Source organism: Azospira sp., from assembly GCF_030247495.1.
In the GTDB taxonomy this organism is placed as follows: Bacteria; Pseudomonadota; Gammaproteobacteria; order Burkholderiales; family Rhodocyclaceae; genus Azospira; species Azospira oryzae.
This window is the reverse complement of record NZ_JAOTRW010000010.1, coordinates 1-57404: the sequence shown is the minus strand read 5'-3', so window position 1 is coordinate 57404 and position 57404 is coordinate 1. Positions and strand designations below refer to the sequence as shown.

Here is a 57404-nt window from a genome sequence, read left to right as displayed (position 1 = left end):
TCATCACCCTGGACAATGCCTTCGGCCGTAATACGGAAAAGGAGCTGGCGGCGGTGATCGAGGCCAACGGCGGCCAGGTGCTGGGGCGCACCTACCATGGCCTGGGGGAGCGGCAGCTGTTCGTCAAGCTGCGCCAGGCGGCCGAGTCCGGCGCCCAGGTGATCGCCCTGGTGGATGCGGGCCAGGACATGATCCGGGCGGTGCGGCAGAGTTTCGACCTGCTGCGGGTGAGCAAGGGCAAGACGGTGCTGGCGGCGGTGGCCACCGCCCTCAACGACGTCCATGTGATGAAGCCCCAGCTGGCCCAGGGGCTCAAGCTTTCCCATTCCTTCTACTGGAACCTGGACCCGGAGGCCCGGGCCTGGTCCCAGCGCTTCTTCGAGCGCACCGGCGCCATGCCCAGCGACCTGCAGGCCGGCGTCTATTCCTCCCTCATCCACTACTTCAAGGCGGTGGCCGCCAGCGACAGCGACAAGGGCACTACCGTGGTGGCCAGGATGCGGGAAATCCCCATCCGCGACCCCATCGTGCGCAACGCCCGCCTGCGGGAAGACGGGCGCATGGTGCACGACATCTACCTGCTGGAAGTGAAGAAGCCCGGGGATATCCGGGAACCCTGGGACTACCTGCGGGTGTTGCGCACCATCCCCGGGGAGCAGGCCTTCAGCCCCCTTTCGGCGAGCGCTTGCCCTTTGCTGGCGCGCTAGGCTTGGCGGCCTGGCCGCGGCGGGGCAGGTGGCTGCCGGCCCCGGCGAGGAACTGGCGACCGGAGTCGTAGCCCACCTGGAACAGGGTCTCCAGGTTGGAACGGGACCAGTCCAGGGAGGTTTCCCATTTGTCCGCCGGGATGTCGAAGGGCACCTTGAGCAGGTTCCACTTGCCGTCCCGGTTGTACTTGGCTTCGAAAATCTTGGTGTCGTCCCGGGCGATTTCCACCAGGGGCACGATGATGGAGAGCAGCCAGGCGTCGTAGAGGTCCCGCGGCGTGCGCATCAGCTTCTCGGCACCCAGCACGTCGAAGACCACGATGTCCTTCACCTCCGGTTCGTGGCTGACCAGGGCTTCGTAGTTGAGGCAGTCGTGGGCGGCGCCTTCGTAGTAGTACTTGGGCTGGCCGTCCTCCGGATCCACCATCTGGTGCGGCGGGTAGAGGAAGGGGAAGGCCAGGGCGGCGCGCAGGGCGTCGCCGCTGATCTGTCCCTTGGCGCTGCTGAAATTCTGCATGCGCCGGTCGTTGATGTTGTAGGCGTTCACGTAGAAACGCTCGTGGCGCTGCTGCAGGGCGGAAAAATCCACCACCTGCTCGAGGAACGGCACCGGCGCGCAGAGACCCAGGCTGTCGGCATTGAGGTCGGTGGGGCAGGCCACGGCGAACATCAGCTTGATCAGGTCGGCCTGCAGCCGCGTCGCCTCGTGGCCGCCCAGCTGCTGCTCCATGGCCTGGACCAGGGGATTGGCCTGCAGCAGGGCCCGGTAGGCCTCGGCGATGGAGCCGGATTTCTGGAATACCTTGAAATTGACCGGATAGCGCTGGTAGAGGGCGTCGGCGATGCCCATGTCCACGGTGCTGCGCAGGGCCTTCAGGGAATCGCCGCCCTGGGGTGCCAGGTAGAGCAGGCCGATGAGGGCGCCGGCCCCGGCGGTGGAAACCACGTCGAATTCGACGCCGGCCTCCTCGAAGGCCACCAGGGCGCCGGCCATGAGGGTGGCGTTGGGGGCGCCGCCCCCGATGATCAGTGCAGTCTTTGCCATTGCGTTGTCCTCCGGAATTGGGTTTTCCGGCAACGCAGGCCCGGGGTGGTCAGGCGCCCAGTTGCCGGAACAGATCCTTCACAGCATCGACCCGTTCCTTGAGGGTCGGCATATGACGAACGACTGCCAGTTTATCCTGCCCGGCCAGCTTGAAGTGACGGTTTTTCTGAATCAGTTCGATGATGCGGATGGGCTCGATGGGCGGATTGGGGCAGAACTGCACGGTCAGCTGGCTGGCAGTGGCGTCCAGCTTGACGATGCCCAGGGGCCTGGCCAGCAGGCGCAGGCGGTGGGTGGCCAGCAGGCACTGGCCCTGGGGCGGCAGTTCGCCGAAGCGGTCGATCAGCTCTTCCTGCAGGGCATTGATGTCCTCCTCCGTCTCGCAGTTGGAGAGGCGCTTGTAGAGGGTCAGGCGCTCGTGCACGTCGGGGGCGTAGGCGTCGGGCAGCAGGGCCGGGGCGTGCAGGTTGATTTCCGTGGTGACGCCCAGGGGCTGGGTCAGATCCGGCTCCCTGCCCTGCTTGAGGGCGGCCACCGCCCGGTTGAGCATCTCGGTGTACAGGTTGAAGCCCACTTCCTGCATTTCGCCGGACTGGTTTTCCCCCAGTACCTCGCCGGCGCCGCGGATTTCCAGGTCGTGCATGGCCAGGTAGAAGCCGGCCCCCAGCTCTTCCATGTGCTGGATGGCCTCCAGGCGCTGCTTGGCCTGCTTGGTCAGGGCCTTTTCATCCTGCACCAGGAGGTAGGAGTAGGCCTGGTGGTGGGAGCGGCCGACCCGTCCCCGCAGCTGGTGCAGCTGGGCCAGGCCGAATTTTTCGGCCCGGTTGATGAGGATGGTGTTGGCGTGGGGATTGTCGATGCCGGTCTCGATGATGGTGGTGCATAGCAGCAGGTTGGCCCGCTGCTGGGTGAAGTCCCGCATCACCCGCTCCAGCTCCCGCTCGTTCATCTGGCCGTGGCCGACCACGATGCGGGCCTCGGGCACCAGGGACTGGAGCTTCTCCCGCATGTTGTCGATGGTGTCCACCTCGTTGTGCAGGAAGTACACCTGGCCGCCACGCTTCAGTTCCCGCAGCACCGCCTCGCGGATGATGCCGTCGGAGAACTTGGCGACGAAGGTCTTGATGGCCAGCCGCTTCTGGGGCGCCGTGGCGATCACCGAGAAGTCCCGCAGGCCTTCCAGGCTCATGGCCAGGGTGCGGGGGATGGGGGTGGCGGTCAGGGTCAGCACGTCCACCTCGGCCCGCAGGGCCTTCAGGGCCTCCTTCTGGCGCACGCCGAAGCGGTGTTCCTCGTCGATCATGACCAGGCCCAGGCGGTCGAACTTCATCTCCTTGGAGAGCAGCTTGTGGGTGCCGATGACGATGTCGATCTTGCCCGCCTCCAGGTCCTTCATGGCCTGGGCGGTTTCCTTGGCGGTCTTGAAGCGGGACAGTTCGGCGATCTGCACCGGCCAGTCGGCGAAGCGGTCCTTGAAGGTCTGGTAGTGCTGTTCGCAGAGCAGGGTGGTGGGGCATAGCACCGCCACCTGCTTGCCGCCGGCGACGGCGACGAAGGCGGCGCGCAGGGCCACCTCGGTCTTACCGAAGCCCACGTCGCCGCACACCAGGCGGTCCATGGGCTTGCCCGACTTCATGTCCTCGATCACCGCGGCGATGGCGGTGGCCTGGTCTTCCGTCTCCTCGAAGCCGAAGCCGTCGGCGAAGGCCTCGTAGTCGTTCTCGGTGAAGGCGAAGGCATGGCCCTGGCGCGCCGCCCGGGCGGCGTAGAGGGCCAGCAGTTCGGCGGCGGTGTCCCGGGCCTGTTCGGCGGCCTTTTTCTTGGCCTTTTCCCACTGGCCCGAGCCCAGGCTGTGCAGGGGCGCCGCATCGGGCTCGTTGCCGGAGTAGCGGGAGATGACGTGGAGCTGGGAGACGGGCACGTACAGCTTGGCCTCGTTGGCGTAGTGCAGCTCCAGGAATTCGGTGTCGCCTTCGCCCAGGTCCAGGTGCAGCAGGCCCATGTAGCGGCCGATGCCGTGGGATTCGTGCACCACCGGGTCGCCCACCTTGAGCTCGGTCAGGTCCCGCAGCCAGTTGTCCATGGAGGCCCGGCGCTGGGCGTTCTGGCGGCTGCGGCGGTTGGGGCTGCCGGCGTACAGCTCGGTCTCGGTGATGATGGCCAGGCCGTCGAGGCAGAAGCCGCTTTGCAGGGGGGCCACGCCCAGGGCCAGGGGCGCGTCGCCGCCGAGGAAGGCGGCAAAGTCGGCGCTGGCGGCGGGCTTGAGGCCGTGTTCCAGCAGCAGTTGCTGCAGGGTTTCGCGGCGGCCGGCGGATTCGGCCAGGAGCAGGGTACGGCGGCCCTGGCGGCCGGCGATGAACTGCTTGAGGGCGGTCAGGGGGTCCTCAGCCCGCCGTTCCACCGCCACGGCGGGGACGGCGGTGGCCAGGGGCGGCGTGCCTTCCGCCGGGGTGCCCAGGATCAGCTTGGCGTAATCCTTGGCGGCGACGAAGAACTGCTCCTCGGAGAGGAACAGCTCGGCCGGGGGCAGCAGGGGCCGGGCCTTGTCGCCGGCCAGCATGTTGTAGCGAGACTGGGTGTCGCGCCAGAAGTCCTGCAGGGCAAGCGCCACGTCCCGGTGCTGGCAGAGCACGGCGTCCTTGGGCAGGTAGTCGAAGAAGGTGGCGGTTTCCTCGAAGAAGAGGGGCAGCCAGTATTCGATGCCGGCGGAAGGAACGCCGTTGGAGACGTCCTTGTAGATGCCGGACTTGGCCGGATCGCCTTCGAAGACTTCGCGGAAGCGCTGGCGGAAGCGGGTGCGGCCGCCGTCATCCAGGGGGAACTCCCGGGCCGGCAGCAGGCGGATTTCCGGCACCGGGTAGAGGCTGCGCTGGGTGTCAGCGTCGAAGGTACGCAGGGTCTCGATCTCTTCGTCGAAGAGGTCGATGCGGTAGGGCAGGGCCGAGCCCATGGGGAACAGGTCCACCAGACCGCCGCGGATGGAGTATTCCCCCGGCGACACCACCTGGGTGACGTGGGTGTAGCCGGCCAGGGTGAGCTGGCTGCGGAACTGCTCGGCGTCCAGCTTCTCGCCCTTTTTCAGGAAAAAGGTGTAGGCCGCCAGGTAGCTGGGCGGGGTCAGGCGGTAGACGGCGGTGGTGGCTGGCACCAGCAGCACTTCGCACTCGCCCCGGCTGACGGCGTAGAGGGTGGCCAGGCGTTCGGAGACCAGGTCGTGGTGGGGCGAGAAATTGTCGTAGGGCAGGGTTTCCCAGTCCGGCAGCAGGCGCACCTTCAGGTCCGGCGCGAACCAGGGGATTTCCTCCAGCAGGCGCTGGGCGTCCGCCGGGCTGGCGGTGAGCACGGCCAGCAGGCGCTTCTGGCTGCGGGCCTGGCTGCCGAGCCGGGCCAGGGCCAGGGCGTCGGCGGAACCGGCCAGGGGCGGCAGGTGCAGGCGTTCGCCGCTGCGCGGCAGCTGGGCCAGGGCGCGGGAAATTTCGGGAGGCAGTTCGGGCAGGGCGGGCGAGGTGGAGGCGGACACGAGGAGGTAAATCAGGCAGGCGGGGGAGGCAGGATTATAGCCCAGGGGCGATGGCTCGGCCGGGGCGCTGCCGTTTGCCGACGCCGGGGCCGGGCTGGCGCCGCAGCGCCGCCGGGGATGATTGCCTCAGGTGCATGGCCGCCGCGCCTTGCGGGGTGCGGCTTGTGGCCGGGCCATGCCGAAGATGCCCGTCCCTCCTGGCCTGCAGGCCATGCCGCTTTTCGATGTTCCCGCTCGTCAGGTGCCGAGCCGCACCGGCTGGCGGCGGGCGCCGAAGTCGCCGGGCCCCGGGCCGAAGCGGCCGGCCAGCTGGTGGCCGCAGTCGGGGCAGGCGCCGCTGGCGGTGAGACGGTACTGCCTGAGGGTGTACCAGTCGCGCACGATCAAGGGCGCGTGGCAGCGGGGGCAGTCGGTGGTGCCGCCCGCGGTGTCGTGCACGTTGCCGGTGTAGACGAAATGCAGGCCGGCATCCCGGGCGATGCGGCGGGCCCGGCTGAGGGTGGCCGGCGGCGTCTCCGGCGCCTCGAGGAATTTCCAGTCCGGGTGGTAGGCGCTGAAGTGCAGGGGCACTTCGGGCCCCAGTTCCCGTTCGATCCAGTCGGCCAGCTGGGCGATTTCCCGGTCGCTGTCGTTGTGGCCGGGAATGAGCAGGGTGGTGATTTCCAGCCAGCAGTCGGTGAGGTGGTGGATGTGGGCCAGGGTGTCGAGCACCGGCTGCAGGTGGCCGCCGCACAGCTTGGCGTAGAAGTCCTCGGTGAAGGCCTTGAGGTCCACGTTGGCGGCGTCCATCAGGGCGAAGAACTCCCGCCGCGGTTCGGCGTGGATGTAGCCGGCGGTGACGGCGACGCTGCGGATGCCGGCCTCGCGGCAGGCCAGGGCCGTGTCCATGGCGTACTCGGCGAAGATCACCGGGTCGTTGTAGGTGAAGGCCACGGCCGGGGCCTCCAGGCGGCGGGCAGCGGCGGCGATGGCGGCCGGGCTGGCGGCGTCCATCAGCCGGTCCATGTCCCGGGACTTGGAGATGTCCCAGTTCTGGCAGAACTTGCAGGCCAGGTTGCAGCCGGCGGTGCCGAAGGAAAGGATGGGGGTGCCCGGGTGGAAGTGGTTGAGGGGCTTCTTTTCCACCGGGTCCAGGCAGAAGCCGGAGGAGCGGCCGTAGGTGGTGAGGATCATGGCCCCGTCCCGGGCCTGGCGCACGAAGCAGGCGCCGCGCTGGCCTTCGTGCAGGCGGCAGTCCCGGGGGCAGAGGTCGCACTGCAGGCGGCCGTCTTCCAGGGCATGCCACCAGCGGCCCGGGTGGGCGCTCTCGGCCACGGCGGGGGTGTGGTCGGGATTCATGGCCGTTCTCCTCTGTTCTGGTGCCACTTGTGCACCCGGTAGGTGGCCAGTTCCACCTGGGGCGACCAGAAATCCCGGGGCAGACCGGCCTTGGCCTTGAGCTCGGCAAGAAAGCGTGACGGCTCGGGCAGGGCTTCCCAGACCTGGGGCAGGAAGGTGGCGCAGTGGGCGCCGTAGCGCAGGATCAGGCCGTCCTCGCCGGGCACCAGGGCCGCCAGGGCGTCGGCCTCGCTGGCGGCGGCCAGGGGCCGGGGCGTCTGCAGCAGGGACACTTCCAGGTCCAGCAGGGGCCATTCCTCGACGCTCACCGGGGCAAAGCGGGGATCGCGGAAGGCGGCGGCCCGGGCATTGGCGGCCACGTCCTCGCCCAGGGGGCGGCGGGCTTCCAGGGTGCCGATGCAGCCCCGCAGGCGGCCGTCCCGGGTCAGGGTGACGAAGGTGGCGGTGGGCTTTTCCAGGGCCCGGGGCGGCGGCGTCCCCAGATTGGGCGGCGGGTCGGCCAGGCCCAGTTCCCGGGCGATGGCGTGGCGGGCCAGGGCCAGCAGCAGGCGACCCAGGGCGGCGTCGGGCGGCGCGCTGGCGATGGGCTCAGTGGGGACCATGATCCGGCTCCAGGGAGAAGGCGGCGTAGCCCACCACCCGTTCCCGGTCGCCGGCGGTATCGCCGGAATTGCGCCGGTCCAGGAGGCGGGGCCGCAGGCCGTGGCGGGCTGCCGCCAGCAGCAGGCCGTTGATGGGAATGGCGCCGCAGGCGTCCTCGGGCACCAAGTCGGCCCGGGCGGCGGCGATGCGGGCGCAGGTGGCCTGGTCCAGGCGCTCGGCCTCGGCGTAGGGCTGGTAGTGGGAAAGGTCGGAACTGACCAGGATCAGGGTTTCCTCGCCGCCCCACAGGCGTTCTAGCACCTGGGCCACGGCCGCGCTGGAGGCGGCGCCCACGGCCAGGGGCAGCAGGGTGAAGGGCCCCAGCAGGCGTTGCAGGAAAGGCAGTTGCACCTCCAGGGAATGCTCCAGGGCGTGGGCCCCGTCGTCGGCCACCACCTGGGGCAGGTCGGCGATGCGCTGCCGGGCCTCGGCGTCGATGGGCAGCGGGCCCAGGGGCGTGACGAAACTGTCCACGGTGGGCACGGCCAGGCCCCCCACCGCCACCCGGTGGGTGGGGCCGAGCAGGATGACGCGGCGGATGCGCCCGGCCTGGGGCGCCAGGGCGGCATAGGCGGTCGCCGCGATGGGGGCGGAATAGACGTAGCCGGCGTGGGGCACGATGAGGGCCTTGATCGGCCCTGCGGCGGCGGGCGGCCGGGCCTGGGCCAGGTAGGCGTCGATGTCGGCGCCCAACTGGGCGGGATCGGCCGGGTAGAAGAGGCCGGCGACGGCGGCGGGACGAAGGCTGGGCATGGCTCGCTCCCCGGAAGGTGACGCTACAGGTGCATGAATATCCAGCCGCCGATGGTGCCCGCGGCCAGGGCCAGGAAGCCCAGGCCGATGCGGCGTCCCAGGCTGGGTCCGGCGACGGAGAAGACGATGCCCAGCTTGAACACCAGGTTGGCGAGGAAGGCGATGACGATGGAGTTCACCGCCTCATGCATGGGCAGCTTGCCCATGCCGAACAGGCGCAGGGAGGACAGGGCTATGGCATCCACGTCGGTGAAGCCGGAAATCAGTGAAATGGCGTAGAGGCCCTCGGAACCGGCCACATCGGAGAGCCAGGCGGCCAGCAGCAGCACCACGGCGTAGATGCAGCCGAAGGTGAGGGCGGTGCGGATTTCTGCCGGGTTGTGCAGGTTGAGGGGCGTTTCCGGCTGGCCGCTCTGGTCGCCGAGGATGCGCCACAGCCAGCCGATCACCACCAGGCCCAGCAGCAGGCCGCCGCCCAGGGCCGGCAGCAGTTGCGGCAGCAGCTCGGGCTGCAGCATGGCGGCCAGGAGGGAGAGACGCACCAGCACCACCACGTTGGCGGTGAGGATCACCACCATGGACAGGCGCAGCAGGTTGGGCGTGGCCTTGACGTGGCGGGAATACACCAGGGTGATGGCGGTGGAGGAGGCGAGGCCGCCCATGAGGCCGATCAGGGGGGCGCCGTGCTGCTGGCCGAAGAGGCGCAGGGCGGCATAGCCGGCCAGGCTCATGCCGGAGATGAGCACCACCATCCACCACACCTGGTAGGGGTTGAGGGCCAGGTAGGGGCCGAAGCCCTGGTCCGGCAGGATGGGCAGGATGACCAGGGAGAGGACGCCGAACTGCAGCATGGAGATGAGGTCCTTGCGCGTCAGCTTCTCGCTCAGCAGGTGCAGCTCGGTCTTGAAGTAGAGCAGCACGGTGGTGAGGATGGCCAGCATCACCGCCAAGGTCTGCTCCTGGTACCAGATCATGGCGCCGAAGGTGTAGGCCAGGAGCAGGGCCACCACCGAGGTGGTGCCCGGGTCCTGGGCGTCGGGGCGGGAATGGTAGGCGGCCACCATCATCAGGCCCACCATCAGGAGGCCGGCGGCCAGCACCCACTCGGAACCGCTCTTTTCCCCCAGCAGGCCGGCGATGGTGCCGAGCAGGGCGGTCAGGGCGAAGGTGCGCAGGCCGGCCCGGGAGGAGGAATGCCGTTCCCGCTCCAGGCCCATGAGCAGGCCCACCCCCAGACTGAGGAGAAAGGCTTGGGCGAATTCCAGCCCGGTTTCGGTGAGGAAGTTGTTTTCCATGGTTTTTCTTATTTCGCCTGGTTTTTGATGGGGGGCAAAAATGGCGGAAAAGTCCCCCGGCCGGCCGGTTATGACGAGGCCCCTCCTGTTAAAATTAATGCATGGCCCGACACTACGCAATCGTTCCCGCTGCCGGCAGCGGTTCCCGCTTCGGCAGCGACACTCCCAAACAGTATCTTCCCCTGGCGGGACAACCCCTCATCCACCACACCCTGGCGGCCCTGTGCCGCCATCCGGCCATCGACCGGGTATGGGTGGTGCTGTCGCCGGGGGACGAGTGGTGGCGGGAATACGACTGGAGCGCCCTCGGGCCCAAGCTGGAAACCGTCTTCCACGGCGGCGCCACCCGGGCCCAGAGCGTGGCCAGCGGCCTCAGGGCAGCCCAGATGGCGGCCGCCGAGGACGACTGGGTGCTGGTGCACGATGCGGCCCGGCCCTGCCTGGCCGCCGCCATGATCGACGCCCTGGTGGCGGAACTGGCGGACGATCCGGTGGGCGGCATCCTGGCGGTGCCCGTGGCCGACACCCTGAAGCGGGCCGATGTGCAGCAGCGGGCCGCGGCCACCGTGCCCCGGGACGGCCTGTGGCAGGCCCAGACGCCCCAGATGTTCCGCTACGGCACCCTGTGCCGGGCCCTGGCAGCCAACCCGGACGTCACCGACGAGGCCGGCGCCATCGAGGCCCTGGGCCTCAAGCCCCGGCTGGTGAAGGGCGACGCCAGCAATCTCAAGGTTACCTATCCGGCGGACCTGTCCCTGGCGGAGGCCATCCTGCGCAGCCGCCTCGGCCCCCGGGCCGCCCTTGGAGCATTGGCATGAGTCACAAGGAAATTCGCGTCGGCCAGGGCTGGGATGTGCACGCCCTGGTGCCGGGACGGGCCCTGATCCTGGGCGGCGTCACCATTCCCCACGAACTGGGGCTGCTCGGCCATTCCGATGCCGACGCCCTGCTGCACGCCATTACCGACGCCCTGCTCGGCGCTGCCGCCCTGGGCGACATCGGCCGCCATTTCCCCGATTCCGATCCGCGCTGGAAGGGGGCCGACAGCCGGGTGCTGCTGCGCCACACCCTCAGCCTGCTGCAGCAGGCGGGCTGGCGCGTGGTCAATGTGGACGCCACGGTGGTGGCCCAGCGGCCCAAACTGGCGGCCCATATTCCGGCCATGGTGGCCAATATCGCCGCCGATCTGGGGCTGGCCGCCGAGCGGGTCAACGTCAAGGCCAAGACCTGCGAACGGCTCGGTTTTGCCGGTCGGGAGGAGGGCATGGAAGCCCAGGCCGCCGTCCTCATTGAACGGGAGTGACTTTGTCCGGTCAGGCAGCGTCCCCAGAACGGGCCCGGGTGTTTTTCGCCCTCTGGCCCGAGGCGGCCTTGGCCGAAGCCCAGGCGGCGGCCGTGGGCGGCCGCGCCATGGCCCGGGAGACCCTGCACCTGACCCTAGCCTTTCTCGGCGACGTTCCCCTCGAAACCCTGCCGGCCCTGCAGGAAGCCGGCCGCCTGGTGGCCCGGCAACAAGTCATGCACCACGTATTTCCCCTGGAGTTTTCCCTGGATCATTTTGGCTACTGGCAGCACAACCACCTCGCCTGGATCGGCTGCCGCACTCCTGTCGCTGCCCTGCACGGCCTCGCTGACGCCCTGGCGGCGGCTGTGGGCGAGCGGGGCTTTGCCCTGGAACCCCGTCCCTTCGTGCCCCACGTGACCCTGGTGCGCCGCGCCCCCGTGGCGCCGCCCTGCCGGGAGGAGGCCTTGCCCCTGTCCTGGCGCGCCACGGATTTCGCCCTGCTGCGCTCCCGCCGCCAGGCCGGCGGTGCCGCCTACGAGACCCTGGCCCGCTGGCCGGTGGAGGGCTCGGCATGATCAAGAAGATTCCCGTGGCCCAGATCCGGGTCGGCATGTATGTCAGCGACGTCAATGCGGGCTGGATGGATCATCCCTTCCTGCGCAACAGCCTGCTGCTGGAAGACCAGGAGCAGGTGCTGAAAATCCGCCGTGCCGGCATCCGGGAGGTGTTCATCGACACCGCCAAGGGGCTGGATGTGGACGACGTGCCCACGGCCCAGGAGGCGGCACGGAGCAGCCAGCAGGATCTGGAAAGGATGGCCGAGGCGCCGGAAAACAAGGCACCGCCGCCCCGTACCAGCCTGGCGGAGGAACTGGCCAAGGCCAAGGGGGCCTTCAACGAGGGGGCCCGCCTGGTGCGCAGCGTCATGGACAACGCCCGCCTGGGGCGCCAGATCGAGATGGAATCGGTGAAGCTGGCGGTGGAGAAGATCACCAACTCCGTCATCCGCAACAGCAACGCCATGTTCACCCTGCGCCGCCTGCAGCAGCGGGACGACTACACCTACCAGCACTCGGTGGGCGTCTGTGCCATGCTGGCGGCCTTCGCCAAGGCCATGGACATGGACCTGGCGACCATCCACCAGGTGGCCCTGGGCGGCCTGCTGCACGACATCGGCTATGTGCGCATCCATGCCGAGATCCTGGCCAAGCCGGGCAAGCTGACCGACGAGGAATACCTGCACGTGAAATCCCACGTGGTCCAGGGTTCCGACATCCTGCACCAGACGGCGGGCATTCCCCAGCTGGCCTTCGACATCATGGAGCACCACCACGAGCGTTTCGACGGCAGCGGCTATCCCCGGGGCCTCAAGGGCGAGGAGATTTCCCAGGTGGGACGCATGGCGGCCATCGTCGATGTGTATGACGCCATCACCACCGACCGGGTTTATCATCGGGGCGTCAATCCGGGGGAAGCCATGCGCAAGCTTTTCGACTGGAGCAAGTACCACTTTGATCCGGCCCTGTTCCAGATTTTCGTCAAGAGCATCGGCATCTACCCGGTGGGCACCCTGGTGCGCCTGGAGAGCGAGCGTCTCGGCGTGGTGGTGGAACAGCGGGAAAAGAACCTGCTGCAGCCCCTGGTGCGGGTCATCTACGACGCCAAGCGCCAGTACTACCTGCCGCCCCAGGATGTGGACCTCTCCCGGCCCTTTGGCCATGGCGGCGGCGACCGCATCGTCACCCATGAATCCCCCCTGAAGTGGGGCATCGACGTCAATCGTTTCCTTTCCTGAAGCATGCCCAAGCCACCGCCCGCTCCCCGCGAAACCCGCGGCATCGAGAATGTGCTGACCCGCCTGCGGCAGGGCGAGAACCGCTTCGTCCAGCTGGCGGACAACATCCCGGAAAGCTTCTGGCTGATCGACATCGCCGCCCGCCGCGTGGTCTATGCCAATCCGGCCTACGCCACCCACTGGGGCGGCTCGGTGGAAGACCTCTACCGCAACCGCTTCGACTGGCTGCGCTTCATCCACCCGGACGACCTGGACCGCATGCGCGAGGCGGTGCGGCGCAATCCCCGGGGCGGGGTCAACGAGGTGGTGCGCATCGTCCATCCCAACGGCGGCGAGCGCTGGCTGCACATCCGCAGCTTCGACATGAAGGACGAGCAGGGCAATGTCCACAGCGTCGGCGGCGTCGGCACCGACATCACCGACCTGGTGCTGCAACGGGAAGCCCTGCGGGCCAGCGAGGCGGTGCAGAAGGGCGTGCTGGACGCCCTGCCGGCCCATATCGCGATCCTCGACGCCGAGGGCGTCATCGTCGCGGTGAACGAGCCCTGGAGCCGTTTCGCCGCCGAGAACAGCCATGATCCGAGCAGCGCCGGCGTAGGCTGCAACTACATCCGGGTCTGCGAGAGGTCCTGGGGCGAATCGGCGGAAGAGGCCCAGGACATCGCCGTCGGCATCCGTGCCGTGATCGACGGTCTGCAGCACGAATTTTCCCTGGTCTATGCCTGTCATTCGCCCACCGAGAAGCGCTGGTTCCGCGTTCTGGTGACGCCCCTGGAAGCCCGGGGCAACCGGGGCGCGGTGGTGATGCACCTCAACGTCACCGAGACGGTGGAAGCCCAGCAGCGCCTGACCCATCTGGCCCACTTCGACAGCCTCACCGGCCTGCCCAACCGCCTGCTCTTCCGCGAGCGCCTGAAGGCGGCCCTGGCCATGGTGCAGCGCCAGGGCGGCCGGCTGGCGGTGATGTTCATCGACCTGGATCGTTTCAAGGTGGTCAACGACACCCTGGGCCACCTGGCCGGCGACGCCCTGTTGCAGCAGGTGGCCACCCGCATCGGCGGCTGTCTGCGGGCCAGCGACACGGTGGGGCGCCTGGGCGGCGACGAGTTTGCCGTGCTGGTGCCGGACCCGGAGCGGGAGTACGACGTCACCGTGGTGGCCCGCCGCCTGGTGGACACCCTGGCCCAGCCCATCACCCTGGAAGGGCAGGAGCTGTTCGTCTCCGCCTCCATCGGCATCACCCTCTACCCGGACGATTGCGACGACCTGGAAAAGCTCATCCGCAACGCCGACACGGCCATGTACCGGGCCAAGGAGCTGGGACGCAACAACTTCCAGTTCTTCACCGCCGCCATGAACGCCCGGGTCAAGGAGCAGCTGCAACTGGAGACGGACCTGCGGCGGGCGGTGCAGCGCCAGGAATTCATCCTCCACTTCCAGCCCAAGGTCAGTTGCAGCCACGGCGGCATCACCGGCTTCGAGGCCCTGCTGCGCTGGCAGCATCCGGTGCGGGGTCTGGTCTCGCCCATGGAATTCATTCCCCTGCTGGAAGAAACCGGGCTCATCGTGCCCGTCGGCACCTGGGTGCTGCAGCAGGCCTGTCAGCAGGCGGCGGCATGGCACCTGGCCGGTCACGGGCAGCTGACGGTGGCGGTGAACCTGTCGGCCCGCCAGCTGCAGTCCGAGGCCCTGGTGCAGGACGTGCGCCAGGCCCTGGAGGATTCCGGGCTGCCGCCCCAGGCCCTGGAGCTGGAACTGACCGAGAGCCTGCTGATGAGCCACGTCGAGGACAATATCGCGTTGCTCAACCGGCTCAAGGCCATGGGCGTGCAGCTGTCGGTGGACGATTTCGGCACCGGCTATTCCAGCCTGGCCTATCTGAAGCGCCTGCCCCTGGATACGGTCAAGGTGGACCGGGCCTTCGTCCAGGACATCACCGCCGATCCGGGGGATGCCTCCATCACCCGGGCCGTCATCACCATGGCCCACAATCTGCGCCTCAAGGTGGTGGCCGAAGGGGTGGAGACCGAGGGCCAGATCGCCCTGCTGGTGGCCAACCACTGCGACGAGATGCAGGGCTACTACTTCAGCCGTCCGGTGCCGGCGCCGGAGGCCCTGGCCCTGCTCGACAAGGGGCGGGTGCTGCCGGGCCGCCTGCGGGCCCGGGGGGCGCAGGTGCCGACGGTCCTGCTGGTGCTGACGGCGCCGGCCCTGCGCCTGACCCTCGGCCGGGCCCTGGAGGAGGCCAACCTGCGGGTGCTGCTGGCCGGTGGCGGCGAAGAGGGGCTGGCGGCCCTGGCCTGCCAGCGGGTGGACGCCATCGTCGCCGATGCCGGGCTCACCGACAGCGCCGGCCAGGCCTTCCTCGAACGGGCGGGCCAGTTGCAGCCGGAGGCCGGCTTCCTGCTGCTGTCCTCAGCCGACAACATGGCGGCGGCTGCCGCCGAACTGCCGCCCCATCTGGCGGGCCATCTCTTGTCCCGGGACGTGGGCACGGAAGTGCTGGTCGCCGGCGTCCTCGAAGCCCTGCGCCAGCACAGTCTGCTGCTGGAGAACCAGCGCCTGACTCAGGAGGTCCACAGCGCCGGCCTGGAGCTGTCTCGCCTCGGCCAGGAGCTGGAGTCCCTCCTGGCCAGCCACGCCCGTCAGGAAATGCGGCCCCAGCAGGCCACCGGTATCGCCCACGAGGTGCTGCAGGAGCTGCCGGCGGCGGTGCTGGGGGTGGACGCCAGCGGCATGGTGGCCTACGCCAATGCGGCGGCGGAACGGTTGTGGCCGGCCTGCGGTCTGATCGGCAACGAGAGCGCCGACCTGCTGCCGCCGGAGCTGCTGGCGCTGCTGCAGGCGGGCGGCGGCAGCCGGGAAATCACCTTGAACCAGGGCGGCCGTTGCCGCGCCCTGTGCCAGCCTTTCGGCAACGATGCCAAGACCCGGGGACACCTGCTGTTGCTGTTGCCCCTGTAGCACCCATGGAAAAGAAACAATGAGCACCGTCAAACAAATACCCCTGGAGGAAGCCCAGCCGGGCATGCTGCTGGGGGACGACCTGCGGGATGCCGCCGGTCAGATCCTGCTGCCCAGGGGCTCCGAACTGGCCGAGTCCAGCCTGCGCTCCCTGGCCCGGCGCGGCATCGAAACCCTGACCATCCGCATCGAGGCGCCGGTGGACGAGGGCGCCCTCATGGCCCGCCGGGAGGCTTCCCGGCTGCGCCTGCAGCACCTGTTCCGCCAGGCCGGCGACCCGGCCTCCCAGGAGTTGCTGCGCCTGATGCTGGAATACCGCCAGGAGCGCCCCCAATGAAGACCCTGCAAGCGCAACAGGTGGTGGAGGCGGTGCGTCAGTTGCCGTCCCTGCCGGTGGTGGTGATCGAACTGCTGCAGTCGGCCGACAAGGACGACGTCAATGCGGACGAGCTGGCCAACAAGATCGCCCTGGACCAGGCCCTGGCGGCCAAGGCCCTGAAGGTGGCCAATTCCCCCTTCTACGGCCTGCAGAGCAAGGTGGCCAGCATCCAGGATGCCACCGTGATCCTGGGCCTGCGCCAGATCCGCTCCCTGGTGGCCGCCGCCGCCGTCACCGGCGCCTTTGCCCAGTCCCGCCACAGCTGGTTCGACCAGCGCCTGTTCTGGCAGCACTGCGTCGGTGTCGCCCTGTGCGCCCGCACCCTGGCGGCGGAGGCCGGCGTCTCCGAGGACGGTGCCTTCACCGCCGGCCTGCTGCACGATATCGGCCGCCTGGTGCTGGTTACCTGTTTCCCCGACGAGTACCGGGAGGCCCTGGCCTACCAGAAGAAGCACGACTGCTTCCTCCTCACCGCCGAACGGGACGTGCTGGGCCTGGACCATGCCCAGGTGGGCCAGGCCCTGGCCGAACGCTGGCACTTCGCCCCTTCCATCCAGGCGGCAGTGGCCCATCACCACGCCCCGGAGGAGGCCACCGCCGATTCCCTCGCCGGTGTCGTCCATGTGGCCGACGTCATGGCCCATGCCCTGGACCTGTGTCCCCGGGAGGATGAACTGGTGCCGCCCCTCTCCGCCGTGGCCTGGAACCGGCTCGGCATCGACTGGGGCCGTTTCAAGCAGATGCTGGCGACGGTGGAAGACCAGTTCGAGGATGTGTGCACCGCCCTCAACATCTGAAGGGCCGCCGCACCCGGGGCGCTTATGCCCCCGGGTTTAGCCAAAATCAAGGATTCGCCGCCGGGGGCGGCGTAGCTTAGGGGAGTCACCCACCGTCGGTCTGGACTTCCCTGTGTCCTTCACTCCCCATGAAATCGCCCTGCTCAAGTCCTCCCGCCTCTTTGCCGGACTGGAGGAGAGCGAGCGCTTCAACGATATCCTGAACCGTCCCGAGAACCGGCTGCAGGTGCCGGAGGACTGCTGCTTCCTGGAGCGGGGCACCCGCTCCCCGGGGCTCTACATCCTGGTGCACGGCTCCGTCGAAATCTTCTTCTGCAACGCCGAAGGGGAAGAGAAGGTGCTGCACTTCATCAAGTCGGGGGAAACCCTGGCGGAAGAAACCGTCAGCGACCAGAAAGCCATCAACTACTGGGCCCGCAGCCTGACGCCGACGGTGATGCTGCGCATTCCCCCGGCCGAGGTGCTGGCCTGGATGGACGAATCCTGGCCTTTCGCCCAGCGCTTCCTGGAGTTGGTGTCCGAGCGCATCTGCCTGCTCTACGCCGACGTGGTCACCTTCTATTCCAAGACCGCCGTGCAGCGCCTGGCCTGCTACCTGATCTGCGGCTTCGAGACCTCCCGCCTGACCCTCAAGGATTCCCTCAGCCTGGCCATCCCGGTGCCGAAGAAGAATCTGGCCTCCCGCCTCAGCATCAGCCAGACCCATCTCTCCCGGGCCCTGCGGGACCTGACCGAACGGGGTCTCATCACCCAGGAGGGCAACCGCCTGCAGGTGAAGGACGTAGAGCAGCTGGCGGGCTACGTCTGCCCCCACGGCTGCGATCTGTAGGCCGCAGCCGCCACTCAGGCCGCCCTCAGTGCAGCGGCGGCAGACGCTCTTGCCAGGGGGCTGGCAGGACGCTGACGACGCGGCTGCGGCAGGTGTGCCAGAAGGCCGAGAGCAGGAGCAGGGCGGCGCCGATGCAGAGGGCGGTGAAGGCGAAGCTGAGGCTGACCATGCCCAGGTTCTTCAGCAGGGCGGTGAAGGCGTAGAGCAGATAGGCCAGGGCCGACACCATCAGGGCGCGCCGGTCGATGGCCAGGGACAGCAGTCCCAGCAGGGCGTAGATGAGAAGCGCCGCGGCGGCCTGAAGCAGGGTGGCCTCCCGGGAGAACATCTGCAGCGACGTGAAAATGGGATGGACCAGCAGGGGCGCCGCCAGCAGGTGCAGCCAGAAGGCCACGTCGGCGCGGCGGGTTTTGCGCTGCGGATCGGCCGTGTCCCAGGCCATGGCCAGGGCGAACACCGCCATGCCGGCGACGAAGGTGATGGGGGCATACCATTCCCGGGCCAGCGTTGATTTGAGGAAGAGCATGGCCAGCAGGGTGCCGGCCACCGCGGCGGCGCCGGCGGCGACGGTGATGGGCACGCGGAAACGCCGCCAGTGCAGCCAGGCGCCGAGGCCGCCGAGGAGCCCCGCCAGGGGCAGGGAAACGCTGTCCAGGGGCCGCAGCACGGCCACGGTCATGCCCACCAGGCCGCCGACGAAAGCCAGCAGAAGCACGATGGAGGGCAGGGCCAGGCGCCGCTGGCGGGTGAAGAACTCGGCCAGGCCCCAGGCCGTGGCGGCCACCAGCAGGGGGCCGGCGCCGTCATGGACGCGGCTGCCGAGCCAGCCGAGGGCGGCCAGGAGCAGCAGGCAGGCGATGACCACGAAAATGTCGTTGAAGCCGCTGACCAGGCGGAAGTGCTCCTCATCCACCACCGGCAGGGGCCGGCCCTGCACCATATAGGCCTGGAAGGCATCCACCGCCTCCTGGCTGAGCACGCCGTCGCGCACGGCGGCCGCCAGATCCTCGTCGTTGTACATCGGGGCAAGCTCCTGCAAAAACTCGATCGGTGAGGGAACGGGCGTTCCCGCAGGCCTGCAGGCTACCGGATTTGTATGCCGTCGTCTTGCTCGGTGCGGGTCGTCTGCGCCGCCGCCGGGTGCCACAGCCGGTCCAGGACCAGGGCGGTGAGGCCGCCGAGGAGGGCGCCGGCCAGCACGTCGCTGGGGAAATGCACCTGCAGGTAGAGGCGGGAGACACCCACTGCCAGCCCCAGCACGGCTGCCGCTGCCAGGACCCAGGAGCGTTGCAGCAGGAGGCCGAGGGCGATGCCGAAGGCCAGGGCCTGGGCGCTGTGCAGGCTGGGGAAGGAGGCGTGGGTGGCGAGGCCGTCCAGGGCCGGGTGGAGGTCGGGCCGGGGGCGCTGGATGAGACTCTTGGCCAGGTAGCCGATGCCGATGGCAAGGCCCAGGGAGGCGGCCGGCAGCCAGGCCCGGGGCCGACGGCGGTGCGCCAGGAGGCCCAGCAACAGGCTGGCCGGCAGCAGCAGCCAGAGGGAACCGAGCCAGGTGAGGCTGCCCATGGCCCGGTCCAGCAGGGGGCTGCGGATCTGGGCGAAAAGGTCGAGCAGGGCCCGGTCCCAGGCCGGGATGCCCCGGGGGGCCAGCAACCACAAGGCTGTCAGGCAGGCCATTCCGAAGATGGCCGTGCCCAGGGCTCGCCCGGCCAGGGGCCGTGGAGAAAGGCGTCCCATGGGCTCAGGCGGGGGGCAGGGGCAGCAGCAGGCGGGCGGCCAGGCCGCCGCCCTCCCGGGGCGACAACTCCAGGCGGCCGCCGTGCAGGCGGGCGATGCGTTCGACGATGGCCAGGCCCAGGCCGGTGCCGGTGGTGTCGCTGCGGGCGGCCTCGAGGCGGGTGAAGGGGCGCTTCAGCCGTTCCACTTCGGCGGGGGGGATGCCCGGTCCCCGGTCCAGCACGGCGAGGAAGGCTTGTCCGTCGGCGATGCCGGAGGCCAGGGTGATGTCGCCGCCGCCGTATTTGCGGGCGTTGCCGATGAGGTTGGTCAGGGCCCGTTCCAGGGCCCGGGGGCGCAGCCGCAGGGGCGGCAGGGGCGATGTCTGCAGTTGCACCGGTTCCTGCCGCTCCTGGCAGCGGCGGGCCAGGGTGGCCAGCAACTGGTTGGGATCGGCGCTTTCTTCCGGCTCCTGCTCCTCGCCCCGGGCGTAATCGAGGAACTGGCCGATGATGCCGTCCATCTGGGTGATGTCGTCGTTCATGCCGGCCCGCAGGCTTTCGTCCTCCACCCCCATTTCCGCCGCCAGGCGCATGCGCGCCAGGGGGGTGCGCAGATCGTGGGAGATGCCGGCCAGCACCAGGGCCCGTTCGCTTTCCAGGCGGGCCAGGTCGGCGGACATCTGGTTCATGGCCCGGGCCAGCAGGCGTACTTCCTCGGCCCCTTCTTCGGCCAGGGTGGGCGGCCGCTCGCCACGGCCCACGGCCCGGGCGGCCCGGGCCATGATCTTCAGGGGGCGGGCGATGCGGGCGACGATGAGCCAGGCCACCACCAGGGACAGCACCAGGGAGACGGCGCCCCAGCCCAGCCACTGCCAGGTCGGGTTGCGCTCGGTGCGCTCCCGCGGCAGCACCAGCCAGTAATCGTCCCCTTCCTCCATGGAAAAGCGGATCCAGAAGCCAGGCTGGTCGTTTACGGCGATGGCGAAGCTGGCCTGGGGCCCCATCAGCTGGAAGGCTTCGCGCTGGAAGATGGTGAAGAACTCCCGGTCGGGCAGGGGCGTGACCCGGTCCTGCTCTTCCGCCGGGTAGAGGCGCAGGCCTTCCCGTTCCGACAGTTCCCGCAGCAGGTCGCGGCGCAGCACCGGGTCGGCGCTGAGCAGGGCGGCCCGGGTGATGTTGGCGACGCTGGCGGTGAGCTGGGCTAGCTGGCGGGCCCGGGGTTCCCGCTCGGCGGCCCGGAACAGGGCGACCCAGACCGAGACGGAGACCAGCAGCAGCACCGCCACCAGGATGAAGGCCCGCACCAGCAGGGTACGGGGCAGCAGGCGCTGCAGGGCGCGCGGCAGTTTCATGGCCGGCGGGGGCTCAGGCAGCGGTGCCCTGGCCGTCCGGCACGAACACGTAGCCGAAGCCCCAGACGGTCTGGATGTAGCGCGGGGTCTGGGGATCCGGCTCGATCAGCTTGCGCAGGCGGGAAATCTGCACGTCGATGGCCCGGTCGAAGGGGCCCTGTTCCCGGCCCCGGGCCAGGCTCATCAGGCGGTCCCGGGAAAGGGGCTGGCGCGGGTGCTGCAGCAGCACCTTGAGCACGGCGAATTCCCCGGTGGTGAGCATCACCGCCTCGCCCTCGGCGCCCCGGGTGAGGCGGCGGGTGGCCAGGTCGATACTGATCTCGCCCACCTGCACCGTGCCTTCGGCCTCCACCGGGGAGCCCGGCGGCGGCAGGGCGCGGCGGCGCAGCACCGCATGGATGCGGGCCACCAGCTCGCGGGGGTTGAAGGGCTTGGGCAGGTAGTCGTCGGCGCCCATTTCCAGGCCGACGATGCGGTCGATCTCGTCGCCCTTGGCGGTGAGCATGAGCACCGCCTGGTGCGGGTCGGCGGCCCGCAGGCGGCGACAGATCGAGAGGCCGTCCTCGCCGGGCAGCATCAGGTCCAGCACCAGCAGGTCGAAGGTCTCCCGGGCCAGCAGCTTGTCCATGGCCGGGGCGTTTTCCGCCGTCTTGACGACGAAACCCTGTTCGCCCAGGTAGCGCAGCAGCAGGTCCCGCAGGCGCTGGTCGTCGTCTACGACGAGAATGCGTTGTTTGTTTTCGCTCATGGCTGGCAATGCTAACCGGTTCCGTGCCCCGGCAACAGGGCTCCGCCGGGCCCGGCGGGGGCCAAGTCGTTACGCCGCGTTGCAGACCGGGGCTGGGGAAACAATTATTTACAAAGCCGTGGGCCGGCCTTACATCCAGGCGGGGCCGGGCTTGCATCCAGGCGTTAGGATGGCGTCGTGGCTGCCGCTCTGGAAGCGGCCCGGCAATTTGGGCACACTGTGCGCCGTCGCCGGCCCGGGCTCCGGGGTTGCGCGGGTTTTCCCGCCGTGACGGCGACGTTGCCGGTTGTAGTGATTCCATGGTGCATATGAAACGACTGTTCCTCTCCGCTCTCCTGCTGCTCTCTGCCGCCTCCCTCTGGGCCCGGCCGGAGGAGCCGCGCCTGCTGGCCCAGGCCGAAGGCGGCCTGCGCATGGAGCGGGCGGAGGACCCCCACGCCCGCCTGAGCAAGGAAGAGCGGCGGGAAGCCCGGCGCCAGTGGCTCAATTCCCGCCAGGCCGAGCGGGAGGAGGGGCCTCCCGGTTTTGCGCCGGGCGAGGAGCGGCGGCGCCTGTCGCCGGAAGAACGGCAGCGCCTGCGGCGGGATGTGCACGAGGCCGGCCGGGAGTTCTACCCCCGGGAAGAGCGCCGTCCCCTGTACCCGGAAGGGCTGCCGCCGGCGCCCCGCTCTCCCCGTCATCCCTGAGCGGCCATCCGGCCGTGGGACGGGTTGTGAGCCCGTCGTCGATAAAAAATCCTGATCCACCCGGTACTTGCGGACTTGTTCACACAAGCTGTGGATAACTTTGTGGGTTATTGCCGGACAGATGGCCTAAGTAGCCCGGGGATAAGGATTTTTCTTACTCTGCCCAAAAAAACGGCTTTGCTGGTAATTTCAATAAAAACAAATAGATACAACGTCGGTGCTGGCTCCCGCCTGTCATCGTGGCCGGAAAGCGGCTCCCCGGGCCAAGGGGCGGGCTGTTTGTGCATAAGTCAAGTCTTGACACGCTTTTTTTCGCCTTTTTTTTGCCGACCCCAATGCCGGGGCGGGGAAGGGCCGGGCCTGGGTTAAAATCGCTCCCCATGAATCTGCTGGCCCTCGAAACCGCCACCGACCAGGGGTCCGTCGCCCTCTGGCGCGACGGCGTCCTCCTCTCCCGGGAATGTCCCGCCGGTGAGCAAAGCTCCCTGACCCTCTTGCCCCTGGTGCGCGCCATGATGGCCGAAGCCGGCCTGGCCATGGCGGACCTGGACGGCATCGCCTTCGGCGCCGGCCCGGGCGCCTTCACCGGCCTGCGGGTGGCCTGCGGCGTGGCCCAGGGCCTGGCGGTGGCCCTCGACCGGCCGGTACTGCCGGTGGTCACCCTGGAGGCCATGGCCTATGCCGACGGCAGCCCCCAGGTGGCGGTCTATCTGGATGCCCGCATGAACGAAGTCTATTGCGGCGCCTACCGCCGGGTGGGCGAGGTCCTGGAACTGCAGGGCGCCATCACCGTCTGCCCGCCGGCAGAGGCGCCCCTGCCTGCTGCCGGAGACTGGGCGGTGTGCGGCAACGGCGTACCGGCCTACCCGGCCCTGAGCCAACGCCTGGCCGCCTGGCCCCTGGGCGGGCAACGGGTGCCGACGGCAGCGGCGGTGGCCCGGCTGGCGGCGCCCCGGCTGGCCCGGGGCGAAGGCCTGGACCCGGCCCTGGCGGCGCCCCTCTACATCCGGGACAAGGTCGCCCTGACCGTGGCCGAGCGCCTGGCCCAGGGCGGCAGGGCCTGACCCATGCGCTCCCTTTCCGCCCTGGCCGCCGAACTGGCTCCCCTGGAGTTCCTGCCCATGAACGGCAAGGACCTGGCCCAGGTCATGGAAATCGAAAACCGGGTCTATTCCCATCCCTGGACCCAGGGCAATTTCGCCGACTCCATGAAGGCCGGCTACAGCTGCTGGGTGGCCCGGGAGGGCGGCGCCCTGGTGGGCTACATGGTGCTCATGCCCTCCCTGGACGAGACCCACCTGCTCAACATCAGCGTCGCCGCCGAGCGCCAGGGCCGGGGCTACGGCGCCCGGCTGCTGCGCTTTGCCATGGAGGTGTCGCGCCACGGCGGCGCCGTCACCATGCTGCTGGAGGTGCGTCCCTCCAACGCCAAGGCCCTGGCCCTCTATGAAAACTACGGTTTCCAGGTGATCGGCCGGCGCAAGGGTTATTACCCGGCCGTCGAGGGGCGGGAGGATGCCCTGGTGCTGCGCCGGGAGCTGGGGGAGATCGAGGCATGAACCATAACGGCGAGGGGCCCATGGGCAATCTGGAAATCCTGCATGAAATGGGACTGACCCCCCTGTGGGTCCTGCGCGGCCAGGCGGAGGAGGGGGCTGAGGCGATGGATGCCGTCGCCCCGGCCGAGTCCGCCGCTGCCGCCGCCGCACCTGTGGCCGAAGCTCCCCGTTCGCCGCGGCCGTCCCTGATTTTGCCGCCGGCCGCTGCCGCGGCCTTCTCCGGTGCGGCGCCGGCGCCCCGGACGCCCCTGCCGGCCGGCAGCCTGGGCAATATGGGCTGGGATGAGTTGCAGGACGCGGTCGCCGCCTGTCAGGCCTGCGCCCTGTGCCAGCAGCGCAAGCAGGCGGTGCTCGGCGTCGGTGACCGGCAGCAGCCGGACTGGATGTTCATCGGTGAAGGCCCCGGTGCGGACGAGGACGAGCAGGGCGAGCCCTTCGTCGGCCAGGCCGGCAAGCTGCTCGATGCCATGCTGGCCGCCATCGACCTGCAGCGGGGCCGGGGCGTCTACATCGGCAATGCGGTGAAATGCCGGCCGCCGGGCAACCGCACGCCGGAGGCGGCGGAGATGGATACCTGCCGTCCCTACCTGCAGCGCCAGATCGAGCTGCTGCAACCCAAGCTGATCGTCCTCCTCGGCCGCGCTGCGGTGCACAGCGTGCTGGCCCAGGAGCGGCCCCTGGCCTCCCTGCGGGGCCGGCCCCACGAATACCTGCTCAACGGCCGGCCGATCCCGGTGGTGGTGACCTACCATCCGGCCTATCTGCTGCGCAATCTCACGGACAAGGCCCGGGCCTGGGAAGACCTGTGCTTCGCCCGGCGCCTGCTGGCCGACGCCCGGCGCCAGGCCGGGGGCTGATCCCGTTCATCCGGAGGCCTGGGAGCCAATAGGGGCGCTATTCTCCGCCATGGCATGGCGGGAACGTCCGTCCTTCCTGGTCCCCATGGCATGCCCGTTGCGCCTCGCCGTTACGTCGGCTGCGGCGGCCATGCCCTTGTACTTTGCGTTACCATGCCCCATCTTCATGCGCTGATCCCGCCAAATCGAGGAGAGTCCCCATGTCCCTGCGCTTGCTAGCCCTCATTTCCCTGGTCGCCGCCCTGCTCAGCGGTTGCGGCTACAACACCTTCCAGTCCCTGGACGAGCAGTCCAAGGCCGCCTGGTCGGAAGTGCTCAACCAGTACCAGCGCCGCGCCGACCTGGTGCCCAACCTGGTGAACACGGTGAAGGGCTACGCCGCCCACGAGGAAAAGGTGCTGACCGAAGTCACCGCCGCCCGGGCCAAGGTGGGCAGCATCCAGGCGACGCCGGAACTGGCCAACGATCCCCAGGCCCTGGCCCGCTTCCAGCAGGCCCAGGGGGAACTGTCCTCGGCCCTGTCGCGCCTGCTGGTGGTCAGCGAGAACTATCCCCAGCTGAAGGCCGATGCCGGTTTCCGCGACCTCCAGGCCCAGCTGGAAGGCACCGAGAACCGCATCGCGGTGGCCCGCAACCGCTACATCAAGGCCATCCAGGAGTACAACGTGGCGGTGCGCAGCTTCCCCAACAACCTCACCGCCATGGCTTTCGGCTACCAGCCCAAGGCCAATTTCTCGGTGGAAAACGAACAGGCCATCTCCACCGCGCCCAAGGTGGATTTCGGCGCCACCCCGGCCAAGTAAGCCGCTCCGCTCATGGCCTTCCTGCGCTGGTTTTGCCGGTTGCTGCTGCTCCTTTGCCTGGGCGGCCTGACGGCGGCCTGGGCCCAGGTGCCGGTGCCGGCCCTGAAGGCCCGGGTGACCGACCTCACCGGCACCCTCAGCGAAGCCCAGCGCCAGTCCCTGGAAAACCGCCTGGCCGCCTTCGAGCGGGAAAAGGGCGCCCAGGTCGGCGTCTTGCTGGTGCCCACGGTGCGGCCGGAGAGCATCGAGCAGTACGGCATCCGCGTCGCCGAAGCCTGGAAACTGGGGCGCAAGGGTGTGGACGACGGCCTCATCCTGCTGGTGGCCAAGAACGACCGGGAAGTGCGCATCGAGGTGGGTTACGGCCTGGAAGGTGCGGTGCCGGACGTGGTGGCCAAGCGTATCATCGAAGAGACCATCGTGCCCCGCTTCCGGGCCGGCGACATGGCCGGCGGCATCGGGGCCGGGGTGGAGCGGCTGCTGGCGGTGATCGGCGGCGAGCCCCTGCCGGCGCCGGCGGCCGACCATGGCGGCGGCGACCTCAACGTGGACCTGCTCTTCCCCATTTTCATGGTCGCCGTGGTGGCCGGCAATGTGCTGCGGGCCCTCTTCGGGCGTCTGCTGGCGGCCGGCGCCTGCGGCGGCGTGGCGGCCGTGGTGGCCGGCTTCATGGGCGCCAGCCTGTTCGGCGTGGCCGGCATCGGCATCGTGGTGTTCCTCTTCATCCTCGTCGGCGGCAGCGGCTTTGTCGGCGGCGGCGGAGGTGGGGGCTGGAGCGGCGGCGGGGGATTCTCCGGCGGTGGCGGCGGTTTTGGAGGCGGTGGCGCCTCCGGGAGATGGTGATGCAAGCATCCGATCTGGGGCGCTTCCTGCGCTATCTGCTGGTGCCCGAATGGCTGGCCCGGCGTCCTTTCCCGCGGGAGTCCCTGGCCCGCATCGAGGCCGCCATTGCAGCCTCCGAACAGCGCCACGAGGGCGAACTGCGCTTCGTCCTGGAAGGCTGCCTGCCCCTGGGCTATGCCCTGCGGCCCGAGGGCTGCCGGGCCCGCGCCCTGGCCCTCTTTTCCGACCTGCGGGTGTGGGACACGGTGCATAACAGCGGCGTGCTGATCTATCTGGACCTGCTCGACCGGCAGGTGGAAATCGTCGCCGACCGGGGCATTAACGCCCGGGTGGAGGCCCATTTCTGGGAGGAGGTGTGCCGCAGGATGGAGGCGGCTTTCGCCCGGGGAGAATTCGAGGCCGGCTGTCTGGCGGCCATCGACGACATCACGGCGGTGCTGCAACGGCACTTCCCGGCCCTGCAGGCCAATCCCAACGAACTGCCCGACGCGCCCCTGATGCTCTGAGGCCCGCGCCCGGGCTCAGTGGGCGTTGCAGTCGTCCAGGTGGATGACGTCGTCCCGTTCCCGCTGGTTGGCCTGGTGGCGCCGGCGCACCAGCCACATGGCGGCGGCGACGAAGAGGCCGAACAGGGTGATGACGGTGTAGATGGAGAAGTCGGCCTTGATCATGGCGGCGTAGAGGCCGGTCATGATGAGGATGGAGAGGTTCTCGTTGAAGTTCTGCACGGCGATGGAATGGCCGGCCCCCATGAGGATGTGGCCCCGGTGCTGCAGCAGGGCGTTCATGGGCACCACGAAGAAGCCGGAGAGGGCGCCGATGAGGATCAGCAGAGGCACGGCGACCCAGAAGTCCCGCACGAAATTCATGCCGATGACGATGATGCCCATGGCGATGCCCAGGGGAATGACCCGGATCGACTTGCGCAGGGTGATGAACTTGGCTGCCACCGCGGCGCCCACAGCCACGCCCAGGGCCACCACGCCCTGCAGCATGGAGGACTTGGACAGGTCCAGGTGCAGGGCCGCCTCGGCCCACTTGATGACGATGAATTGCAGGGTGGCGCCGGCGCCCCAGAAGAGGGTGGTGACGGCTAGGGAAATCTGCCCCAGGCGGTCCCGCCACAAGAGGGCCAGACAGTGGCCGAACTCGTGCAGCAGGTACCAGGGATTCTTTTTCAGGGGCTTGTGATCGACCCCGGTGTCCGGGATGTAGAGATTGAAGACGGCGGCGATCAGGTAGAGCAGGCCCACCACGCAGAGAGCCATTTCCACCACCGTGTCGATGGGGGTATCGACGAAGGGCAGGTCGAAGCCGAGCAGCATGGCCGATATCTTGGGCTGGATCAGGGCGCCGCCGAGGACCGTGCCGAGGATGATGGCGCCCACGGTGAGGCCTTCGATCCAGCCGTTGGCCAGGACCAGCAGGCGGTGGGGCAGGTACTCGGTGAGGATGCCGTACTTGGCCGGCGAGTAGGCGGCGGCGCCCAGGCCCACCACGGCGTAGGCCGCCAGGGGATGGACGTGGAAGAACATGAGGGCGCAGCCGAAGATCTTGATGCCGTTGCTGATGAACATCACTCGCCACTTGGGCATGGAATCGGCGAAGGCGCCGACGAAGGCCGCCAGGAGGACGTAGGAGACGGTGAAGAACAGCTTCAGCAGCGGTGCATAGGCATCAGGCGCGTGCATCTCGCGCAGGGCGTAGATGGCGGCGATGAGCAGGGCATTGTCGGCCAGCGCAGAGAAAAACTGCGCCGCCATGATGATGTAAAAGCCGATCTGCATCAGGTAGGTCGCCCCGGGCAGCGGGCGATGGAGTGTCTCGCGTCGAATAGGTCTTGTTGGGCGAAGGTTTATACCACGAAAGGCTTAACTTTGTGATGAAAGTGGGGTGAATGCCCGTGGGACGGGCCTTTGGCGGCTTCCGCCGGAACGGGCTTTATGTTTGAATAACCCCCATAAATTCAGGGAGGTTCCCCACTTATGGCCGATCGCCGCCTGCAGGTGTTCCATGCCGTTGCCAAGCAACTGAGCTTTACCAAGGCGGCGGAGACCCTTTACATGACCCAGCCCGCGGTCACCTTCCAGATCAAGCAGCTGGAAGAGCACTTCAACACCCGCCTCTTCGACCGGGGCCACGGCCGCATTTCCCTCACCCCAGCCGGTGAGCTGGCCCTGGAGTACGCCGACCGCATTCTCGGCGAATACGCCGACCTGGAGGCCCGCCTGGCGGAAATGACCGGCCAGATGCGGGGCCCACTGCTGGTGGGGGCCAGCATCACCATCGCCGAATTCATGTTGCCCCGGGTGCTGGGGGAGTTCAATGCCCTCTATCCCAACGTACGGGCCCGGCTGGTGGTGGGCAATTCGGAAACCATCGAGAACCGGGTGGCCGAGCATTCCCTGGACCTGGGCATCACCGAGGCCATCGAGCACCTGCCCCAGCTGCAGGCCGAAACCTGTTGCGACGACGAGTTGCAGGTGATCTGCTCCCCCAGCCATCCCCTGGCCCGGGAGTCGGCCATCACCCCGGCCATGCTCCGGGACCACGCCTTCATCGCCCGGGAACCGGGTTCGGGCACCCGGGAGGTGACCGACAACTACTTCCGCCAGGCCGGGGTGGACCCGGCCAGCCTCAAGGTGCTGATGGAACTGGGCAGCCCCGAGGCCCTCAAGGGCGTGGTCAGCACCGGCCTGGGCGTGGCCATCGTCTCCCGGGCCAGTTTCCACAAGGAACTGCAGCTGCAGCATCTGGTGGCCATTCCCCTCTCGCCCCGGCTGACCCGGCCCCTGTCCCTGGTGACGCCGAAGGAGAAGTTCCGCTCCAAGCTGGTCACTTCCTTCGTCGATTTCGCCCGCCGCAAGCTGCAGGAATACGCCGCCTGAGGCGGTGCCGGCGGGGGGGCGCCTGGCGGCGTCTTTTCCCTCCGGCGCCGCCTTGGCGTAATATGGCCGCCTGCGCCCGCCCGCGGCGCGCCATCTTCTTCATCCATCACCGTTCCCGCCCATGCCCCGTCCCATCCGCGCCACCATTGATCTGGGGGCGCTCAAGCACAATCTCGCCGTGGCCCGCCAACATGCCGACCAGGGTGTTGCCGGTCCCGCCCGCCTGTTCGCCGTGATCAAGGCCAATGCCTACGGCCACGGCATGCTGCCGGTGGCCCAGGCCCTGGCCGGTCTCACCGACGGCTTTGCCCTGCTGGACCTGAGCGAGGCGGCGAAATTGCGGGAAGCCGGCATCCGGGAACCGATCCTGCTGCTGGAAGGCTTCTTCCAGCCGGAAGACCTGGAGGCGGTGGCGGAGCTGGGCATCATTCCCGCAGTGCACCGCCTGGAGCAGTTGGAAGCCATCGAGGCCGCCGGCCTGCCGGTGAAGCTGCCGGTGTTCATCAAATTCAATACCGGCATGCACCGCCTCGGCTTCACCGCGCAGACCTGGCCGGCTGCCCAGGCCTTTCTCGCCCGCAGCCGGGCCATCGGCCCGGTGACCTACATGACCCACTTCGCCGAGGCCGACGGAGCCCGGGGCGTGGACTGGCAGCTGGAGCGCTTCCGCGCCTGGACCGCCGGCTGGCAGGGCGAGGTGTCCCTGGCCAATTCGGCGGCCCTGCTGCGGCACAAGGAGGCGGTGCAGGGCTGGGCCCGCCCCGGCATCCTGCTCTACGGCGGCAGTCCTTTTGCCGAGGTCAGCGCCGAGGAACTGGGCCTGAAGCCGGTAATGACCCTGGAAAGCGAAATCCTGGCGGTGCAGGACGTTGCCCCCGGGGAGCGGGTGGGCTACGGCGGCATCTTCGAGGCGACCCGGCCCAGCCGCATCGGCATCGTCGCCTGCGGCTACGCCGACGGCTACCCGCGCCATGCGCCGCCCGGCACGCCGATCCTGGTGGATGGCCGGCCCACGGTGACGGCAGGGCGCGTTTCCATGGACATGCTGTTCTGCGATCTCACCGATCTGCCCCAGGCCAGTGTCGGCTCCCCTGTCACCCTGTGGGGCAAGGGCCTGCCGGCGGACGCGGTGGCCGCCGCCGCCGGCACCATCAGCTACGAGCTTTTCTGCGCCCTGGCGCCCCGGGTGCCGGTGCGCTGGATCGGCAACTAGGCCAGGCAAGCGCCGGCGGCTTTTTTGCCCCGGTGCGACCTGTGTCACGCTTGTTTTTCCGGGCTCCACCTAGAATTCCGGGTTGATCCGGGCCATTTTCCCCGGGCCGTCTCCGGGGAGCCGTCTTGCGCCATTCGCTGTCCAGCCGTCCGCTATTGCTGCTGTTGCGGCATCTTTCCGCCTCCCTGACGTTTCTGCTCCTCATCTTTCCTGCCGCGCCGGCCCAGGCCCTGGAGGAAGTGACGCTGCAACTGCGCTGGCGCCACCAGTTCCAGTTCGCCGGCTATTACGCCGCCCAGATGCAGGGCTACTACCGGGAGGCAGGCCTGGCGGTGGATATCCGGGAAGCGGAGCCGGGCCAGGATGCGGTTCAGACCGTGCTGGACGGCAAGGCCCAGTACGGTGTCGGCACCAGCGACCTGCTGGTGCATTACCACCGGGGCGCCCCGGTGCTGGTGCTGGCGGTGATCTTCCAGCATTCGCCCCTGGCCATCGCCGCCCGCCGGGCCGCCGGCATCCGCAACATCCACGACCTCAACGGCAAGAAGGTGATGATCGAGCCGGGGGCCAACGAACTGCTCGGCTACCTGGGCCGGGAGCGGGTGGATACGGACAGCCTGGCCCTGGAGCCCCACAGCCAGACCGTGCAGGACCTGCTGGACGGCCGGGTGGACGCCCTTTCCATCTACCGCACCGACGAACTCTACGAACTGCGCAAGCAGGGCGAGCGGGTGGTGGTGTTCACGCCCGAATCGAGCGGCCTGGATTTCTACGGCGACAACCTGTTCACCACCCAGGGCGAACTGCGCCAGCACCCGGAGCGGCTCAAGGCCTTCCGCGCTGCCAGCCTCAAGGGCTGGAGCTACGCCATGGCCCATCCCCAGGAGGTCATCGACTACATCCTCAAGCACTACGGCCGGCGCCACAGCCGGGACCACCTGGCCTTCGAGGCTGAGCAGATGGTGCCCTTGGTCCAGGCCCAGCTGGTGGAGCCGGGCTATTTCCACGTTGGCCGCTGGCGCCACATGGCCGACACCTACGCCGACCTGGGATTGCTGCCCCGGGACCTGTCCCTGGCTGACCTGCTCTACGCGGGCGAGGGCGGCAACGCTGGCAGCGGTAGCCAGTCCAGCCTGTGGTTCGCTGCCGGCATGGGGGCCCTGGTCGCCGTCGCCCTGGTGGTGGTGCTGGTGCGCCGCTACATGCGCCGCCTGCGCCGCAGCGCCAGGAACTGCCTGGGACTGATGGAGGAGGCGCCTTTCCCGGTGGCGGTGACCCGTCCCGAAGCCGACGGCGAACTGCTCTACATCAACCGCTGCGCCGAGGAGTACTACGGCGTCTCCCGTCACGACGTCGTCGGCCGGCCGGCCCAGGGCTTCTGGCGCAACCCGGAACAGCGCCAGCAGATGGTGGACGAGCTGCACCGCCGCGGCGGCCGCTGGCTGGGCTTCGAGGTGCAGCTGCAGGGCCTGGATGGCAAGCCGGTGTGGGTGCTGATGTCGGCCGCCTGCATCGATTTCGAGGGACGGGAGGCCATCGTCCTCTCCTTCCACGACATCACCCAGCGCAAGCGCACCGAGATGGCCCTGGGCCAGAGCGAGCAGCGTTTCCGCACCCTGGCCGAATCGGCCTACGACGTCATCTGGACCATGGACCTCAACGGCCGCTTCACCTACATCAGCCCGTCGGTGGAACGGCTGCGGGGCTACACCCCGGAGGAGGTGCTGCAACAGACCATGGCCGAGGCCCTGACTCCGGATTCCATGGCCCAGGTGGCCGAAGGCTTTGCCCACCTGTTGCGTACCGGCCAGGTGCAAAAGCACCACTGGGAGCTGGAGCAGCCCTGCAAGGACGGCTCCACGGTATGGACCGACGCCATCGTCAATGTGCTGCGGGACGACGAGGGGCATCTCACCGGCCTGCTCGGCATCACCCGGGACATCACCGCCGAACACAAGCTGCGCCAGGAACTGCAGTCCCGCAGCGTAGCCGTGGATTCGGCGGCGGAAGGGGTCATCATCACCGACGCCAACGGCGTGGTGGAATACGCCAACCCGGCTTTCTGCGAGATGACCGGCTACGGCCTGGAGGAGGTTCTCGGCCAGCGTACCTCCCGCTTCAAGAGCGGCGTGCACGACGCCGAGTTCTACCGCCAGCTGTGGGGCACCATCACCTCGGGCAACCCCTGGCGCGGCGAGGTGGTGAACCGGCGCAAGGACGGCATGCTCTACCACGAGCTGCTCACCATCGCCCCGGTGAAGAACGAGCAGGGCGCCGTGGTGCGCTACGTCGCCATCAAGCACGACATTTCCGAACGCAAGCGCATCGAGCAGCGCCTGGAACACCTGGCCCACTTCGACCTGCTCACCGACCTGCCCAACCGCACCCTGTTCTTCGACCGCCTGCAGCAGGCCTTCTTCCGCGCCCAGCGCTACCAGGAAGGCCTGGCGGTGCTGGTGCTGGATCTGGACGGCTTCAAGGCGGTGAACGACAGCCAGGGCCACCAGGCCGGCGACCTGCTGCTGGCGGCCTTCGCCTACCGCCTTAAACAGACCCTGCGCCAGTCCGACACGGCGGCGCGCATGGGCGGCGACGAATTCACCGTGCTGCTGCACGGGGTGCGCCAGGACGAGGATGCGGTGACTGCCGCCAACAAGGTGCTGGAGGCCCTGGTGCAGCCCTTCGATATCCTGGGCCAGCGCTGCCAGGTCAGCGCCAGCATCGGCGTGGCCCTGTTCCACCAGGCCTACGCCAGCCCCGACATGCTGGTGCAGGCCGCCGACGGCGCCATGTACGAGGCCAAGCGGGCCGGCAAGAACCGCTGGGTGCTGGCCCGGCCGCCCCAGCCGGCCCCGGAATCCTGATCGCCGCCGCCCTGGTGTATCCTCCCGCCCATCATGGCGAAGACGAAAAGCATCTATACCTGCACCGAATGCGGTGCCCAGTCCCCCAAATGGCAGGGCCAGTGTTCCGCCTGCAATGCCTGGAACACCCTGGTGGAAACCGTGGCCGAGGCCGGCGGCAAGGGCAGCGGCCACCGTTTCGAATCCCTGGCCCCCGGCACGCCCAAGCTGCAGGCCCTCTCCGAGATCGAGACCCGGGAGGCGGCGCGCCTGCCCACGGGGCTGTCCGAATTCGACCGGGCCCTGGGCGGCGGCCTGGTGGCCGGCGGCGTGGTGCTCATCGGCGGCGACCCGGGCATCGGCAAGAGCACCCTGCTGCTGCAGGCCCTGGCCGCCCTGGCGCCCCAGCACAAGGTGCTCTACGTCAGTGGCGAAGAGTCGGGGCAGCAGGTGGCCCTGCGGGCCCGGCGCCTGCAGCTGGACGTGGAGCGCCTGCCCCTGCTGGCGGAAATCAACCTGGAACGCATCCTCGGCGTGGTGCAGACGGAAAAGCCCCAGGTGGCGGTGATCGACTCCATCCAGACCCTGTGGTCCGACCAGCTCACCTCGGCTCCCGGCTCCGTGGCCCAGGTGCGCGAATGCGCCGCCCAGCTGACCCGGCTGGCCAAGCAGACCGGCGTCACCGTGATCCTGGTGGGCCACGTGACCAAGGAAGGGGCCCTGGCCGGGCCCCGGGTGCTGGAACACATCGTGGACACGGTGCTGTACTTCGAGGGCGACACCCATTCCTCCTTCCGTCTCATCCGGGCGGTGAAGAACCGCTACGGCGCGGTCAATGAACTGGGCGTCTTCGGCATGACCGACAAGGGCCTCAAGGGCGTCTCCAACCCTTCGGCCCTGTTCCTTTCCCAGCACGGGCAGGAGGTGGCCGGCTCCTGCGTCCTGGTGACCCAGGAAGGCACCCGGCCCCTACTGGTGGAAATCCAGGCCCTGGTGGATACCACCATGGGCGGCAGCCCGCGGCGCCTTTCCGTCGGCCTGGAGCAGAACCGGCTGGCCATGCTGCTGGCGGTGCTGCACCGCCACGCCGGCATCGGCTGTTTCGACCAGGACGTCTTCGTCAATGCGGTGGGCGGGGTCAAGATCAGCGAACCGGCGGCGGATCTGCCGGTGCTGCTGGCCATCATTTCCTCCCTGAAGAACCGGCCCCTGCCGGAAAAACTGGTGGTCTTCGGCGAAGTGGGCCTGGCCGGCGAGATCCGCCCGGCGCCCCGGGGCCAGGAACGGCTCAAGGAAGCGGCCAAGCTGGGCTTCACCCGGGCCCTGGTGCCCGAGGCCAACAAGCCGCGCCAGCCCATTCCCGGGCTGGAAGTGGTGGCGGTGAGCCGCATCGAACAGGCGGTGGAGCGGCTGCGGGACTGGGAGTAGGGCGGGCCCCGGGTGTTGCGGTACGGCGCCCGCTGACGCTACAAAGAAAACGGCGGCCAGGGGCCGCCGTTTTGCGTGGGGAGGGCGGCGTGGCCGCCGGGTTCAGGCTGTGGCGCTGGGCGTGGTTGCCGTCGCTGCCGGGGCTTCTTCCTTCGGCTTGCGCAACTGGGCGAGGAAGTCGTCCATGCCCTTCTGCACCAGCTGGTAGGTCTTGTTGATGCCGGCTTCCACCTCGCCGTTGAGAACGTTGAGGCCCTTGAGGATGTCCTTGGCCTCGTTGAAACCCTTCTCAAAGCCGCTGCGGATCACGTCCACGAAGTCGGATGCCACCTGTTCCGGATCGTCGTCGGGCCGCTTGGCGGCATAGGCGGCGTAAAGACCGGTGGTGAAGGAGAGGATGCGGGCGGCGGTGGCCTCCGGCGAGTTGTCCTGGCTGGCGGCCTTCTGCAGCGCGTCGGGGCCCTCGGAAATGCCCAGCACCTCGTTGATGCGGTCGATGGCGGTGCGGAAGAGCAGGGCCTGGGAGTCGTTGCCGGCCTGGATCGAAACCTGCAGGGCGGATTCCAGAATGCCGACCTTGAACTGCTTGGTGGCCGTATCGACCTTCAACGCCCGATGCTCTTCCTGGGGATAAACACGGGAATTGCCGCTGTTGGCGCTGGCAGTCTGCTGGCTGGGCCCCTGGGGGGCGGCGATGTCGTTGGGCATGATAGTCTCCGAAATATATTGGCGGTCGCATTTCTCGCTCTATCTGCCATTACGTTATTTTTTTCAATGACTTGAACGTTTCTTTACCTTTTTTTGTAGATTCAAGCCTGGCGCGGCTCTCCGTGGGGTTGTCCGGTGCCGTTGCGGCTCGTTTCGCCGGAGTTGTCCATGTTTTCACTCGCATTCCGCCTCCTGCGCCGGGATTTCTCGGCCGGTGAATTGCGCCTGCTGGCCCTGGCCCTGGTGGTGGCGGTGGCCAGCATCAGTTCCGTCGGATTTTTCACCGACCGGGTGCACCAGGCTCTGGAGCGGGAGTCCCGCCAGCTGCTGGGGGCGGACCTGCTGCTGACCTCCGACCATCCCCTGGCCCCGGAATTTGCCGCCGAGGCGGCGCGGCGGGGCCTGCAGATGGCCCAGACCCAGGTTTTCCCGAGCATGGTGACGGGGGAGGAGGGGGCCCAGCTGGCAGATATCAAGGCCGTCTCCAGCGACTATCCCCTGCGGGGCAAGCTGCGCCTGGCTCCTGGCCTGGGGGCGCCCGACAGCGAGATCCAGGGCGGGCCCCAGGCCGGCACGGTATGGCTTGACGAGCGCCTGGCCACCCAGTTCGGCAGCGGGCCGGGGCAGAGCCTCAACCTGGGCCAGGCCCGCTTCACCGTGGCCGGGGTGCTGACCCTGGAGCCGGACCGGGGCGTCAATTTCTTCAGCGTCGCCCCCCGCCTGATGATGAACCTGGCCGACCTGCCCGCCACCCAGCTGATCCAGCCCGGCAGCCGGGTCGCCTACCGCCTGCTGCTGGCCGGCCCGGACCGGGCGGTGGCCGACTACCGCCGCTGGGCCGAGCCCCGCCTGACCCGGGGCGAGCGGGTGGAGGACGCCAGCAATGCCCGCCCGGAAATCCGCACCGCGGTGGACCGGGCCCAGCAGTTCCTCGGTCTTTCCGCCCTGCTGGCCGTGGTGCTGGCCGCCGCCGGGGTGGCCCTGGCCATCCGCCGCTACCTGCAGCGCCATCTCGATCCCTGCGCCGTCATGCGCTGCCTGGGGGCGCCCCAGGGCCAGGTGCTGGGGCTCTACCTGGGCCAGTTCCTCATTCTCGGCCTGGCGGCTTCGGCAGTGGGGCTGGCCATCGGCTTCGGCGCCCATTTCGTGCTCCACGCCTGGCTGGCCAACCTGCTGGCCGCGCCCCTGCCGGCACCCAGCCTGTGGCCCGCCCTGCAGGGGCTGGTGGCCGGACTGGTGCTGCTCTTCGGCTTCGCCCTGCCGCCCCTCCTGCAACTGCGCCAGGTGCCCACCCTGCGGGTGCTGCGGCGGGAACTGGGGGAGCCGGATGCCTCCATCCTCGCCACCTACGGCATTGGCCTGGCGGCCCTGGCCGGCCTGCTTTTCTGGGCCGCCGGCGAGCCCAAGCTGGGGGCCTACGCCGCCGGCGGCTTCACCGCCGCCCTGGGCCTCACCGCCCTGATCGCCCGTCTGGCCCTGGCCCTGCTCAAGCCCCTGCGCCGGGTCGGGCCGGCGGTGGGCTTCGGCTGGCGCTACGGCCTGGCCGGCCTGGAGCGGCGCTCCCTGTCCAGCGTGGCCCAGATCGTCGCCCTGTCCCTGGGCCTGATGGCCCTGCTGCTGCTCACCGTCACCCGGGGCGACCTGATGCAGGCCTGGCGCCAGGCCTCGCCGCCGGACGCGCCCAACCGCTTCGTCATCAACATCCAGCCCGAGCAGCGCCAGGAAGTGGGGGAGGCCCTGGGTCGCATGGGCATCCGCGCCGAACTCCTACCCATGGTGCGGGGCCGCCTCACCGGCATCGACGGCCGTCCCGTGACCCCGGCGGACTATGGGGACGACCGGGCCAAACGCCTGGTGGAGCGGGAATTCAATCTTTCCTGGGCCGCCAACCTGCCTCCCGGCAACACGGTGACCCAAGGCCGCTGGTTCGCCCCCGGTGAGCAGGGGAAGGATGGCAAAGGCAGCGCCTCGGTGGAAAAGGGCCTGGCCGAAACCCTGGGCGTGAAGGTGGGGGACGAGCTGACCTTCACCGTGGCCGGCGAGCCGGTGCAACTCACCGTCACCAGCCTGCGCAAGCTCAACTGGGATTCCATGCGGGTCAATTTCTTCGTCCTGGCTCCGCCCGGCGTGCTGGAACCGTATCCGGCCAGCTACATCACCAGCTTCCACCTGCCTGACGATGCCGCCAACCGGGTCGGGGAATTGGTCAAGCGCTTCCCCAACCTGACGGTGGTGGATGTGGCCGCCATCGTGCGCCAACTGCAATCGGTGCTAGATCAGGTCTCCCGGGCCGTGCAGTTCGTCTTCCTGTTCACCCTGGCCGCCGGCGTCATCGTTCTCTACGGCGCCCTGGCCGCCTCCCACGACGAGAGGCGCTACGAACTCTCGGTGCTGCGCGCCCTGGGCGCCGGCCGCCAGCAACTGCGGGGCGCCCTCCTGGCCGAATTCGCCGCCGTCGGCGCCCTGTCGGGCCTGATCGCCGCCGCCGGCAGCCAGGGCGTCGGCTGGCTCCTGGCCGCCAAGGTCTTCAATCTGGAGTACCAGTTCGCACCGTGGGTGTTCCCGGCAGCCATCGTCGGGGCTGCTCTGGCCGTGACCCTGGCCGGCTGGCTGGCCGCTTCAGGCCTGCTGCGGGTGCCGCCGATGGAGGCGTTAAGGGCGGGGGGGTGAGGTGGTTTGGGGCGTACGCTGGGTATGACGTATGATTGCTTGCAAGAGATGCCTCATGTCTCAGTTTATTCTGCTGATTTTTTATAAATAGGTTGTTTTTTATTTCTAAAGGGAGGGGTTTGTGGTAACGCCAAAATATTTTTCTCTGCTGGTGTTTTCTGGCGTAATTCTTTCTGGTTGCATGAACATGCCAACTCCTACGTCACAGATTACGGGCGCTTACGTTTCACCATTAAAGTCACTGCTGTCCGGTTAAATTGAGGGGTGAATCGCTGTAAGCCATGAGTGACAAGGGTTTCCGAGCGACGAGGGGTGTCTCCGATTTGAATTCGGAAATGGCGTTCCCGCAGAATTCCGGGCTTTGGCCCGGAGGCTGCCATGAACACCGGCAAGACGCTGTTCGCCCAGATCATGGACTTTCTGCCATGGAAGACCTTTCATCGAATCGTAGCCCGTCATGGCGGCGACAAGGGTGTCAGGTCGCTGACCTGCGCGGAACAATTCCGGGCGATGGCCTTTGCCCAATTGACTTACCGCGAGAGCCTGCGCGACATCGAGGCGTGTCTTCTCGCACAAGCGGCGAAGCTGTACCACATGGGATTTCGCGAACCGGTGGCCAGATCGACCCTGGCGGACGCCAACGAAACTCGCGACTGGCGTATCTGGGAAGCATTTGCCGGCCGACTGATCATTCAGGCCCGCGAGTTGTATCTCAGCGAGGACTTGGGGCTCGATCTGACCAATACGGTCTATGCACTCGACTCGACCACCATCGACCTGTGCCTTTCGGTGTTTCCGTGGGCGCACTTTCGCACCACCAAGGCGGCGGTGAAGATGCATACGTTGCTCGACCTGAAGGGGAGCATTCCCAGCTTTATCCATGTCTCCGACGGCAAGCTGCACGACGTGCATGCCCTCGACCTGCTGGAACTGGAGGCTGGCGCCATCTACGTGATGGATCGCGGCTACGTCGATTTCGCCCGCCTGCACGCGCTGCATCTGGCCGGGGCTTTCTTCGTCACACGGGCCAAATCCAACATGAATTGGCATCGCGTCTATTCGATGCCGACGGACAGAATCACTGGCATCATCTGCGATCAGCGCATTGCGCTGGACGGCTTCTACACCCGCCAGGATTACCCCGCCCAGTTGCGCCGGGTGCGCTTCAACGATCCCGAGACCGGCAAGACGCTCATCTTTCTCACCAACCAGATGACCTTGCCGGCCACGACGATCTGCGCGCTTTACAAGAATCGCTGGCAGGTCGAACTGTTCTTCAAGTGGATCAAGCAGCATCTGCGGATCAAACGATTTTTCGGGACGTCGGAGAATGCGGTCAAGACGCAAATCTGGATCGCCGTGTCGGTCTATGTGCTCGTGGCCATCATCAAGAAAAAGCTGCAACTGGACGCCTCGCTCTACACTTTGCTACAGATTTTGTCGGTCACCCTTTTCGAGAAGATGCCCTTGCAGCAAGCCTTTCCAGCCGGCGAGTGCATTCTTCCAGAGGGCGTACCGTGCAACCAACTGAATCTATTCACGATTTAACCGGACAGCAGTGCATTAAAGTATGAAGTTTACGATTGCAATCGGCTTTCTGCTGAGTTGGCTTCTCTTGCACGACGTGAAAACCAGCTGGTTGCTGCTCAAAATCAACGAATAAAAACAAGTGAAACTCAAGCGTTTTGGTATGGTTATGGTCAAGGCGATGGAATAGAAGCAAGTGAGTTGGCGAATGTTAGAGGTGAGCGAGAGGCTGTTCGTAATGCGATGGATACAAAGGTCTGTAAAGGTCGTGGTTAATTAAATTTATGTGTAAATCGCATTTCCGATATGGGTATTTTATTAATTGATTTGAGATTTATGTAAAATGACTTGTTTTTTTAAATTAAAACGTCAGATTTTTTTTGCATTACTTGTTTTGTTTTCAATTTCCCCTGTTTTTTCTGCGGTTCCTCAAAAAGGAAGTATGGTTTTAGGTGGGGTTAATCTTGAGGTGTGGGGGAGTTATAAGATAAAGCCTATGCTGTTCCCAAGCGAGGAATGGGAGTTTTTTGTGGTAGTTGTTCCTCTCGATGTTAGGCAGGGAGGTTTGATTAAGGTGGCTAAAGAGTTTTACGCAAAATATCCTAATGTCCGAGCGCGTTTTTTTAGTGATAAGAAACATATACAGCAATATGTTGATCGAGATCGCTATGTGAATGATAAAACGGGAAGTGTCCGGGAGGTTTCATTTCCTAGTGATGAATGGGTGCAGAATCATTTGTTGGGGAATATAAATAATCGATCTTCTACGTATCAACGTCGATGGATGCTTGAGGATCGTTATGGTAATAACATTGTTCTGCTGCCATGATTTAATTTGATACCTTTAATTCTTGCAATTTCATATGTAAGGGCTTTCTGGTTTATTTTGCACTGCTCTGTTAGTTTATCTTTGTTTTAGAGGACATATTTTTGTGTGACGGATTTAATCAGGAGAAATTGGCTGGTCTCAGGCGAACTTTTACTTAGTTCCCTATCCTCTCCTTAAATCTGTACCGCTCTCAGTGGTACAATCCCGCCCCTTGACCAGCCGGTCGGGGGCACCCCCGCCCGCCGCTGTCCCTGAATTCCCCTGAAAGTTTTTCCATGAGCGCAGAACTCCAGGCCATTGCCGCGGAAGCCCAGCGGCGGCGGACCTTTGCCATCATTTCGCATCCGGATGCGGGTAAGACGACCCTGACCGAAAAGCTGCTGCTGTTCGGCGGCGCCATTCAGGCCGCCGGTACGGTGAAGGCCCGCAAGAGCGGCCGCCATGCCACCTCGGACTGGATGGAGATCGAAAAGCAGCGGGGCATTTCCGTGGCCAGCTCGGTGATGCAGTTCGACTACCGGGACTGCGTCATCAACCTGCTCGACACCCCGGGCCACCAGGACTTTTCGGAAGATACCTACCGGGTGCTTTCCGCCGTGGACTCGGCCCTCATGGTGATCGACGGGGCCAAGGGCGTGGAGCCCCAGACCATCAAGCTGCTGGACGTGTGCCGTATGCGCGACACGCCCATTCTCACCTTCATCAACAAGCTGGACCGGGAAGTGCGCGACCCCTTCGAGCTGCTGGACGAGGTGGAATCGGTGCTGAAGATCCAGTGCGCCCCGGTGACCTGGCCCATCGGCATGGGCAAGACCTTCCGTGGTGTGTATCACCTGGCCAGCGATTCCGTGGCCCTGTTCACCCCCGGCGAAGGCAAGGATGCAGAAGTGGTGAAGGGCCTGGACCACCCCTCCCTGGCCGGTTTCTCCATGGAAATCGCCAAGCTCAAGGAAGACCTGGAGCTGCTGGCGGCCGCCCACCAGTTCGAGGCCGAGCCTTTCCTCTCCGGCAAGCTGACGCCGGTGTTCTTCGGCTCCGCCATCAACAACTTCGGCGTGCGGGAAATCCTCGATGCCCTGGTGGCCAATGCGCCGCCGCCCAAGACCCGGGAATCGGCAGAGCGGGCCGTGGCGCCGGAAGAGGGCAAGTTCTCCGGCTTCATCTTCAAGATCCAGGCCAATATGGACCCGGCCCACCGGGACCGGGTGGCCTTCCTGCGCGTCTGTTCCGGCCGTTTCGAGCGGGGCATGAAACTGTGGCAGGTGCGTACCGGCAAGGAAATCCGCGCGACCCAGGTGGTGGCCTTCCTTTCCCAGCGCCGCGCCACCATTGACGATGCCTACCCGGGCGACATCATCGGCATGTTCAACCACGGCAGCATCGAAATCGGCGATTCCTTCACCGAGGGCGAGAACCTGCACTTCACCGGCATTCCTTACTTTGCGCCGGAAATGTTCCGCGCCGCCCGGCCGAAAAACCCCTCCAAGATCAAGCAGTTCCAGAAGGGCCTGGAGCAGCTGGGGGAGGAGGGCGCCATCCAGGTGTTCAAGCCCCTTTCCGGTTACGAAGTGGTGCTGGGGGCCGTGGGCGTGCTGCAGTTCGAGGTGGTGGCCCACCGCCTGGCCGCCGAGTACGGGGTGGAAATCCTGCTGGAGAACAAGTCCCTCTTCGGTGCCCGCTGGGTGACCTGCGACAAGGCCGAGGACTTCAACCGCTTCGAGCGGGAGAACATGGGCAACCTGGCTACGGATGCCTCCGGCAGCCTGGCCTATCTGGCGCCGACCCGGGTCAATCTGGACCTGACCCAGGAGCGCTACCCCAGCGTACAGTTCCACGCCACCCGAGAACACACGGTGACCCTGGGCAACCGGGGCTAAACGGGGGCGGGCGGAACGCCAATCCCCGCGGGGGCTTCGGGTCGGCCCGAAGCCCCGTCCTGCTTGGTTCGCCGCGGCCTGCGGCGTACAATCCCCGCTTCAAACTCCCTATTTTTCAAGGAACTCCGGATGCCCTTGCGGCGCTCCACCTATCTGCTGGCGACGCTGGTCGGGCTGCTCTGGTTGGGGCTGGTCGTATGGATTTCCATGGACGTGCTGCAATCCCGGGAAATGGCCATGGATGCGGCCCGGCGCCAGGGCGAGGCCCTCGCCCGGGTGCTGGAGAGCAGCCTGCAGGGCTCCATCCAGAAGGTGGACCTGCGCCTGCAGGAGTTCGTCCGCCGCCATCAATATGCGGTGGCGGCAGGACGCCCCCGGGAGGAGCTGGAGCCGGAACTGAACCGCTCCCTCGGCATGTTCCCCGAGGCCCTCAGTTTCCGCGTCGCCGACACCCAGGGGCGCTACATCTACGACGCTTCCGGCGTCCTGGCCAGCAACGTCAATATCGCCGACCGTGATTATTTCCGCCTGCTCCAGGACCAGCCCGGTGCGGGCCTGGTGGTGTCGGGGCCGATGCAGTCCCGGGTCACCGGCGACTGGGTGCTGGTGGCGGCCCGCCGCCTGCAGGATGAAGGGGGCACCTTCCAGGGCGTGGTGCTGGCCTCCCTGCGGGTGAAGTATTTCGAATCCCTGTTCGGCACCCTCAACCTGGGCCCCCGGGACACCATCGCCCTGTGGACCCGGGACATGCGTCTGATGGCCCGCTGGCCCCACCTGGAAGCGCGCATGGGGCAGCCGGTGGCGAACAGCCCGACCCAGGACTTCCTCCAGCGGGGTGAGACCAGCGGCTCCTTCATCCGCACCGGCGAGCTGGACGGCATGGACCGCCTGTTCGTCTTCCGCGCCCTGCCGGAGCACGATTTCCTCGTCACCGTCGGCTATGCCATCGACGACGTCCTCGCCTCCTGGCGGCATCGGGCCCTGATCTACGCCTGCCTCGGCCTAGTGCTGACCGTGGCCCTGGCCTTCACCGTGCTGGTCTGGCACCGGCGCTTCTCGGCGGCCACGGCCCTGGCCCAGCGCATGAGCCGGGCGGCCGAGGAGAAGAACCGGGAAAGCCTGGCCCTGCTCGACGCCATTCCCGATCCGGCCTGGCTGCTGGATACGCAAGGCACCTATCTGTCGGTGAACGAGGCCTTCTGCCGCTATGCCGGCCGCCCCATGGAAGAGGTCATCGGCCACAGGGTGGAAGACCTGTTCTCGGAGGAGGAAACCCGCCGCATGACGGAAGGGCGCCTGCGGGTGATCGAGGCCCGCAGCCCCCTGCGGGAAGAGGTGTGGCTGGACCTGCCCCGGGGCCGGGTGCCCTTCGAGTTCCTGCGGGCGCCGGTGTTCGACGCCGCCGGCCAGGTGCGGGCCCTGGCGGGCGTCGCCTGGGACATTTCCTCCCGCTACGAGGCGGAGGAGCGGCGCCGCCTCATCACCCACGTTTTCGACCACAGCATCGAGGCCATCCTGATCCTGGATGCCACCGGCCATATCGTCACCTTCAACAACGCCTTTGCCGAGCTGTCCGGCTATACGGTGGAGGAGAGCGCCGGCCAGCAGCCGGATTTCCTCGCCTCGCCCTGCAACGAACCCGACTTCCGTGCCCAGATCCGCGCCACCCTGGACCGGGGCGAGAACTGGCTGGGCGAGGCCATCGCCCGGCGCAAGGACGGCAGCGACTGCCCGGTGTGGTGCAACATCGGTGCCATCGTCAATGAGCAGGGCGCCATCGTGAACAAGGTGGCCTTCGTCACCGACCTGTCGGAAAAGAAGGCGGCCCAGGCCCAGATCGAAACCCTCTCCAACGTGGATCAGCTGACCACCCTGCCCAACCGGCAGTGGTTCTCCCGCATCCTCGGCGAGTGGCTGCAGGAGGGCTGCCAGGGCGCCCTGGTGCTGCTGGATCTGGACCAGCTGAGCCGGGTGAACGACGCCTTCGGCCATGCCGCCGGCGACGAGCTGCTGCGCCGGGTGGGCGAGCGGCTGCGCAAGGGCCTGCGGCCCCACGACATCCTGGGACGCCTGGGGGGCGACCAGTTCGGCATCCTCATCGACGGCCGCGACGACAGCCGTTCCGTGGCCACCGTGGTGCGCCATCTGCTGGACATCCTGGCCCATCCGATCCAGATGCAGGGCAGCGACGTGGTGACCACCGCCTGCGCCGGCATCACCCTGTTCCCCCAGGACGGCAACGATGTGGCCCTGCTGCTGCGCAACGTGGATACGGCCATGCACCACGCCAAGAACAGCAACCTCAATTCCTACCACTTCTTCGCGCCGGAAATGAACCAGCGGGTGGTGGAGCGCCTGCGCCTGGAAAGCGAACTGCGCCTGGCCCTGCAGCTGGACCAGCTGGAACTGCACTACCAGCCCCAGGTGGAGATCGGCAGCGGCCAGATCAACGGCTTCGAGGCCCTGCTGCGCTGGAATCATCCGGAACTGGGCATGGTCTCGCCGGCGGACTTCATCCCCCTGGCGGAGGAAACCCGGCTGATTCTGCCCATCGGCGCCTGGGTCCTGAAGGAGGCCTGCCGGCAGAACCGCCAGTGGCAGGACCAGGGCCTGCCGCCCATGGTGGTGGCGGTCAACCTTTCCGCCCTGCAGTTCCAGGAAAACGATCTGGTGGCCATGGTTTCCGCCGCCCTCATGACCTCCGGCCTGGCGCCCCGCTGGCTGGAGCTGGAGATCACCGAGAGCGTCATCATGCAGGAGCCGGAACGCATGGTGGGCATCCTGGAAGAGCTGAAGTGCCTGGGCGTGCGGCTTTCCATCGACGACTTCGGCACCGGCTATTCCAGCCTGTCCTATCTCAAGCGTTTCCCCATCGACAAGATCAAGATCGACCGCTCCTTCATCCGCGATGTGGTGAGCAGCCAGGGCGACGCGGCCATCGTGCGCATGGTCATCGCCATGGCCGGGGAACTTGAACGCAAGGTCATTGCCGAAGGCGTGGAAACCAACGAGCAGCTCGACTTCCTGCGGCTGCACCAGTGTCACGAATTCCAGGGCTTCCTCTGCAGCCGGCCGGTGCCGGCGCTCCAGGTGCCCGAGTTGCTGGCTGCCGGAGCCGAAGCAATCTGATGTTCCGGGGAGCCCTGGCGGCGCCCCGGCCCCTTTCATTTGCCGTTGCCCGCGGGCGGCGGCGGGCCTTGGCCCTCATTAGCCCCTCTCGTCGCCACCATGGAATCGCCTAAGCCTCTTACCTCCTACCGCAAATACTGGGCCCAGCGCTTCGGCACCGCCCCCTTCCTGCCCATGAGCCGGGAGGAGATGGACAAGCTGGGCTGGGATTCCTGCGACGTGATCCTGGTCACCGGCGATGCCTATATCGACCACCCCAGCTTCGGCATGGCCCTGGTCGGCCGCCTGCTGGAGGCCCAGGGCTTCCGCGTCGGCATCATCAGCCAGCCGGACTGGCATTCGGCGCAAGACTTCAAGCGCCTGGGCAAACCCAACCTGTTCTTCGGCATCACCGCCGGCAACATGGATTCCATGGTGAACCGCTACACCTCGGACCGGAAAATCCGCTCCGACGACGCCTACACCCCCAATGCCGAGCCCAACAAGCGCCCCGACCGGGCCGTCACCGTCTATGCCCAGCGGGCCAAGGAAGCCTATCCGGGGACGCCGGTGGTGCTCGGTTCCATCGAGGCCTCCCTGCGCCGCATCGCCCATTACGACTACTGGAGCGACAAGGTGCGGCGTTCCGTGCTGCCCGACTCCAAGGCCGACCTGCTGATTTTCGGCAATGCGGAACGGGCCCTGGTGGAACTGACCCACCGCCTGGCCCGGGGCGAGAAAATCGGCGACATCCGCGACCTGCGCGGCACTGCCTTCATGGTGCCCAAGGGCTGGCTGCCCGGCGAGGATTGGGGCGCGGTGGATTCCACCAGCGTGGACATTCCCGGCAAGGTGGATGCCCATCCCGATCCTTATTCAATGGGTGACAGCGGCCCCCGCAGCGCCCCGCCCTTTGCCGCCCAGGCCCAGGCGGCGGAGCAGGGCGGCGAGGTGGCGGTGCTGCCCCTCAAGTTCGTCCCCGCCGCCGAGCGGGTGGCGGCGCGCAAGGAGCAGCGGTCCAAGACCGTGGTGCGCCTGCCTTCCTACGAGCAGGTGGTGGAGGATTCGGTGCTGTACGCCCATGCCTCCCGCACCTTCCACCTGGAATCCAACCCCGGCAACGCCCGGGCCCTGGTCCAGGCCCACGGCGAGCGGGATGTGTGGCTCAACCCGCCGCCCATTCCCCTGACCACGCCGGAGATGGACCACGTCTACGGCCTGCCCTACGCCCGGGCGCCGCACCCGTCCTACGGCGATGCGAAAATTCCGGCCTGGGAGATGATCCGCTTCTCCATCAACATCATGCGCGGCTGCTTCGGCGGCTGCACCTTCTGCTCCATCACCGAGCACGAGGGGCGCATCATCCAGAGCCGTTCGGAAGATTCCATCCTGCACGAGATCGAGGAAATCCGGGACAAGACCCCGGGCTTCACCGGCACCATCTCGGACCTGGGCGGCCCCACCGCCAACATGTACCGCCTGGCCTGCAAGGACAAGAAGATCGAGTCCTCCTGTCGCCGCCTCTCCTGCGTCTTCCCGGGCATCTGCGAGAACCTGGGCACCGACCATTCCCACCTGATCAGCCTGTACCGCAAGGCCCGGGCCATTCCCGGGGTCAAAAGGGTGCTCATCGGTTCCGGCCTGCGCTATGACCTGGCGGTGCAGTCGCCGGAGTACGTCAAGGAACTGGTGACCCACCACGTCGGCGGCTACCTCAAGATCGCCCCGGAGCACACGGAGGAGGGGCCCCTCAACAAGATGATGAAGCCGGGCATCGGCACCTACGAACGCTTCAAGCAGATGTTCGAGAAATTCTCGAAGGAGGCGGGCAAGGAGCAGTACCTGATTCCCTACTTCATCGCCGCCCACCCGGGCTCCACCGACGAGGACATGCTCAACCTGGCCCTGTGGCTGAAGCACAACAACTTCCGCCTGGACCAGGTGCAGACCTTCCTGCCCACGCCCATGGCCCTGGCGACGACCATGTGGCACAGCCGCAGGAATCCGCTGAAGAAGGTGGGGCGCGGCTCGGAAGTGGTGGAGACGGCCCGGGCCGGACGCCAGCGCAAGCTGCACAAGGCTTTCCTGCGCTACCACGATCCGGAGAACTGGCCCCTGCTGCGGGAGGCCCTGAAGGAGATGGGCCGCTCCGACCTCATCGGCAACGGCAAGCGGCACCTGATTCCCATCTTCCAGCCCCCGGGCACCGGCATGAAGGCCGAGGCCATGGTGCGGCGGGACGCCCGGGAGGCGCGGGACGGCGCTGCGGGCCGGCCCCAGGGCGGCACTCGGAAGCCGGCAGCAGGCAAGGCTGGGGGCCAGGCAGGACGCGGCTCTTCATGCCAGGGACGACGCCAGGCAGAAGGGGCGGGCCCTCGCGGCACGCCCCGTCCGGGAGCCAAGCCTAGCGCTGCTCCCAGCGGACGTCGCCGCAAATAACCTGCAGTTCTCCGTTCACCTTGAAGCTGCAGGAGAGGGTGACGCACAGGCTGGCGCTGGAGATGGAGAGGTAGGGCCGGGTCACCTGGACCTTGCCGAAATTCTCCACGGCCCGGCGGAAGTAGGGCCGGCGGGCCCAGCGGGCACCCTTGGTCTTGGCCAGGGGGGCGAAGCGGGCGTCCTGGTTGGGCGAGGCGTCGCTGCTCCACAGGTTGGTGCCGATCTGCTGGCCCTGGGCGTCGAGCAGGTAGCAGAAGGCGGCATTTTCCAGTTCCAGGAAGGAGGCGCAGGCCTCCTCCAGGGAGCGGCCGGCGGAGAGCAGCACCGAGGCGTAGCCCAGGGCGTTGAAATAGGGCGCGATGTTTTCGTGGTAGCTGCGTTTGTCCCGCAGCCAGCGGGCATCGAAGGTCTGCCACAGGTCGTTCACCGCAAGGCCGGCGCTGGCGTCGGTGCTGACCCGGGGGGCAGGGCGGCCGAAGTAGTAGCCCTGGACGAAATCCACGTCGGACTCCAGGGCGATGTAGGCCTCGTCGGCGGTTTCCACCCCCTCCATCAGCACCATGGCACCGGCTTCGTGCAAGAGGGAGACGATCTGGGGCAGGGTGCGGCGGATCTTGGGGTCGGCGGCGGCCTGAACGATGATGGAACGGTCCAGCTTGACGATCTCGGGGCGGATGCTCCACACCCGGTCGAAGTTGGAATGGCCGGCGCCGAAGTCGTCCAGGGCGATGAGGAAGCCCAGGCTGCGGAAAAAGTCCACGGCGGCCTGGAAGCGGCTGTTGTCCTGCACCGCCTCCTCCAGCACCTCGATCACCAGGCGCTGAGGCGCCAGGCCCGTGTCCCGCAGCAGGGAGCTGACCAGTTCATCGGCCTTGAGGTTGGGGCCGTTGAGGAAGACTTCCGGCGACATGTTGATGAACAGCCAGCCGTCGGCTTCGGGCTGGGCCGCGAAATTGTGCAGGTGGGTGGCCCGTGCCAGTCGGTCCAGGTGCAACAACGTGGGATAATCCCGGTTCGCCCGCCCCAGCAGGTCCAGGGGGGAGATGGGCGTCTGCCCCGGGCCGTGGCCGCGCATCAGGGCCTCGTGGCCGACGATGCGCCGGTGGGAAAGGCTGAAAATGGGCTGGAAATGGCTGGAAATGGCCACATCGCCGAAACGGCCGATGCGGCTGCCGGCAGGCTCCCCGTTTTGCGCCGGCTCCAGGGCGGCGATTATTTCGGCATATCCCGACTCGCCAATGATGGTCGGGATGCAATAACTGTTCAAAATGAAGTTCCTGGACAAAGTTCTCAACATCATAGACCAAAAGTCATATGCAAGAGCGTACCCCCTATGAAATGCTGGGCGGCCCCCAATCCCTGCGGGAACTGGTGGACCGGTTTTATGACCTGATGGACCTGGAGCCCGAGTTCGCCGAACTGCGGGCCATGCATCCGCCCACCCTGGACGGTTCCCGGGACAAGCTGTTCATGTTCCTCTCCGGCTGGCTCGGCGGCCCCGACCTGTTCGTGCAGCAGTTCGGCCATCCGCGGCTGCGGGCCCGGCACATGCCCTTTTCCATCGGCACCGAGTCCCGGGACCAGTGGGTCAAGTGCATGGTGCGGGCCATGGAGGAGGTGGGGGTGGAGGAAGCCCTGCGCCTCAAGCTGGGCGTCAATTTCTACAACACCGCCGATTTCATGCGCAACCGGGAAGGCTAGGGCGTCCCCGCCGGCAGCATCGCCGGGGTGCCGGGGCCTCCCGGCGCCCGGTGTCTGCCCGCCGGGGCAGGCGGGACGGGCCTTCCGGCATGGCCTGGGCGGAGGGGCAGTACTGGCGCCCCTGTCCGTGATGGCCCGTAAAAAACCATATTGCGCTGCAAAAACAAGGGGCTGATTGTGCTATCATCACGGCCTTCCAAAAAAGGGTTGGCCGCAGTCGACCGCCAACGCCCCATCTTCCCCACCGAATTCTTTTTTTAGCGAATCTTCATGTCCCGTCCGATCCGTAACATCGCCATCATTGCCCACGTGGACCACGGCAAGACCACCCTCGTGGACCAGCTCCTCCGCCAATCCGGCACCTTCCGCGAAAACCAGCAGGTGGACGAGCGGGTGATGGACTCCAACGACCTGGAAAAGGAACGGGGCATCACCATTCTGGCCAAGAACACCGCCATCGAATACGAAGGCACCCACATCAACATCGTGGACACCCCGGGGCACGCCGACTTCGGCGGCGAAGTGGAACGGGTGCTGGGCATGGTGGATGGCGTGGTGCTGCTGGTCGATGCCGTCGAAGGCCCCATGCCGCAAACCCGCTTCGTCACCAAGAAGGCCCTGGGCCTGGGTCTGCGTCCCATCGTCGTGATCAACAAGGTGGACCGTCCCGGTGCCCGTCCCGACTGGGTGGTGGACCAGACCTTCGACCTGTTCGACAAGCTGGGCGCCACCGACGAGCAGCTGGACTTCCCCATCATCTACGCCTCCGGCCTCAACGGCTTCGCCAAGCTGTCTCTGGAAGAAGAGTCCAGCGACATGCGTCCCCTGTTCGAGACCGTGCTGTCCCACGTGCCCACCCCCGCTGGCGATCCTGAGGCTCCCCTGCAGCTGCAGATTGCCGCCTTGGACTACTCCACCTATACCGGCCGTCTCGGCGTCGGTCGCGTACTCAACGGCCGCATCAAGCCCGGCCAGGCCGTGGCCGTGATGAACCACGGCGACCAGGTGGCTTCCGGCCGCATCAACCAGGTGCTGGGCTTCCAGGGCCTGGACCGGGTGCCGGTGGAACTGGCCGAGGCCGGCGACATCGTCATCATCTCCGGCATCGAGGAAATCGGTATCGGCCTGACCATCGCCGACAAGGATAACCCCGTCGGCCTGCCCATGCTGACCGTGGATGAGCCCACCCTGACCATGGACTTCATGGTGAACTCCTCCCCCCTGGCCGGCACCGAAGGCAAGTTCGTCACCAGCCGCCAGATCCGCGACCGCCTGACCAAGGAACTGCTGACCAACGTGGCCCTGCGCGTCGAAGACACCGCCGACTCCGACGTCTTCCGCGTCTCCGGCCGGGGCGAACTGCACCTGACCATCCTGCTGGAAAACATGCGCCGTGAAGGTTTTGAAATCGCCGTGGCCAAGCCCCGCGTCGTCTTCAAGGACATCGACGGCGAGAAGTGTGAACCCTACGAAAACCTGACCATCGACCTGGAAGATTCCCACCAGGGCGCCGTCATGGAAGAACTGGGCCGTCGCCGCGGCGAGCTGACCAATATGGAATCCGACGGCCAGGGCCGCACCCGCCTGGAATACCACATTCCCGCCCGGGGTCTGATCGGCTTCCAGTCCGACTTCATGACCATGACCCGCGGCACCGGTCTGATGAGCCACATCTTCGACGACTACAAGCCCGTCAAGCCGGACCTGCCCGGCCGCCACAACGGCGTGCTGATCTCCCAGGAAAACGGCGAGGCCGTGGCCTACGCCCTGTGGAACCTGGAAGATCGGGGCCGCATGTTCGTCAGCCCCGGCGACAAGCTGTACGAAGGCATGATTATCGGCATCCACAGCCGGGAAAACGATCTGGTGGTGAACCCCATCAAGGGCAAGAAGCTGACCAACGTGCGTGCCTCCGGCACCGACGAGGCCGTGCGTCTGACCACCCCGATCAAGCTGACCCTGGAATCCGCCGTCGAATTCATCGACGACGACGAGCTGGTGGAAATCACTCCCAAGTCCATCCGCATCCGCAAGCGTCACCTCTCCGAGAACGACCGCAAGCGCGCGGCCCGTTCCGACGCCTGAGCCTCATGCTGAACCGCTGCCTGCCCTGTCGCGCATTCCTTGCCCGGCACCGGCGGGCGGTGCGCTGGGCGGCCTTCGTGGCCGCCCTTTGTCTTTTCTTCTTCTGGCTCGGCACCGTCGCCAAGCCTGTCACCGCCAGCGGCTTCTGCCGCGTCTATTACTGACTTCCGTCCGGAAGTCTGGTCAATTCCCGTACCGGTCCCTCAGGGGCAATAGCGCTGGAGAAAGGCCTCCGGCGGCAGGGGGCGGCTTTCCAGGTAGCCCTGGAAACTGTCGCAGCCCATGGTCCGCAGCAATTCCAGCTGGGTCTGCCGCTCCACGCCTTCGGCCACCACCTTGTGCCCCAGGGTGTGGGCCATGGCCAGGATGGCGCGCACGATGGCGGTCGCTTCCCCGTCCTGATCCTCGTCCAGGGGGAAGATGAAGGACTTGTCGATCTTCAGGGTGTCGATGGGCAGCAGGCGCAGGTAGGAGAGGGAGGAGTAGCCGGTGCCGAAGTCGTCCAGGGCCAGGCCGACGCCGGCCTCCCGCAGGCGCCGCAGTTCCTCCAGGCAGTCGGCCTCCTGCCGCAGCAGTACGGATTCGGTCACTTCCAGTTCGATGGTGGAGGGCGGCAGGCCCTCCCGTTCCAGGCGCAGCAGCACGTGCTCGGCGATGCCGCCGCCCCAGAACTGGCGCGCCGAGAGGTTGATGGCGATGCGCGGCGGCGTCGCCCCCATGCCTTGCCGCAGTTGCCAGTGGCGGCGCCAGGCGGCGGCCCGGGCGATGGCCGTGTCCAGCACCCAGAGGCCGATGGGGACGATGAGGCCGGTTTCCTCGGCCACCGGGATGAACTGGTCCGGCGGGATCAGGCGGCCGCCGTCGTTCCAGCGCAGCAGGGCTTCGGCCCCCAGCAGGCGGCCGCTGGCCAGGTCGATCTGGGGCTGGTAGTGGAGTTGCAGCTCGTCGCGCTCCAGGGCCCGGCGCAGGCCGTTCTCCAGGCTGACCCGGGACTGCAGGCGCTCGTTCATGCGGCCGGTGTAGAAGCGCACGGTGTTGCCGCCGCTGGACTTGCCCTCGTACATGGCGGTGTCGGCGTTGCGCAGCAGGGTGTCGGCGTCGTCGCCGTCGTCGGGATAGAGGGCGATGCCGATGCTGGCGGTGAGGAAGAAGTCGTAGCCATCCTCCCGGTAGGGGCTGGCGAGGGTTTCCAGCAGCTTGGCGCCGATCTGGCCGGCCTGTTCCGGCAGCTGCAGGTCTTCCAGGATGACGATGAATTCGTCGCCGCCCTGGCGCACGATGGTGTCGGACTGGCGCAGGCATTCCTGCAGGCGGCGGGCCACGCTCTGCAGCAGCCGGTCGCCCTGATTGTGGCCGAGGGAGTCGTTGATGTTCTTGAAACGGTCCAGGTCCACGAACAGCACGGCGGCCCGGCTCTGCTGGCGTTTGGCCCGGGTCAGGGCCTGGGGCAGGCGGTCCGCCAGCAGCAGCCGGTTGGGCAGGCCCGTCAGCTGGTCGTGGTGGGCCAGGTAGCGCATGCGCTCCTCGTGCAGCTTGCGCTCGGTGATGTCGGTGACGGAGCCGGCCATCAGGGTGGCAACGCCCCGGGCGTCCCGCACGGCGATGCCGCGGGAGGCGATCCAGCGGTATTCGCCGCTCTTGGCCCGCACCCGGTACTCGCAATAGAAGTGGGGCGTCAGCCCCTTGAGGTGCTCGGACACTGCCCGGTTGTAGCGGGCCGTGTCTTCCGGATGCACCAGGGTCAGCCAGGCGTGGGTATCCATCAGAAAGTTTTCGCCGTAGCCGAGAATGGCGTGAAGGCGCTGGCCGGCCGTCAGCTCCTTGCTCAGGGGGTTCCAGGTCCACATGCCGTCGTGGGCCCCTTCCATGGCCAGTTCGTAGGCCCGGGCGGCACGGCGCAGGATGACGATTTCCCGCACGCTGCAGACGGCGGCAACGCCGCAGGCGAGGAAGGTGAGCCAGGACAGCCAGGGCTGCTCCACATACACCGCCGCCAGGCCGGCGCTGATGCAGGCGGCCAGCAACAGCAGGGGCGGCCAGGAGTGCCAGCTGCGGTGCAGCCCGACGCCCTGGGGCGGGGTGCTGTCGGCGGTGCCGAGGATGAGGGGCAGGATCTGGGGCATGGACTCAGTCTGGTCTACGGTCTGGGCCGGGTTGGGCGGAGCGCCCCGCCGGCCGGAACGGTTTTCCGGCGGCGGGCGGCCGCAGTATCGTCAAGGTTAGAGCGTCTGGCGCCATCTTGCCATCCCTATCTACTACTTTTGGCTTATTCTGCATCCGGACAAGGCAAGTTAAAGGAGCAACCCCATGGCCGATGAGCAGTCGCTGGTCATATTTCAGGTCGGCAGGATAACCCTGGCCCTGCCATTGCAGGAGGTGGAACACATCCTTTCCCTCGGCGGCGAGGAGGGGCGGCAGGGCATTTCCGCCGAGGGCGGCATGATCCTGTTCCAGGGCCAGGCCATTCCCTGGCGGCCGCTGTGGGACCCCCTGGGGGAGCCCAGCGTGTTCCGCGAATTCGACGAGCTGGCCCAGACCCTGCCCCGGCGGCGGCAGGACCATCTGGACTGGATGGCAGCCCTGGAGCAGTCCCTGCGCCACGACATTCCTTTCACCAAGGCCCACAGTCCCCGGGAGTGCGCCTTCGGCCAGTGGTTCTACGCCTTCCGCACCGAGGATCGGCGGCTGGCCCTGCTGCTGTCCCAGTTCGAGCATCCCCACGCCCTGGTCCATGGCCTGGCCGAAGTGCTGCTCGGCCAGGTGGCGGCCGGTCGGCGGGAGGAGGCCCTGGCAGCCCTGGAGGCGGCCCGGCAGGGCGTGCTGGCGGAACTGCTGGCGCTGTTCGATACGGTCATTGCCCTGGTGCCTACTTTGAAGCGGCCCCTGGCCCTGATCCTCAATGACTCGGGCCAGCGCACCGCCCTGGGCGTGGACCGGGTGCTGGACATCCGCTCCGTCACCGCGGCCGAGGTGCATCCGGCCCGGGGCCGGCTGGGCAGCCTGGTGCCCCAGGCCTTCATCGGCGACAGCGCTTCCGGCGGCGCCCTCATTCCCCTGCTGGCGGCCTCCCAGCTGGCCAGCCTGGGCTGAGGCGGAGGGCGCTGTCTAGCCGCCGGTGGCGGACATGAAGCGCACCACCTGGGGCGCATCCAGCTGGCGGGTGAAATCGTGGCCCAGGGCCTTCATGCCCAGGGTGCGCAGGATGGCCTGGCGCGCCGGTTCGTCGTCTTCGGGGTGGCGGCGCAGCAGGGGCAACAGGGGGGTGGCGTCGTTCTGCCCGAGGCAGGGATAAAGCTCGCCGGTGGCGGTGACCCGCACCCGGTTGCAGGTGTCGCAGAAATTGTGGGAGTGGGGCGAGATGAAGCCGACCCGGGTCTCGCTGCCGGCAATGCGCCAGTAGCGGGCCGGGCCGCCGCTGCTCTCGTCGCTGGCCTGCAGGGGGAAGCGTTCCTGCAGGCGCAGCAGGGCTTCGTCGGAGGAGAAGTAGGTGCCGCTGCGACCGTGGCCCAGGTCTCCCAGGGGCATTTCCTCGATGAAGGCGATGTCCAGCCCTTCGGCCATGCAGTAGGCCACCAGGTCCGCCAGTTCATCGTCGTTGGTGCCGCGCATCATCACCGTGTTGAGCTTGATGCGCCGGAAGCCGGCGGCCTGGGCCGCGGCGATGCCCCGCAGCACCTGGTGCAGGTCGCCGATGCGGGTGATGGCGCGGAAACGCTCCGGGCGCAGGCTGTCCAGGCTGATGTTGAGGCGCTGTACGCCGGCCCGGGCCAGGGGCGCGGCAAAGCGTTCCAGCTGGGAGCCGTTGGTGGTCAGCACCAGTTCCTTCAGGCCCTCCAGGGCGGCCAGCCGTTCCAACAGCCACAGAGCGTCCCGCCGGACCAGGGGTTCGCCGCCGGTGATGCGCAGCTTGGTGACGCCCAGGCCGACGAAAAGGCGGGACAGGCGCAGGGACTCCTCCAGGCTCATCACCTGGTGCCGGGGCAGGAAGGTCATGTCCTCGGCCATGCAGTAGGTACAGCGGAAGTCGCAGCGGTCGGTGAGGGACAGGCGGAGATAGCTGATGCGGCGCCCGTGGCCGTCCTGCAGCGGGCCGGCGCCCGGCGGCAGGGCAATGGCTGCGGCATTGTCCGGGGGGAAGGCGAGGAGGCCGGAGCGGGGCGGCAGGCTGTCGTTCTGCATGATTACTTGGCTGTCGGGGATGGCGGTTGGACCAGATCGAGCTTCATTGGTTTTATCCGGGGCGCCCATGATATGGGTCAAATCCGTTTTTCGTCGCCAAGGCTGTCGGTGGTTTTACCTCCGGGGTGTGCCATACGTCATACATGGCTTATGATGCCCTATCTCCACAGCCCGGTTCGTCTGCCATGTTCCGCTTCGCCACCAAGGAATCGCCCCGGCTCAAGCGCCTTCGCTCCATTTCCCTGTTCCAGGACCTCAGCGTCCGGGAGCTGGTGATTGTGGACCTGCTGCTGCATGAACGCCGCTATCTGGCCGGCGAGGTGGTCTTCGATGCGGGGGAGGACGGGCAGGGCATCTATTTCGCCCTGGACGGCCGCATCGGCATCTTCCATCCGGGCCACAGCAATACGCCCCTGGCCGAACTGGGGGGCGGCAGCTTTTTCGGCGAACTGGCCCTGCTCGACGACAGCCCCCGCATGGCCCAGGCCCGGGCCCTGGACGACAGCACCCTGGCGGTGATGTTCCGCGGCGAGTTTGTCGGCCTGTTGCAGACCCATGCCCTCATCGCCTCCAAGATTTCCCTGCAGCTGGCCCGCCATCTGGGGCAGCGGTTGCGCAGCATCAGCCTGCCCCAGCCTCAGCCCCAGGAGGTGGTGGCGTGAGCCCTGTGGTCCGCCCCTTCCCCCGCCAGCCCCGTGCGGCGGGCCCCCTGGTGTGGGCCTGCATCCTCGGCACGACCTGTCTGCTGCTGTTCCTCTTCCAGAAAATCCTGTGGCTGGTGGTGCCCTTCATCCTGGCCCTGATCATCTATTACGCCCTCCTGCCCGCTGTCTTGCGACTGGTGCTGGCGGGCTATTCCGTCACTGCCGGCGCCTCGTTGGTTTGCTTTGGTGCCTTCCTTCTCCTGGGCGGCGCCCTGGGCCTGGCGGCCCCCTGGATTGCCGCCCATGCGGTGAGCTGGAACGAGTGGGGCGGGCGCTATCTTGCCGGCGGCGTGGGCTTCGTCCTGGGGAGTCTGTCCTCCCTGGAAAACAGCTTTGAATTCCTGGCCCAGGCCCATCTCACGGACAGCGTGCGCAAGGGCATCTCCGATTTTTCCGCCAATTTCGTCTCCCGCAACCTGGCCGGCGCGGTGATGCTGGCGGCGGCCTGGCTGCCCTCCCTGCTGCTGGCGCCTTTCCTGGCCTTCTTTTTCCTGCGGGACGGGCGGCGTTTCAAGAAATTCATCATCCATGCCGTGCCCAATGCCTTTCTCGAGCGCACCCTGTACCTGCTGGACGAAGTGGATCGCACCGCCCGCATGTACTTCACCGGCCTGCTCAAGCTGACCCTGCTCGACACCCTGACCCTGGCTCTGGGGTTGTGGGCCCTGGGGATTTCGGCCCCCTTCCTGCTGGGGCTGGTGACTGCCGTCCTGGCCTGGGTTCCCTATGTGGGCTCCATCCTCGGCTGCGCGTTGGTGGTGCTGGTGGCGGCCACCGATTTTCCCGGCAATCCGGGCATGGCCTACGGTGCCATCGGCCTCTTCATCCTGGTGCGCCTGCTCGACGATTTCTTCTTCATGCCCATGACGGTGGGGCGCAGTCTGCACCTGCATCCGCTGCTGACGGTGATCATGATTTTCGTCGGCGGTGCCGTGGCGGGCATCTCCGGCCTCATGCTGGTGTTGCCCCTGCTCGGCGTGGTGATGGTACTGGGGGAAACGGTGGGGCAGGTGGTGAACGATCCCCGCCTGCAGGCCCGCCATGCCCATGCCCGCCGCCTGCGGCACGCGGCAGTGACCGGGGACCTGCTGTGATATTGGCCCCTTGGCGGGCGCCGTCGCTTGCGCGTAGAGTGGGGGTGCGGCCTGTCCGGGCCGGCTGGGAAGGAGGGTTGGCCGGGAATCGTGCGAAATCCTCAAAAAAACAACTTAACTTATTGTTCGTGAAAGGAAAATAACTTGGTTTAGGGTAAGGCCAGTTTTCACTGGCCTTACCCTCTTCTCATCAATTGAG

Annotated in this window: 47 protein-coding genes (1 of these 47 running past the window's edge); 32 read left to right on the top strand and 15 right to left on the bottom strand. The window is 67.3% G+C overall.

Annotated features, from left to right (window positions below):
- On the top strand, positions 1 to 707 hold the 3' portion of the coding sequence (locus OEL49_RS15090; RefSeq protein WP_287875446.1) for an ABC transporter substrate-binding protein. Its footprint begins 484 nt before the window's first position; the window shows 707 of its 1191 coding nt (coding positions 485–1191); the start codon falls outside the window, past its left edge; it ends in the stop codon at positions 705 to 707.
- Here the strand turns inward: OEL49_RS15090 and OEL49_RS15085 are convergent.
- The 6 genes from OEL49_RS15085 to OEL49_RS15060 all read right to left on the bottom strand — a co-directional run bounded on the left by OEL49_RS15085 (position 664) and on the right by OEL49_RS15060 (position 9300).
- Positions 664 to 1752, bottom strand: coding sequence for a patatin-like phospholipase family protein (locus tag OEL49_RS15085; protein ID WP_014237438.1), 1089 nt, complete (start codon positions 1750 to 1752; stop codon positions 664 to 666). The two genes, OEL49_RS15090 and OEL49_RS15085, sit on opposite strands and share 44 nt — an antisense overlap.
- 49 nt (positions 1753 to 1801) lie before the next feature.
- On the bottom strand, positions 1802 to 5272 hold the full coding sequence (gene mfd, locus OEL49_RS15080) for a transcription-repair coupling factor (RefSeq protein WP_414635390.1): 3471 nt from the start codon (positions 5270 to 5272) through the stop codon (positions 1802 to 1804).
- A gap of 237 nt (positions 5273 to 5509) precedes the next feature.
- Positions 5510 to 6610 (bottom strand): AmmeMemoRadiSam system radical SAM enzyme, encoded by a 1101-nt coding sequence (gene amrS / locus OEL49_RS15075; protein ID WP_287875444.1) that lies wholly within the window; start codon positions 6608 to 6610, stop codon positions 5510 to 5512.
- A complete protein-coding gene (gene amrA, locus OEL49_RS15070) occupies positions 6607 to 7212 on the bottom strand; it encodes an AmmeMemoRadiSam system protein A (RefSeq protein WP_287875442.1) in 606 nt (201 codons plus the stop codon). The genes amrS and amrA overlap by 4 nt, the downstream gene beginning before the upstream one ends.
- The gene (gene amrB / locus OEL49_RS15065; RefSeq protein ID WP_287875440.1) at positions 7199 to 8005 is read right to left on the bottom strand and encodes an AmmeMemoRadiSam system protein B; all 807 of its coding nucleotides are present in this window, start codon (positions 8003 to 8005) and stop codon (positions 7199 to 7201) included. The genes amrA and amrB overlap by 14 nt, the downstream gene beginning before the upstream one ends.
- Before the next feature lie 23 nt (positions 8006 to 8028).
- Positions 8029 to 9300: an MgtC/SapB family protein gene (locus OEL49_RS15060; protein WP_014237443.1), complete on the bottom strand. Its 1272-nt coding sequence runs from the start codon at positions 9298 to 9300 to the stop codon at positions 8029 to 8031.
- Positions 9301 to 9401: 101 nt separating this feature from the next.
- On the opposite strand from OEL49_RS15060, the gene ispD reads away from it, so the two are divergent.
- The 8 genes from ispD (at position 9402) to OEL49_RS15020 (ending at position 17349) form a co-directional block, all read left to right on the top strand.
- Positions 9402 to 10118 (top strand): 2-C-methyl-D-erythritol 4-phosphate cytidylyltransferase, encoded by a 717-nt coding sequence (gene ispD, locus OEL49_RS15055; RefSeq protein WP_130458444.1) that lies wholly within the window; start codon positions 9402 to 9404, stop codon positions 10116 to 10118.
- Positions 10115 to 10603: a 2-C-methyl-D-erythritol 2,4-cyclodiphosphate synthase gene (ispF, locus tag OEL49_RS15050; protein ID WP_014237445.1), complete on the top strand. Its 489-nt coding sequence runs from the start codon at positions 10115 to 10117 to the stop codon at positions 10601 to 10603. The genes ispD and ispF overlap by 4 nt, the downstream gene beginning before the upstream one ends.
- Before the next feature lie 38 nt (positions 10604 to 10641).
- Positions 10642 to 11160, top strand: coding sequence for an RNA 2',3'-cyclic phosphodiesterase (gene thpR / locus OEL49_RS15045; RefSeq protein WP_287875437.1), 519 nt, complete (start codon positions 10642 to 10644; stop codon positions 11158 to 11160).
- On the top strand, positions 11157 to 12380 hold the full coding sequence (locus OEL49_RS15040; protein ID WP_014237447.1) for an HD-GYP domain-containing protein: 1224 nt from the start codon (positions 11157 to 11159) through the stop codon (positions 12378 to 12380). Before thpR ends, OEL49_RS15040 begins: the two co-directional genes overlap by 4 nt.
- Positions 12381 to 12383: 3 nt before the next feature.
- Entirely contained in the window at positions 12384 to 15344 is a 2961-nt protein-coding gene (locus OEL49_RS15035) for an EAL domain-containing protein (protein WP_287875435.1), read from the top strand.
- A gap of 19 nt (positions 15345 to 15363) precedes the next feature.
- Positions 15364 to 15681, top strand: coding sequence for a hypothetical protein (locus tag OEL49_RS15030; RefSeq protein ID WP_287875433.1), 318 nt, complete (start codon positions 15364 to 15366; stop codon positions 15679 to 15681).
- A complete protein-coding gene (locus OEL49_RS15025; protein WP_287875431.1) occupies positions 15678 to 16520 on the top strand; it encodes an HDOD domain-containing protein in 843 nt (280 codons plus the stop codon). The genes OEL49_RS15030 and OEL49_RS15025 overlap by 4 nt, the downstream gene beginning before the upstream one ends.
- 112 nt (positions 16521 to 16632) lie before the next feature.
- Complete coding sequence (locus OEL49_RS15020) at positions 16633 to 17349, top strand: Crp/Fnr family transcriptional regulator (RefSeq protein WP_152089246.1); 717 nt, start codon at positions 16633 to 16635, stop codon at positions 17347 to 17349.
- Between the two features lie 25 nt (positions 17350 to 17374).
- Here the strand turns inward: OEL49_RS15020 and OEL49_RS15015 are convergent, their stop codons facing one another.
- From OEL49_RS15015 to ompR, 4 genes are all read right to left on the bottom strand, one after another.
- Positions 17375 to 18370, bottom strand: coding sequence for a hypothetical protein (locus tag OEL49_RS15015; RefSeq protein ID WP_287875427.1), 996 nt, complete (start codon positions 18368 to 18370; stop codon positions 17375 to 17377).
- 62 nt (positions 18371 to 18432) lie between these two features.
- A complete protein-coding gene (locus OEL49_RS15010; protein WP_287875425.1) occupies positions 18433 to 19023 on the bottom strand; it encodes a phosphatase PAP2 family protein in 591 nt (196 codons plus the stop codon).
- A gap of 64 nt (positions 19024 to 19087) precedes the next feature.
- Positions 19088 to 20416, bottom strand: a complete 1329-nt coding sequence (locus tag OEL49_RS15005; protein ID WP_287875423.1) for an ATP-binding protein — start codon at positions 20414 to 20416, stop codon at positions 19088 to 19090.
- Positions 20417 to 20429: 13 nt separating this feature from the next.
- Positions 20430 to 21164, bottom strand: a complete 735-nt coding sequence (gene ompR / locus OEL49_RS15000; RefSeq protein WP_152089242.1) for a two-component system response regulator OmpR — start codon at positions 21162 to 21164, stop codon at positions 20430 to 20432.
- A gap of 308 nt (positions 21165 to 21472) precedes the next feature.
- Here ompR and OEL49_RS14995 point away from each other — a divergent pair, with 308 nt between their 5' ends.
- The 7 genes from OEL49_RS14995 to OEL49_RS14965 all read left to right on the top strand — a co-directional run bounded on the left by OEL49_RS14995 (position 21473) and on the right by OEL49_RS14965 (position 26418).
- Positions 21473 to 21850 (top strand): hypothetical protein, encoded by a 378-nt coding sequence (locus tag OEL49_RS14995; RefSeq protein WP_043798145.1) that lies wholly within the window; start codon positions 21473 to 21475, stop codon positions 21848 to 21850.
- A 380-nt stretch (positions 21851 to 22230) separates the two neighbouring features.
- On the top strand, positions 22231 to 22914 hold the full coding sequence (tsaB, locus tag OEL49_RS14990; RefSeq protein WP_014237457.1) for a tRNA (adenosine(37)-N6)-threonylcarbamoyltransferase complex dimerization subunit type 1 TsaB: 684 nt from the start codon (positions 22231 to 22233) through the stop codon (positions 22912 to 22914).
- Between the two features lie 3 nt (positions 22915 to 22917).
- Positions 22918 to 23409, top strand: a complete 492-nt coding sequence (gene rimI / locus OEL49_RS14985; RefSeq protein ID WP_287875419.1) for a ribosomal protein S18-alanine N-acetyltransferase — start codon at positions 22918 to 22920, stop codon at positions 23407 to 23409.
- Positions 23406 to 24266 (top strand): uracil-DNA glycosylase, encoded by an 861-nt coding sequence (locus tag OEL49_RS14980; protein ID WP_130458455.1) that lies wholly within the window; start codon positions 23406 to 23408, stop codon positions 24264 to 24266. Before rimI ends, OEL49_RS14980 begins: the two co-directional genes overlap by 4 nt.
- Positions 24267 to 24466: 200 nt before the next feature.
- Complete coding sequence (locus OEL49_RS14975) at positions 24467 to 25069, top strand: LemA family protein (RefSeq protein ID WP_152089238.1); 603 nt, start codon at positions 24467 to 24469, stop codon at positions 25067 to 25069.
- A 39-nt stretch (positions 25070 to 25108) separates the two neighbouring features.
- Positions 25109 to 25912 carry a TPM domain-containing protein gene (locus OEL49_RS14970; protein ID WP_308806289.1) on the top strand — a complete coding sequence of 268 codons (804 nt, stop codon included), beginning with the start codon at positions 25109 to 25111 and terminating at the stop codon, positions 25910 to 25912.
- Positions 25912 to 26418 (top strand): TPM domain-containing protein, encoded by a 507-nt coding sequence (locus OEL49_RS14965; protein WP_130458458.1) that lies wholly within the window; start codon positions 25912 to 25914, stop codon positions 26416 to 26418. Before OEL49_RS14970 ends, OEL49_RS14965 begins: the two co-directional genes overlap by 1 nt.
- Before the next feature lie 15 nt (positions 26419 to 26433).
- Here OEL49_RS14965 and lplT read toward each other — a convergent pair whose 3' ends face one another.
- Positions 26434 to 27699 (bottom strand): lysophospholipid transporter LplT, encoded by a 1266-nt coding sequence (gene lplT / locus OEL49_RS14960; protein ID WP_287875413.1) that lies wholly within the window; start codon positions 27697 to 27699, stop codon positions 26434 to 26436.
- Between the two features lie 198 nt (positions 27700 to 27897).
- On the opposite strand from lplT, the gene OEL49_RS14955 reads away from it, so the two are divergent.
- From OEL49_RS14955 to radA, 4 genes are all read left to right on the top strand, one after another.
- Positions 27898 to 28800, top strand: coding sequence for a LysR family transcriptional regulator (locus tag OEL49_RS14955; protein ID WP_130458460.1), 903 nt, complete (start codon positions 27898 to 27900; stop codon positions 28798 to 28800).
- 121 nt (positions 28801 to 28921) lie between these two features.
- Entirely contained in the window at positions 28922 to 30013 is a 1092-nt protein-coding gene (alr, locus tag OEL49_RS14950) for an alanine racemase (RefSeq protein ID WP_287875410.1), read from the top strand.
- Between the two features lie 125 nt (positions 30014 to 30138).
- Positions 30139 to 32877, top strand: coding sequence for a PAS domain S-box protein (locus OEL49_RS14945; RefSeq protein WP_287875408.1), 2739 nt, complete (start codon positions 30139 to 30141; stop codon positions 32875 to 32877).
- A 33-nt stretch (positions 32878 to 32910) separates the two neighbouring features.
- Positions 32911 to 34284, top strand: a complete 1374-nt coding sequence (gene radA, locus OEL49_RS14940) for a DNA repair protein RadA (RefSeq protein WP_130458463.1) — start codon at positions 32911 to 32913, stop codon at positions 34282 to 34284.
- 102 nt (positions 34285 to 34386) lie between these two features.
- Here the strand turns inward: radA and OEL49_RS14935 are convergent, their stop codons facing one another.
- Positions 34387 to 34992 (bottom strand): DUF5610 domain-containing protein, encoded by a 606-nt coding sequence (locus OEL49_RS14935; protein ID WP_205230016.1) that lies wholly within the window; start codon positions 34990 to 34992, stop codon positions 34387 to 34389.
- A gap of 168 nt (positions 34993 to 35160) precedes the next feature.
- Here OEL49_RS14935 and OEL49_RS14930 point away from each other — a divergent pair, with 168 nt between their 5' ends.
- The 6 genes from OEL49_RS14930 (at position 35161) to OEL49_RS14905 (ending at position 47442) form a co-directional block, all read left to right on the top strand.
- Positions 35161 to 37662: an ABC transporter permease gene (locus OEL49_RS14930; RefSeq protein WP_287875406.1), complete on the top strand. Its 2502-nt coding sequence runs from the start codon at positions 35161 to 35163 to the stop codon at positions 37660 to 37662.
- A 378-nt stretch (positions 37663 to 38040) separates the two neighbouring features.
- On the top strand, positions 38041 to 39210 hold the full coding sequence (locus OEL49_RS14925) for an IS4 family transposase (RefSeq protein WP_287875404.1): 1170 nt from the start codon (positions 38041 to 38043) through the stop codon (positions 39208 to 39210).
- Between the two features lie 322 nt (positions 39211 to 39532).
- Positions 39533 to 40018 carry a hypothetical protein gene (locus tag OEL49_RS14920; protein WP_287875402.1) on the top strand — a complete coding sequence of 162 codons (486 nt, stop codon included), beginning with the start codon at positions 39533 to 39535 and terminating at the stop codon, positions 40016 to 40018.
- Between the two features lie 275 nt (positions 40019 to 40293).
- A complete protein-coding gene (locus tag OEL49_RS14915) occupies positions 40294 to 41895 on the top strand; it encodes a peptide chain release factor 3 (RefSeq protein WP_014237472.1) in 1602 nt (533 codons plus the stop codon).
- 129 nt (positions 41896 to 42024) lie between these two features.
- Positions 42025 to 45024 (top strand): bifunctional diguanylate cyclase/phosphodiesterase, encoded by a 3000-nt coding sequence (locus OEL49_RS14910; RefSeq protein WP_205230011.1) that lies wholly within the window; start codon positions 42025 to 42027, stop codon positions 45022 to 45024.
- A 174-nt stretch (positions 45025 to 45198) separates the two neighbouring features.
- The gene (locus tag OEL49_RS14905; protein WP_240190261.1) at positions 45199 to 47442 is read left to right on the top strand and encodes a YgiQ family radical SAM protein; all 2244 of its coding nucleotides are present in this window, start codon (positions 45199 to 45201) and stop codon (positions 47440 to 47442) included.
- On the opposite strand, the gene OEL49_RS14900 is transcribed toward OEL49_RS14905, so the two are convergent.
- Positions 47408 to 48709 (bottom strand): sensor domain-containing phosphodiesterase, encoded by a 1302-nt coding sequence (locus OEL49_RS14900; RefSeq protein WP_205230009.1) that lies wholly within the window; start codon positions 48707 to 48709, stop codon positions 47408 to 47410. The two genes, OEL49_RS14905 and OEL49_RS14900, sit on opposite strands and share 35 nt — an antisense overlap.
- Positions 48710 to 48756: 47 nt before the next feature.
- Here OEL49_RS14900 and OEL49_RS14895 point away from each other — a divergent pair, with 47 nt between their 5' ends.
- From OEL49_RS14895 to OEL49_RS14885, 3 genes are all read left to right on the top strand, one after another.
- On the top strand, positions 48757 to 49143 hold the full coding sequence (locus OEL49_RS14895) for a group II truncated hemoglobin (RefSeq protein ID WP_014237476.1): 387 nt from the start codon (positions 48757 to 48759) through the stop codon (positions 49141 to 49143).
- A 270-nt stretch (positions 49144 to 49413) separates the two neighbouring features.
- Positions 49414 to 51228 carry a translational GTPase TypA gene (gene typA, locus OEL49_RS14890; protein ID WP_014237477.1) on the top strand — a complete coding sequence of 605 codons (1815 nt, stop codon included), beginning with the start codon at positions 49414 to 49416 and terminating at the stop codon, positions 51226 to 51228.
- Between the two features lie 5 nt (positions 51229 to 51233).
- Positions 51234 to 51392, top strand: coding sequence for a hypothetical protein (locus tag OEL49_RS14885; RefSeq protein ID WP_165397441.1), 159 nt, complete (start codon positions 51234 to 51236; stop codon positions 51390 to 51392).
- Between the two features lie 39 nt (positions 51393 to 51431).
- Here OEL49_RS14885 and OEL49_RS14880 read toward each other — a convergent pair whose 3' ends face one another.
- Positions 51432 to 53351, bottom strand: a complete 1920-nt coding sequence (locus OEL49_RS14880; protein ID WP_205230008.1) for a putative bifunctional diguanylate cyclase/phosphodiesterase — start codon at positions 53349 to 53351, stop codon at positions 51432 to 51434.
- Positions 53352 to 53535: 184 nt separating this feature from the next.
- Between OEL49_RS14880 and OEL49_RS14875 the strand changes: the two genes are divergently transcribed.
- A complete protein-coding gene (locus OEL49_RS14875) occupies positions 53536 to 54318 on the top strand; it encodes a CZB domain-containing protein (RefSeq protein WP_205230007.1) in 783 nt (260 codons plus the stop codon).
- Positions 54319 to 54333: 15 nt separating this feature from the next.
- Here OEL49_RS14875 and moaA read toward each other — a convergent pair whose 3' ends face one another.
- The gene (gene moaA / locus OEL49_RS14870; protein ID WP_205230006.1) at positions 54334 to 55407 is read right to left on the bottom strand and encodes a GTP 3',8-cyclase MoaA; all 1074 of its coding nucleotides are present in this window, start codon (positions 55405 to 55407) and stop codon (positions 54334 to 54336) included.
- Positions 55408 to 55592: 185 nt separating this feature from the next.
- Here moaA and OEL49_RS14865 point away from each other — a divergent pair, with 185 nt between their 5' ends.
- Positions 55593 to 56069 (top strand): cyclic nucleotide-binding domain-containing protein, encoded by a 477-nt coding sequence (locus OEL49_RS14865; RefSeq protein WP_014237482.1) that lies wholly within the window; start codon positions 55593 to 55595, stop codon positions 56067 to 56069.
- Positions 56066 to 57205, top strand: coding sequence for an AI-2E family transporter (locus OEL49_RS14860; RefSeq protein ID WP_014237483.1), 1140 nt, complete (start codon positions 56066 to 56068; stop codon positions 57203 to 57205). Before OEL49_RS14865 ends, OEL49_RS14860 begins: the two co-directional genes overlap by 4 nt.
- Positions 57206 to 57404: the final 199 nt, after the last annotated feature.

Bases quoted from the DNA above. Each gene is read 5' to 3' on its own strand.
- OEL49_RS15085 (WP_014237438.1), bottom strand. From the start codon at position 1,752: ATGGCAAAGACTGCACTGATCATCGGGGGCGGCGCCCCCAACGCCACC.
- amrS (WP_287875444.1), bottom strand. From the start codon at position 6,610: ATGAATCCCGACCACACCCCCGCCGTGGCCGAGAGCGCCCACCCGGGC.
- amrA (WP_287875442.1), bottom strand. From the start codon at position 7,212: ATGGTCCCCACTGAGCCCATCGCCAGCGCGCCGCCCGACGCCGCCCTG.
- amrB (WP_287875440.1), bottom strand. From the start codon at position 8,005: ATGCCCAGCCTTCGTCCCGCCGCCGTCGCCGGCCTCTTCTACCCGGCC.
- OEL49_RS15060 (WP_014237443.1), bottom strand. From the start codon at position 9,300: ATGGAAAACAACTTCCTCACCGAAACCGGGCTGGAATTCGCCCAAGCC.
- ispD (WP_130458444.1), top strand. From the start codon at position 9,402: ATGGCCCGACACTACGCAATCGTTCCCGCTGCCGGCAGCGGTTCCCGC.
- ispF (WP_014237445.1), top strand. From the start codon at position 10,115: ATGAGTCACAAGGAAATTCGCGTCGGCCAGGGCTGGGATGTGCACGCC.
- OEL49_RS15040 (WP_014237447.1), top strand. From the start codon at position 11,157: ATGATCAAGAAGATTCCCGTGGCCCAGATCCGGGTCGGCATGTATGTC.
- OEL49_RS15035 (WP_287875435.1), top strand. From the start codon at position 12,384: ATGCCCAAGCCACCGCCCGCTCCCCGCGAAACCCGCGGCATCGAGAAT.
- OEL49_RS15030 (WP_287875433.1), top strand. From the start codon at position 15,364: ATGAGCACCGTCAAACAAATACCCCTGGAGGAAGCCCAGCCGGGCATG.
- OEL49_RS15025 (WP_287875431.1), top strand. From the start codon at position 15,678: ATGAAGACCCTGCAAGCGCAACAGGTGGTGGAGGCGGTGCGTCAGTTG.
- OEL49_RS15015 (WP_287875427.1), bottom strand. From the start codon at position 18,370: ATGTACAACGACGAGGATCTGGCGGCCGCCGTGCGCGACGGCGTGCTC.
- OEL49_RS15010 (WP_287875425.1), bottom strand. From the start codon at position 19,023: ATGGCCTGCCTGACAGCCTTGTGGTTGCTGGCCCCCCGGGGCATCCCG.
- OEL49_RS15005 (WP_287875423.1), bottom strand. From the start codon at position 20,416: ATGAAACTGCCGCGCGCCCTGCAGCGCCTGCTGCCCCGTACCCTGCTG.
- ompR (WP_152089242.1), bottom strand. From the start codon at position 21,164: ATGAGCGAAAACAAACAACGCATTCTCGTCGTAGACGACGACCAGCGC.
- OEL49_RS14995 (WP_043798145.1), top strand. From the start codon at position 21,473: ATGAAACGACTGTTCCTCTCCGCTCTCCTGCTGCTCTCTGCCGCCTCC.
- tsaB (WP_014237457.1), top strand. From the start codon at position 22,231: ATGAATCTGCTGGCCCTCGAAACCGCCACCGACCAGGGGTCCGTCGCC.
- rimI (WP_287875419.1), top strand. From the start codon at position 22,918: ATGCGCTCCCTTTCCGCCCTGGCCGCCGAACTGGCTCCCCTGGAGTTC.
- OEL49_RS14980 (WP_130458455.1), top strand. From the start codon at position 23,406: ATGAACCATAACGGCGAGGGGCCCATGGGCAATCTGGAAATCCTGCAT.
- OEL49_RS14975 (WP_152089238.1), top strand. From the start codon at position 24,467: ATGTCCCTGCGCTTGCTAGCCCTCATTTCCCTGGTCGCCGCCCTGCTC.
- OEL49_RS14965 (WP_130458458.1), top strand. From the start codon at position 25,912: ATGCAAGCATCCGATCTGGGGCGCTTCCTGCGCTATCTGCTGGTGCCC.
- lplT (WP_287875413.1), bottom strand. From the start codon at position 27,699: ATGCAGATCGGCTTTTACATCATCATGGCGGCGCAGTTTTTCTCTGCG.
- OEL49_RS14955 (WP_130458460.1), top strand. From the start codon at position 27,898: ATGGCCGATCGCCGCCTGCAGGTGTTCCATGCCGTTGCCAAGCAACTG.
- alr (WP_287875410.1), top strand. From the start codon at position 28,922: ATGCCCCGTCCCATCCGCGCCACCATTGATCTGGGGGCGCTCAAGCAC.
- radA (WP_130458463.1), top strand. From the start codon at position 32,911: ATGGCGAAGACGAAAAGCATCTATACCTGCACCGAATGCGGTGCCCAG.
- OEL49_RS14935 (WP_205230016.1), bottom strand. From the start codon at position 34,992: ATGCCCAACGACATCGCCGCCCCCCAGGGGCCCAGCCAGCAGACTGCC.
- OEL49_RS14930 (WP_287875406.1), top strand. From the start codon at position 35,161: ATGTTTTCACTCGCATTCCGCCTCCTGCGCCGGGATTTCTCGGCCGGT.
- OEL49_RS14925 (WP_287875404.1), top strand. From the start codon at position 38,041: ATGAACACCGGCAAGACGCTGTTCGCCCAGATCATGGACTTTCTGCCA.
- OEL49_RS14920 (WP_287875402.1), top strand. From the start codon at position 39,533: ATGACTTGTTTTTTTAAATTAAAACGTCAGATTTTTTTTGCATTACTT.
- OEL49_RS14915 (WP_014237472.1), top strand. From the start codon at position 40,294: ATGAGCGCAGAACTCCAGGCCATTGCCGCGGAAGCCCAGCGGCGGCGG.
- OEL49_RS14910 (WP_205230011.1), top strand. From the start codon at position 42,025: ATGCCCTTGCGGCGCTCCACCTATCTGCTGGCGACGCTGGTCGGGCTG.
- OEL49_RS14905 (WP_240190261.1), top strand. From the start codon at position 45,199: ATGAGCCGGGAGGAGATGGACAAGCTGGGCTGGGATTCCTGCGACGTG.
- OEL49_RS14895 (WP_014237476.1), top strand. From the start codon at position 48,757: ATGCAAGAGCGTACCCCCTATGAAATGCTGGGCGGCCCCCAATCCCTG.
- typA (WP_014237477.1), top strand. From the start codon at position 49,414: ATGTCCCGTCCGATCCGTAACATCGCCATCATTGCCCACGTGGACCAC.
- OEL49_RS14885 (WP_165397441.1), top strand. From the start codon at position 51,234: ATGCTGAACCGCTGCCTGCCCTGTCGCGCATTCCTTGCCCGGCACCGG.
- OEL49_RS14880 (WP_205230008.1), bottom strand. From the start codon at position 53,351: ATGCCCCAGATCCTGCCCCTCATCCTCGGCACCGCCGACAGCACCCCG.
- OEL49_RS14875 (WP_205230007.1), top strand. From the start codon at position 53,536: ATGGCCGATGAGCAGTCGCTGGTCATATTTCAGGTCGGCAGGATAACC.
- moaA (WP_205230006.1), bottom strand. From the start codon at position 55,407: ATGCAGAACGACAGCCTGCCGCCCCGCTCCGGCCTCCTCGCCTTCCCC.
- OEL49_RS14865 (WP_014237482.1), top strand. From the start codon at position 55,593: ATGTTCCGCTTCGCCACCAAGGAATCGCCCCGGCTCAAGCGCCTTCGC.